The 57,671-nt window shown below is 42.4% G+C and carries 48 protein-coding genes (1 of these 48 cut by a window edge); 38 read left to right on the forward strand and 10 right to left on the reverse strand.

The window, feature by feature from the left end; all coding sequences use genetic code 11:
* Positions 1–2,172: translation initiation factor IF-2 (gene infB, locus A5867_RS08770; protein WP_249270033.1), on the forward strand; the 2,172-nt coding region annotated here is incomplete at its 5' end.
* Between the two features lie 33 nt (positions 2,173–2,205).
* A complete protein-coding gene (rbfA, locus tag A5867_RS08775; protein WP_005225925.1) occupies positions 2,206–2,556 on the forward strand; it encodes a 30S ribosome-binding factor RbfA in 351 nt (116 codons plus the stop codon).
* A 51-nt stretch (positions 2,557–2,607) separates the two neighbouring features.
* Here rbfA and A5867_RS08780 read toward each other — a convergent pair whose 3' ends face one another.
* Complete coding sequence (locus A5867_RS08780; RefSeq protein ID WP_087627391.1) at positions 2,608–3,186, reverse strand: phosphatase PAP2 family protein; 579 nt, start codon at positions 3,184–3,186, stop codon at positions 2,608–2,610.
* 122 nt (positions 3,187–3,308) lie between these two features.
* Here A5867_RS08780 and truB point away from each other — a divergent pair, with 122 nt between their 5' ends.
* From truB to iadA, 4 genes are all read left to right on the forward strand, one after another.
* Positions 3,309–4,235 carry a tRNA pseudouridine(55) synthase TruB gene (gene truB / locus A5867_RS08785; protein ID WP_087627392.1) on the forward strand — a complete coding sequence of 309 codons (927 nt, stop codon included), beginning with the start codon at positions 3,309–3,311 and terminating at the stop codon, positions 4,233–4,235.
* Positions 4,236–4,237: 2 nt separating this feature from the next.
* On the forward strand, positions 4,238–5,191 hold the full coding sequence (ribF, locus tag A5867_RS08790; RefSeq protein WP_170927522.1) for a riboflavin biosynthesis protein RibF: 954 nt from the start codon (positions 4,238–4,240) through the stop codon (positions 5,189–5,191).
* A gap of 239 nt (positions 5,192–5,430) precedes the next feature.
* Entirely contained in the window at positions 5,431–7,122 is a 1,692-nt protein-coding gene (gene yfcC / locus A5867_RS08795; protein ID WP_170927566.1) for a putative basic amino acid antiporter YfcC, read from the forward strand.
* 30 nt (positions 7,123–7,152) lie between these two features.
* Complete coding sequence (gene iadA / locus A5867_RS08800) at positions 7,153–8,337, forward strand: beta-aspartyl-peptidase (protein WP_086338286.1); 1,185 nt, start codon at positions 7,153–7,155, stop codon at positions 8,335–8,337.
* A gap of 136 nt (positions 8,338–8,473) precedes the next feature.
* Here the strand turns inward: iadA and A5867_RS08805 are convergent, their stop codons facing one another.
* Complete coding sequence (locus tag A5867_RS08805; protein WP_087627394.1) at positions 8,474–9,340, reverse strand: aldo/keto reductase; 867 nt, start codon at positions 9,338–9,340, stop codon at positions 8,474–8,476.
* Positions 9,341–9,457: 117 nt separating this feature from the next.
* On the opposite strand from A5867_RS08805, the gene A5867_RS08810 reads away from it, so the two are divergent.
* From A5867_RS08810 to A5867_RS08860, 11 genes are all read left to right on the forward strand, one after another.
* Positions 9,458–10,105: a hypothetical protein gene (locus A5867_RS08810; protein ID WP_087627395.1), complete on the forward strand. Its 648-nt coding sequence runs from the start codon at positions 9,458–9,460 to the stop codon at positions 10,103–10,105.
* Positions 10,106–10,546: 441 nt separating this feature from the next.
* Complete coding sequence (gene hemW / locus A5867_RS08815; protein ID WP_086295222.1) at positions 10,547–11,737, forward strand: radical SAM family heme chaperone HemW; 1,191 nt, start codon at positions 10,547–10,549, stop codon at positions 11,735–11,737.
* Between the two features lie 182 nt (positions 11,738–11,919).
* Entirely contained in the window at positions 11,920–12,963 is a 1,044-nt protein-coding gene (hrcA, locus tag A5867_RS08820) for a heat-inducible transcriptional repressor HrcA (RefSeq protein ID WP_087627396.1), read from the forward strand.
* A gap of 38 nt (positions 12,964–13,001) precedes the next feature.
* Positions 13,002–13,589: a nucleotide exchange factor GrpE gene (gene grpE, locus A5867_RS08825; protein ID WP_005225935.1), complete on the forward strand. Its 588-nt coding sequence runs from the start codon at positions 13,002–13,004 to the stop codon at positions 13,587–13,589.
* A 52-nt stretch (positions 13,590–13,641) separates the two neighbouring features.
* Positions 13,642–15,471 (forward strand): molecular chaperone DnaK, encoded by a 1,830-nt coding sequence (gene dnaK / locus A5867_RS08830; RefSeq protein ID WP_005225936.1) that lies wholly within the window; start codon positions 13,642–13,644, stop codon positions 15,469–15,471.
* A gap of 126 nt (positions 15,472–15,597) precedes the next feature.
* The gene (gene dnaJ / locus A5867_RS08835; protein WP_087627397.1) at positions 15,598–16,767 is read left to right on the forward strand and encodes a molecular chaperone DnaJ; all 1,170 of its coding nucleotides are present in this window, start codon (positions 15,598–15,600) and stop codon (positions 16,765–16,767) included.
* A gap of 187 nt (positions 16,768–16,954) precedes the next feature.
* The gene (locus A5867_RS08840) at positions 16,955–18,055 is read left to right on the forward strand and encodes a glycerol dehydrogenase (RefSeq protein ID WP_087627398.1); all 1,101 of its coding nucleotides are present in this window, start codon (positions 16,955–16,957) and stop codon (positions 18,053–18,055) included.
* Positions 18,056–18,464: 409 nt separating this feature from the next.
* A complete protein-coding gene (locus A5867_RS08845; protein ID WP_087627399.1) occupies positions 18,465–19,430 on the forward strand; it encodes a cysteine synthase family protein in 966 nt (321 codons plus the stop codon).
* On the forward strand, positions 19,420–20,565 hold the full coding sequence (locus tag A5867_RS08850) for a cystathionine gamma-synthase (RefSeq protein ID WP_087627400.1): 1,146 nt from the start codon (positions 19,420–19,422) through the stop codon (positions 20,563–20,565). The genes A5867_RS08845 and A5867_RS08850 overlap by 11 nt, the downstream gene beginning before the upstream one ends.
* A 2-nt stretch (positions 20,566–20,567) precedes the next feature.
* The gene (locus A5867_RS08855; protein WP_087627401.1) at positions 20,568–21,212 is read left to right on the forward strand and encodes a class I SAM-dependent methyltransferase; all 645 of its coding nucleotides are present in this window, start codon (positions 20,568–20,570) and stop codon (positions 21,210–21,212) included.
* A 12-nt stretch (positions 21,213–21,224) separates the two neighbouring features.
* On the forward strand, positions 21,225–21,680 hold the full coding sequence (locus A5867_RS08860; RefSeq protein WP_087627402.1) for an S-ribosylhomocysteine lyase: 456 nt from the start codon (positions 21,225–21,227) through the stop codon (positions 21,678–21,680).
* Between the two features lie 95 nt (positions 21,681–21,775).
* Here the strand turns inward: A5867_RS08860 and A5867_RS08865 are convergent, their stop codons facing one another.
* Positions 21,776–22,531, reverse strand: a complete 756-nt coding sequence (locus A5867_RS08865) for a Tat pathway signal sequence domain protein (RefSeq protein ID WP_087627403.1) — start codon at positions 22,529–22,531, stop codon at positions 21,776–21,778.
* Between the two features lie 105 nt (positions 22,532–22,636).
* On the reverse strand, positions 22,637–23,176 hold the full coding sequence (locus A5867_RS08870; RefSeq protein WP_087627404.1) for a hypothetical protein: 540 nt from the start codon (positions 23,174–23,176) through the stop codon (positions 22,637–22,639).
* A 388-nt stretch (positions 23,177–23,564) separates the two neighbouring features.
* On the opposite strand from A5867_RS08870, the gene A5867_RS08875 reads away from it, so the two are divergent.
* A complete protein-coding gene (locus A5867_RS08875; RefSeq protein ID WP_015509602.1) occupies positions 23,565–23,804 on the forward strand; it encodes a hypothetical protein in 240 nt (79 codons plus the stop codon).
* A 48-nt stretch (positions 23,805–23,852) separates the two neighbouring features.
* Here A5867_RS08875 and A5867_RS08880 read toward each other — a convergent pair whose 3' ends face one another.
* Together A5867_RS08880 and A5867_RS08885 are read right to left on the reverse strand one after the other, a co-directional pair.
* Positions 23,853–24,590 carry an amino acid ABC transporter ATP-binding protein gene (locus A5867_RS08880; protein ID WP_005225946.1) on the reverse strand — a complete coding sequence of 246 codons (738 nt, stop codon included), beginning with the start codon at positions 24,588–24,590 and terminating at the stop codon, positions 23,853–23,855.
* A gap of 1 nt (position 24,591) precedes the next feature.
* Positions 24,592–26,745 carry an amino acid ABC transporter substrate-binding protein/permease gene (locus A5867_RS08885; protein WP_087627405.1) on the reverse strand — a complete coding sequence of 718 codons (2,154 nt, stop codon included), beginning with the start codon at positions 26,743–26,745 and terminating at the stop codon, positions 24,592–24,594.
* A 270-nt stretch (positions 26,746–27,015) separates the two neighbouring features.
* On the opposite strand from A5867_RS08885, the gene uvrB reads away from it, so the two are divergent.
* The 7 genes from uvrB to whiA all read left to right on the forward strand — a co-directional run bounded on the left by uvrB (position 27,016) and on the right by whiA (position 37,069).
* The gene (gene uvrB, locus A5867_RS08890) at positions 27,016–29,007 is read left to right on the forward strand and encodes an excinuclease ABC subunit UvrB (RefSeq protein ID WP_010748162.1); all 1,992 of its coding nucleotides are present in this window, start codon (positions 27,016–27,018) and stop codon (positions 29,005–29,007) included.
* Positions 29,008–29,020: 13 nt separating this feature from the next.
* Positions 29,021–31,837 (forward strand): excinuclease ABC subunit UvrA, encoded by a 2,817-nt coding sequence (gene uvrA, locus A5867_RS08895; protein ID WP_005225949.1) that lies wholly within the window; start codon positions 29,021–29,023, stop codon positions 31,835–31,837.
* A 308-nt stretch (positions 31,838–32,145) separates the two neighbouring features.
* Entirely contained in the window at positions 32,146–33,399 is a 1,254-nt protein-coding gene (locus A5867_RS08900) for a carboxylate--amine ligase (RefSeq protein ID WP_087627406.1), read from the forward strand.
* Between the two features lie 3 nt (positions 33,400–33,402).
* A complete protein-coding gene (locus tag A5867_RS08905) occupies positions 33,403–34,113 on the forward strand; it encodes an amino acid racemase (RefSeq protein WP_087627407.1) in 711 nt (236 codons plus the stop codon).
* Between the two features lie 113 nt (positions 34,114–34,226).
* A complete protein-coding gene (rapZ, locus tag A5867_RS08910; RefSeq protein WP_005225952.1) occupies positions 34,227–35,117 on the forward strand; it encodes an RNase adapter RapZ in 891 nt (296 codons plus the stop codon).
* Complete coding sequence (locus tag A5867_RS08915; RefSeq protein WP_010748165.1) at positions 35,114–36,115, forward strand: YvcK family protein; 1,002 nt, start codon at positions 35,114–35,116, stop codon at positions 36,113–36,115. Before rapZ ends, A5867_RS08915 begins: the two co-directional genes overlap by 4 nt.
* A gap of 18 nt (positions 36,116–36,133) precedes the next feature.
* Positions 36,134–37,069 carry a DNA-binding protein WhiA gene (gene whiA / locus A5867_RS08920; RefSeq protein ID WP_005225954.1) on the forward strand — a complete coding sequence of 312 codons (936 nt, stop codon included), beginning with the start codon at positions 36,134–36,136 and terminating at the stop codon, positions 37,067–37,069.
* Positions 37,070–37,156: 87 nt separating this feature from the next.
* Here the strand turns inward: whiA and A5867_RS08925 are convergent, their stop codons facing one another.
* Positions 37,157–37,672: a DsbA family protein gene (locus tag A5867_RS08925; protein ID WP_087627408.1), complete on the reverse strand. Its 516-nt coding sequence runs from the start codon at positions 37,670–37,672 to the stop codon at positions 37,157–37,159.
* Between the two features lie 227 nt (positions 37,673–37,899).
* Between A5867_RS08925 and nifJ the strand changes: the two genes are divergently transcribed.
* The 4 genes from nifJ to glmM all read left to right on the forward strand — a co-directional run bounded on the left by nifJ (position 37,900) and on the right by glmM (position 45,216).
* Positions 37,900–41,583: a pyruvate:ferredoxin (flavodoxin) oxidoreductase gene (nifJ, locus tag A5867_RS08930; RefSeq protein WP_087627409.1), complete on the forward strand. Its 3,684-nt coding sequence runs from the start codon at positions 37,900–37,902 to the stop codon at positions 41,581–41,583.
* Between the two features lie 268 nt (positions 41,584–41,851).
* The gene (gene cdaA / locus A5867_RS08935) at positions 41,852–42,733 is read left to right on the forward strand and encodes a diadenylate cyclase CdaA (RefSeq protein WP_005235688.1); all 882 of its coding nucleotides are present in this window, start codon (positions 41,852–41,854) and stop codon (positions 42,731–42,733) included.
* Complete coding sequence (locus A5867_RS08940) at positions 42,730–43,821, forward strand: CdaR family protein (RefSeq protein ID WP_087627410.1); 1,092 nt, start codon at positions 42,730–42,732, stop codon at positions 43,819–43,821. The genes cdaA and A5867_RS08940 overlap by 4 nt, the downstream gene beginning before the upstream one ends.
* Before the next feature lie 39 nt (positions 43,822–43,860).
* On the forward strand, positions 43,861–45,216 hold the full coding sequence (gene glmM, locus A5867_RS08945) for a phosphoglucosamine mutase (protein ID WP_087627411.1): 1,356 nt from the start codon (positions 43,861–43,863) through the stop codon (positions 45,214–45,216).
* 291 nt (positions 45,217–45,507) lie between these two features.
* On the opposite strand, the gene glmS is transcribed toward glmM, so the two are convergent.
* Positions 45,508–47,319, reverse strand: coding sequence for a glutamine--fructose-6-phosphate transaminase (isomerizing) (glmS, locus tag A5867_RS08950; protein WP_087627412.1), 1,812 nt, complete (start codon positions 47,317–47,319; stop codon positions 45,508–45,510).
* 445 nt (positions 47,320–47,764) lie between these two features.
* On the opposite strand from glmS, the gene A5867_RS08955 reads away from it, so the two are divergent.
* From A5867_RS08955 to A5867_RS08990, 8 genes are all read left to right on the forward strand, one after another.
* Positions 47,765–48,055 (forward strand): hypothetical protein, encoded by a 291-nt coding sequence (locus A5867_RS08955; protein ID WP_005225961.1) that lies wholly within the window; start codon positions 47,765–47,767, stop codon positions 48,053–48,055.
* Positions 48,056–48,086: 31 nt separating this feature from the next.
* The gene (gene sppA, locus A5867_RS08960) at positions 48,087–49,118 is read left to right on the forward strand and encodes a signal peptide peptidase SppA (RefSeq protein ID WP_005225962.1); all 1,032 of its coding nucleotides are present in this window, start codon (positions 48,087–48,089) and stop codon (positions 49,116–49,118) included.
* A 2-nt stretch (positions 49,119–49,120) separates the two neighbouring features.
* Positions 49,121–49,951, forward strand: coding sequence for an RDD family protein (locus tag A5867_RS08965; RefSeq protein WP_087627413.1), 831 nt, complete (start codon positions 49,121–49,123; stop codon positions 49,949–49,951).
* A 37-nt stretch (positions 49,952–49,988) separates the two neighbouring features.
* Positions 49,989–50,936, forward strand: a complete 948-nt coding sequence (locus A5867_RS08970) for a hypothetical protein (protein WP_015509612.1) — start codon at positions 49,989–49,991, stop codon at positions 50,934–50,936.
* A 119-nt stretch (positions 50,937–51,055) separates the two neighbouring features.
* Positions 51,056–52,339, forward strand: coding sequence for a trigger factor (gene tig, locus A5867_RS08975; protein ID WP_005225965.1), 1,284 nt, complete (start codon positions 51,056–51,058; stop codon positions 52,337–52,339).
* A gap of 226 nt (positions 52,340–52,565) precedes the next feature.
* Positions 52,566–53,810 carry an ATP-dependent Clp protease ATP-binding subunit ClpX gene (gene clpX / locus A5867_RS08980; RefSeq protein ID WP_010748174.1) on the forward strand — a complete coding sequence of 415 codons (1,245 nt, stop codon included), beginning with the start codon at positions 52,566–52,568 and terminating at the stop codon, positions 53,808–53,810.
* Between the two features lie 69 nt (positions 53,811–53,879).
* Positions 53,880–54,464, forward strand: coding sequence for a ribosome biogenesis GTP-binding protein YihA/YsxC (gene yihA / locus A5867_RS08985; protein ID WP_005225967.1), 585 nt, complete (start codon positions 53,880–53,882; stop codon positions 54,462–54,464).
* Positions 54,465–54,635: 171 nt separating this feature from the next.
* A complete protein-coding gene (locus A5867_RS08990) occupies positions 54,636–55,517 on the forward strand; it encodes a helix-turn-helix transcriptional regulator (RefSeq protein WP_087627414.1) in 882 nt (293 codons plus the stop codon).
* Between the two features lie 113 nt (positions 55,518–55,630).
* Here the strand turns inward: A5867_RS08990 and A5867_RS17940 are convergent, their stop codons facing one another.
* The gene (locus A5867_RS17940) at positions 55,631–55,807 is read right to left on the reverse strand and encodes an SPJ_0845 family protein (RefSeq protein ID WP_010748176.1); all 177 of its coding nucleotides are present in this window, start codon (positions 55,805–55,807) and stop codon (positions 55,631–55,633) included.
* Positions 55,808–55,936: 129 nt separating this feature from the next.
* On the opposite strand from A5867_RS17940, the gene A5867_RS09000 reads away from it, so the two are divergent.
* A complete protein-coding gene (locus A5867_RS09000; RefSeq protein ID WP_087627415.1) occupies positions 55,937–57,268 on the forward strand; it encodes a hypothetical protein in 1,332 nt (443 codons plus the stop codon).
* Between the two features lie 42 nt (positions 57,269–57,310).
* On the opposite strand, the gene A5867_RS09005 is transcribed toward A5867_RS09000, so the two are convergent.
* On the reverse strand, positions 57,311–57,671 hold the end of the coding sequence (locus A5867_RS09005; RefSeq protein ID WP_087627416.1) for a fructose-specific PTS transporter subunit EIIC. 1,565 nt of this gene lie beyond the right edge of the window; 361 of the gene's 1,926 nt are visible here — the last part of the coding sequence; the start codon falls outside the window, past its right edge; its stop codon occupies positions 57,311–57,313.

The following is a 57,671-nucleotide window of genomic DNA, read 5'->3' on the forward strand; positions in this document are numbered from 1 at the left end:
AACCAAGGACAACAAAACCGTCCGAATAATCAAGGACAGCAAAACCGTCCGAACAATCAAGGACAACAAAACCGTCCAAACAACCAAGGGCAACAAAATCGTCCGAATAACCAAGGACAGCAAAACCGTCCAAACAACCAAGGACAACAAAATCGTCCGAACAATCAAGGGCAACAAAACCGTCCAGCCGCTCAATCTGCAGGAAATACGCAAGGGGCAGACCGCAACAACAACCGTACGCAAGGCTCGAATGATTCCCGTGGAGGAAATCAAAACCGAGGCAAGTCAAATTACGGTGGACGCAATAACAATTTCAACAACAACAATCGCAATAAATTTAACAAAAAAGGGAAAAAAGGCCGTCAGCAGACGGAAAAGAAACCGCCAGTTCCAGCACGTAAATTCCGTGAACTGCCAGAAGTATTGGAATATACAGAAGGCATGAACGTAGCGGATATCGCGAAAAAAATCTACCGTGAACCAGCAGAGATCATCAAGAAGCTCTTTATGATGGGGGTTATGGTCAATCAAAACCAACCTTTAGATAAAGATACGATTGAACTGCTTGCTACCGATTACGGAATCGAACCACAAGAAAAAGTTCAAGTGGATATCGCAGATATCGATAAATTCTTCGAAGCAGAAGAACAAATTGAAGAGAATTTAGTATCACGACCACCTGTTGTTACCATCATGGGTCACGTTGACCACGGGAAAACAACATTGCTTGATACATTACGTCATTCACGCGTAACAAGTGGTGAAGCTGGAGGAATCACGCAGCATATTGGGGCTTACCAAATCGACATCAATGGCAAACCAATCACTTTCTTAGATACTCCTGGACACGCGGCGTTCACCAGTATGCGTGCACGGGGAGCAAGTATCACTGATATTACGATTTTAGTTGTCGCAGCTGATGATGGTGTCATGCCGCAAACGGTGGAAGCGATCAACCATGCGAAAGCAGCAAAAGTGCCAATCATCGTTGCAGTTAACAAAATCGATAAACCAGGTGCTAACCCTCAACATGTGATGCAAGAATTAAGTGAACATGAGTTGATCCCAGAAGCTTGGGGTGGGGATACGATCTTCGTTGAAATCTCAGCGAAATTTGGGCAAAACATTGAAGAATTGCTTGAAATGATCCTCTTAGTAGCAGAAGTCGAAGATTTGAAAGCTGATCCTACCCAACGGGCGATCGGTACCGTTATTGAAGCGCGCCTTGATAAAGGCAAAGGTCCTGTAGCAACACTATTGGTACAACAAGGAACTCTTCATGTTGGTGATCCAATCGTTGTGGGGAACACTTTCGGTCGTGTCCGCGTGATGACGAATGATTTAGGTCGTCGTGATAAAGCAGCTGGACCTGCAACGCCAGTCGAAATCACAGGATTGAACGATGTCCCTCAAGCAGGTGACCGTTTCGTTACCTTTGAAGATGAAAAAACGGCTCGGGCAGCAGGTGAAGAACGTGCAAAACGTGCCTTGATGGAACAACGTGCATCAAGCAGTCGTGTGACATTGGATAACTTGTTTGAAAGTCTAAAAGAAGGCGAACTGAAAGAAGTGAACGTCATCATCAAAGCAGACGTACAAGGTTCAGCCGAAGCGTTAGCTGCGTCATTGAAGAAAATCGATGTTGAAGGTGTGCGAGTAAACATCGTCCATTCAGCCGTTGGTGCCATTAATGAAAGTGACGTAACGCTAGCAGCAGCAAGTAATGCTATCATCATCGGATTCAACGTCCGCCCTACACCGCAAGCCAAACAGCAAGCAGAAGCAGAAGAAGTCGATATTCGTTTGCATCGCATTATCTACAAAGCGATCGAAGAAATCGAAACAGCGATGAAAGGGATGCTTGATCCTGAATTCGAAGAAAAAATCACCGGTCAAATGATCGTTCGTGAAACCTACAAAGTTTCTAAAGTTGGTACGATCGCTGGTTGCTATGTGACGGAAGGCAGCATTCGCCGTGACAGTGGTGTACGGGTGATTCGTGACGGTATCGTCATCTATGAAGGCAAACTTGCCAGCTTGAAACGCTTCAAAGACGATGTCAAAGAAGTGAAGCTAGGATTTGAATGTGGCGCGATGATCGAGAAATTCAACGACGTAAAAGTCGATGATGTGATCGAAGGCTATGTCATGGAAGAAGTACCAACAAAATAAACGAAATGACAACTATACAAGGAGGCTTTTTGAATGGCTAACTATCGAGATCGCCGAGTGGCGCAAGAAATCTTAAAAGAAGTCAATCAAATTCTTCGTAAAAAAGTTCGTGATCCTCGCGTGCAAGATGTGACGATCACAGATGTACGAGTAACTGGAGATTTGCAGCAAGCAACGATCTTTTACAGCACCTTGACGGACTTGGCTTCAGATAAGCAAAAAGCCCAAGCAGGACTGGAAAAAGCAACTGGGTTGGTTCGTCGTGAACTAGGCCAAGCGCTAACGCTCTACAAAGTTCCAGAAATCCAATTCGAGTTGGATGAATCTGTACAATACGGGAATAAAATTGATGAAATGATTCGCGCATTGCACTCAGAAGAATAAAAAAAAGAACAGCTTCCAGTCGAAGCTGTTCTTTTTTATTTGGAAAAAGCATCAGGAATTCATCAGTAAAGTAACCAGTCCAGCAACACCTGCCCCTAAGAGCCAACCACCGATCACATCTGTTAAAAAATGGATCCCTAAGTAGACTCTGCTAAAGCCAATCATAAAGCTAAGCAAAATTGCCAGTAAGGTCATCGGGATGACAGCTGAGGGAACCAATTGTTCAAGATTCAAGGCGATCGTTCCATACATGGCAGCGGATGTGGCAGCATGAGCACTAGGAAAGCTGTGATCTTTTTCTTCAACTAAACGATGATCAATAGGACGATCTCGTCGGACGATTCGTTTGATCAAGTAAGCAGCTGCTGATACTATGAAGATACTGACTGCTGTTTTTGGTGCAAGATCCGCCCGCGATGATGGAAAGGCAAACAACAGTAAAGCGATCGCAACTGTCGGAAAGGCTTTTCCTAAATTGGTAAAAAAGTGCATCATGCGCGTCAAAGAGGGCGTACGGCTTTGGATGATCTGCAAAGCAAACGCTTCTTCCCAACGCTGCATCGTGCCGAGCTGAATCATGATCAAAAAAATGGCAAATCCAATAAATGACCCTATCGTTAAAACAACCATTTTAGGACCTCCTTATATGCTTAGTTTATCATGTAATGAGAAAGAGCGAAAAGGATTTTGTCGTGCAATGAATTTTTTTTATATGTTATAATAAGCAAGTTGAAGTGAAATGGAGGAATACGATGGACGGGATTTTACCATTATGGAAAGAGCGTGGACAAACAAGTCACGACTGCGTGTTTAAATTACGAAAAATATTAAAGACAAAAAAAATCGGACACAGCGGCACACTAGATCCTGACGTGGATGGTGTCTTGCCCATTTGTATCGGAAAAGGAACGAAGATCGTCGAATACTTGGTTGATTCTGGAAAAGTCTACACCGGGGAAATCACTTTGGGCTTCAGTACCACTACAGAAGATCGGTCGGGGGATATCGTTGAACAACAAGCACTAACTCGTCCTTTTACGAAGGAAGAGATCGATCAGGCAATGAAACAGTTGACGGGGACGATTACCCAGATCCCGCCGATGTATTCGGCGGTCAAAGTCAATGGCAAACGACTTTACGAATATGCTCGTAACAATGAAACTGTCGAGCGGCCACAGCGCAAAGTAGAAATTTATTCCTTTGAACGAATTTCAGAGCCGATTATTCATGAGAACAATACGCAAAGCTGGCGTTTTGAAGTTGCTTGTGGAAAAGGGACCTATGTTCGCACATTAGCGGTCGACACAGGGAAATTGCTGGGTGTACCCGCGCATATGTCTGATTTGACTCGCCTAAAAAGCGGTGGTTTTTCAAAAGAACAATCCTACACGATTGCAGAGGTTCAAAAGGCAGTCGATGAACAACGTGTTTCGGAACTACTACTACCTTTAGAATACGGGGTATCAGAATTTCTTCAAGTGACGATCGATGCAGACCTCTGGCAGAAAGTAAAAAATGGCATGCGTTTGCCCTTCAGCGCGTTTGGATTACCAAAGCGCCCAGAGGAATTAGTGGCGATTTTTTATCGAGAACAATTGATCAGTATCTATAAAGCTCATGACAAATACCAGGATATGATGAAACCGGTAAAAGTCATCCGTACAGAAATAGGAGAATGAACATGGAAATCATTGAAATAAGACACCCTTATGATCACGCAGCGATTCCTGAGGAGGAGATCGTCTTAGTTTTAGGCTTTTTCGATGGCGTGCATTTAGGTCATCAAAAAGTCATTGAAACAGGACGAAAGATTGCAGAGGAGAAAGGGTTAAAATTGGCATTGATGACCTTTAATCAGCATCCCTCGATCGTTTTTCAAAAGGTGGATCCTGAAAAAATGCAATACCTGACCAGTTTGCCGCAAAAAGAAGCGCACATGGAACAACTTGGAGTAGACATTCTTTATATCATTGAATTTACTTCTGCTTTTGCAAATTTGGCGCCGCAAGTATTTGTAGATGAATACATGATCGGACTGCATGCAAAAGTTGTTGTTGCAGGTTTTGACTATACCTATGGCAAGAAGGAAATTGCCAACATGGCGCTTTTGCCAACCTATGCAGAAGGACGTTTTGAAGTCGTGACTGTCGCGCAAGAATCGTTTCATGAGGAAAAGGTCAGCTCCACACGCATTCGCTCTGCACTACAAAATGGTGATGTGGCGCAAGTCAATCGCTTGTTAGGGTATATTTATGAATTTGAAGGAACCGTCGTTCACGGTGATGCTAGAGGACGAGAACTTGGGTTTCCAACCGCAAATATCAAAGTGAAGAGCACCGTTCGGTTGCCAAAAGAAGGCGTCTATGTGACGGAAATCAAAGTTGGTGACAAGTGGTATCCATCGATGGGATCGATTGGTCACAATGATACGTTTGGTCAAGGTCGCCAGTTAACAGTAGAGATTTATATTCTTGATTTTCACCAAGATATCTATGGTGAAACCGTGGCGATCCGTTGGCATCATTTCTTACGTGATCAAGTCGCTTTCAATGGCGCACAAGCGTTGATCGAGCAATTAAAGCAAGATGAACGAGACACTGAAGCTTATTTTGATGGGCTTTCTGAAGAAAACTAGTCATTCGTAGTGAAAAGAAGCGTTTCTGGCTTCTTTTCACTTTTTCTTTTTCTCTCTTTTTATAACGTAGTTTATTTGAATTCTAATGCTTTCCCCATGAGGAAAAAACGTTTTTTCGATATACTAAAAAATAGGCTAAAATGATAATTTATGCAGTACGCTGCAAAGGGAAAGGGAGAGAAAAAGTGACAATTGGAAAAAAAGCGAAAAAGGGGAAAGAAAAGAAAGATTTAACCAAAATGAAAACGCCGCATACGTATGTCATCATTTTTGGGGTCGTGCTGTTGGCATGGTTGCTGACTTTCTTAGTTCCTGCTGGGAAATTTAGTACACAAGAAATCGAGTATACCGATGCAAATGGGGACATAAGTACCAGAACGGTCTTGATGCAAGATTCGTTTCGTTATGCCTACCCGTTAGATAACGAATACGTCTATCAACAGTTGAATCAATTGGAAGACGATCCACAAGAGCTGGAAGAATTAGATGTCGATCCTGAGGCTTTAGCAGCTGTTCTAGCTGAAGGGCCTAAAGAGTTGTCCCAGAGTCAATTAGATGAGGTCGGGCTAACGGATGACACCCTTTACAGCCTTTATGGCGAAAAGATTTATGATACTTCAGAAAAACTGCATAAAACAGCCAAGGTTTGGGGAACCGATGACTTTGGCGGTTTCGGCTTTTTAAATTTTGTTTTTGAAGGGTTGGTTTCTGGCGACAAATACGGCTCAGCAGTAGGGATTGCAGCACTGATTTTAGTGGTCGGTGGTGCATTTGGTATTATCATGCAAACGGGAGCGATCGATGCGGGGATCTTTGCATTTATCAGCAAAACCCGTGGATTAGAACGTTTGGCATTGCCGCTGTTGTTCTTTGCTTTTTCATTTGGTGGTGCTACTTTTGGGATGGCAGAAGAAGTCATTCCGTTTTCGATGGTCATGGTGCCTTTCGTGATCGCATTAGGGTATGACTCGATCGTGGCGGTCACTGTCACCTATGTCGCCTCCCAGATTGGGAATGCCACCTCGTGGATGAGTCCATTTAGTGTGGCAGTGGCTCAAGGGATCGCAGGTATTCCCGTTCTTTCAGGCGCAACGTTCCGAATCATCATGTGGGTCGTGGTTACCGCATTATCCGCAGGATACCTCATGATCTATGCCGAAAGAATTCGCAAGAATCCTGAGAAATCGCTCACGTATCAATCAGATGCGTATTTTCGAAATCATCTTGAAAAAACCTCCAGTGAGCAAAAACCATTTTTATTAGGTCATAAATTGATCTTGGTTGAAATGCTGGCGGTCTTGATCTGGATCGTATGGGGTGTGACACAAAAAGGCTATTATATTCCCGAGATCGCTTCTCAATTCTTTGTTATGGGCTTAGGGGCAGGAATCATAGCGGTTCTTTTCAAATTAGAAAATATGGGCTTGAATGATGTGGCGAGTGCCTTTCAATCAGGGGCCTCAGAATTAGCGGGAACTGCAATCGTTGTAGGGATGGCCAAAGGGATTCTTCTGGTTCTCGGCGGTTCTGATGCCAACGTGCCGTCAGCCTTGAATACGATTTTGCACAGCATCGGTGGTTTGTTAAGCAATGTTCCAGCATTTATTGGGGCATGGTTCATGTACATTTTCCAAAGCTTCTTCAATTTGATCGTGACCTCCAATTCAGGTCAGGCTGCATTGACCATGCCGATCATGGCGCCATTAGCTGATCTTTTAGGTGTTTCAAGACAGATCGCTGTATTGGCTTATCAATTAGGCTCAGGCTTCATGGATGCCTTCACTCCAGTATCGGCAAGTCTGATCGGTGTGCTAGGTGTCGCAAGAATCGAATGGGTGAAATGGGCGAAATTCCAGATCAAAATGCAAGGGTTCTTATTTGTATTAGGAACGATCTTCATCTTTATTGCAGTCGCGATCGGCTTGCAATAAGAAGCAATCAGACACGAGGAGGAAGCACTCATGAAGGTGATAAGACAAGCGGAGGTTTATGCGCCTGACTATTTAGGAAAAAAAGATATTCTTTTAAGCGAAGACAAGATCATTGCTATTGAAGATTCGATCGAAGGAGGATTCTCAGGGGTTCCTCTTGAAGAAATCGATGGCACAGGGTTACTTGCTGTTCCCGGCTTTATTGACTGCCACTTTCATATCTTAGGAGGTGGCGGGGAAGGCGGCTTTCAGAACCGGACACCAGAAGTGAAATTGTCTCAGCTGACCTCAGCGGGGGTAACGACAGTGGTTGGGTGTTTGGGTACTGACGGAGTAGGCAGAGATATGACTGCCTTGATCAGTAAGGCCCGTGGACTAGAGGCAGAAGGCATCACGACGTACTTGTATGACGGTTCTTATCGATTGCCATTGACTCCGGTCACCGATTCTATCATTCAAGATTTTTTGACTATTGACAAAATCATTGGTATCGGTGAAATTGCCGTTTCTGACCATCGTTCTTCACAACCGAGTTTCGAAGAATTTACCCGCGCGGTGGCGGATGCCCGTGTTGGTGGGATGCTTTCTGGAAAAGCAGGCATCGTAAACGTCCACTTAGGTGGAGGAAAGAGAAAATATGAGCTACTTTTACGAACCATCGAAGAAACAGAGATTCCAATCAGCCAATTTTTACCGACACATGCCAATCGGACCAGCGAGCTTTTCGAAGCAAGTATTGCTTTTGCAAAAATGGGTGGAACGATTGATTTTACGGCGAGTGAGGATCCTGATTTCTGGGAAAAAGAAGACGATGAGGTTCGCTTCAGTAAAGGATTGAAGCGTTTGTTAGCAGAAGGGATCGGGCTGGATCAATTTACCATGACCTCTGATGGGCAAGGTAGCCTCCCGTACTTTGATGAAAACAATCAATTCATAGGTCTGGGTGTCGGTAGTTCGCGAGCCTTGATGGTAGGCATTAAAGAAGCAGTCCAAAAAGAGCAGATTCCATTGGAGATCGCCATTCGAGCAATCACTTCTAATCCAGCGAAAGTATTGAAGCTTGATCAAAAGGGACGTCTTGCAGCAGGGATGGATGCTGATATTTGTTTGCTGAACAAAGAAACATTAACAGTAGAAACGGTTCTAGCGAAAGGCAGAACGATGGTAGAAAAACAAGAAGTAAAAGTGTGGGGTACCTTTGAGCAACTAACATAAGAAGATTCCAGCTTTGACAAACTAAGAAACGGTTGTTTTTCTAAACAGAGTTTTAGAACAAAATAAGCAGCCCGATCCATGACCAGCATTTACTGGACTTGATCGGACTGCTTTTTTCAATTAAACGCAAGCATTCTTAAGCTTGCAACGCATCCAATTTCTTCATATCTTCTTCAGAAATTTCAAAGTCAACTTTGGCATTGTCAGAAATGTATTCTTCATGAACGGATTTTGGCAATGGCAGAATGTCTTTTTGTAGCAAGTAACGAATTGAAAGTTGTGGAATAGATTTTCCATAAGCTTCCGCAATCGTCTTCACTGCATCGTTATCGAGTAAACGACCAGTGGCGATTGGAGAATAGCCTTCCACTAAAATTTCGTGGTCTTTACAAAATGCCAATAACTCTTCATTTGTACGTCCAATATGGTAAACAAACTGGTTGACCAGCGGTTTCACATCGCAATGATCAAAAATATTCTGTAAATCTTTTTGATCGAAGTTGGAAACACCAATTGATTTTACTTTCCCACTTAAGTAGGCTTCTTCTAGTGCTTTCCAAACATCGATGTTTTCAAGATAAAAATCTTTGTTTTCTGGATTGTTTCCCATGATTTTCCAAGGACGAGGAGCGTGGATCAAAATCAAATCGATATACCCTAAGTCAAGTTTTTTTAGAGAAGCATCAATGCTATCAACCGCTTCTTGATAGGTCTTCAACTCAGCAGGTACTTTCGTGGTAACAAAAATTTCTTCGCGGGCAACGCCTGAATCGCGCACAGCTTTCCCAACCGCTTCTTCGTTTTTGTAAGCTGCCGCTGTATCGACATGTCGATAACCGTTTTGAATGGCAAATTTTGTGGCGTTGTAAGCATCTTCTGGAGAAGATTGCCAGGTTCCAAGGCCAATCTTAGGAATTGTCAGTTTGTTCTGCAAGGTAAATGTTTCTTGTAATATCACGTATCTCAACCTACTTTCATCGCTTTTTTTTGTTACATCTTCCATTATAAAACGTTTTCTTGTTTGAAACAAATCAGACGCTGAAACTTTTTCGGTAAATTGACTTTCAAAAGGATCTTTGATACATTATCAGCAACCTAAACGCAGAAAGATGTGGAAAAAATGGATTTTGTAAAAGAAGATTTTGCCTATTATCGGCGCTCTTTTGAGTTGATGTATCGCAGTTATTTCCGTAGAAGAATGATTGCCCTTGGTGTGGCGATTTTGATTATCTTAGGTTATTTATTTTTGTTACAAGAAAGTTTGCTTTTAAATATCATCTTGTTAGGTATTTTGCTAGGGATGATGGCGTGGCTAGTTTCACTTTATCAGAAGGCGAGTGAGGTCGTACGTGCTTTTGAAGAAGAAAATCAGGTGCCGCAAATTCATCAACTGACAGAATTCGAGGATCATTATGCGTTCCCAATGAACGATGGAACAACGATGCGCGTGAAGAAAAACGGCAATCGCAACTTCCCTTCCAATAATAAGCAGTACACGTTGATGGCAGGCTATAAAAAAGTTTTCTTTGTGCAACAACCCTTGATGATTTTTTACTATGACCTCTTGGAAATGAAGTATGATGAAGCGTATCGTTTGAAACGAAATCGCCAAAACGGGTTCAATCGTTGGTCGCGTTATTTCAGCTTTCGCTCCTTTAAAGGATCGATCGGCAATGTTTTTCAATTCTTGCTGGGAAATATTTTCTTCTTATTTATTGCGTATCGGTTGATCCGCTATCTGATCGATATTTTGCTACACATTCTATAACGGTCGCCAAGGGGATGATTCTCATCGTTTTCATAGACTGGTGAAAAAGATGATAGGACTTAATTTTTTAAAAAAGGTATACTTAAGTCAGATAAGACAAGCAATTGTCTTTCAAGAATAAGAGTCCTGCTCTTGTTAAGTAAGCCGTCAGCAACAGCTTATCTATTGTGGCGCTAACAGTTTGGGGGAAGTGTTAGTTCTTGTAACAAACAGATTTTTTTCTGGGTGGTATAAGAACAAAAGCGGTATTTTACCGTACTTAATAAGAGTAGTGCTCTTAATTTTTGCTATGACTATTTGAAGACATCACTTCTTGGAAGTGGTGTTTTTTCTTGCCCAAAATAGTCCAAGTGATAGGAGAATTCTAAGAACTATGCTACAATGAGTGCCGATGCTCTCAGCGATGGGAGTAAAAAGAAGGTAGAGGAGAATCACTTAGGAATGCCTGAAGGTCAAACAATAAACGATCCATCTACAAAAAGCGCGCAAAATATTTCTGCGTATATACATATACCATTCTGTGAACATATCTGCTATTACTGTGACTTCAACAAAGTGTTTTTAGAAGGGCAGCCAGTGGATGAGTACATCGAAGCGTTACTAAAAGAAATTGAGCTGACCCTCTTGCGTCAGCCTATCAATGAGGCGGAAACAATTTATATCGGCGGCGGGACGCCAACGTCGCTTTCGGCGAACCAGCTGGATCGATTGCTTTCAGGTGTGCATGAATTGCTGCCGACCCACACAACCAAAGAGTTTACCGTGGAAGCAAATCCTGGTGATTTGAGTGAAGAAAAAATGCTGGTTTTGAAAAACCATCAAGTCACTCGCTTGTCGATGGGGGTCCAAACCTTTGATAATCGCTTGCTTAAAAAAATTGGCCGCAAGCATACCGCTGAAGATGTTTATTCAACCATTCAGCTGCTGGAAAAACATGATTTTCAGAATGTGACGATCGATTTGATTTATGCACTTCCGGGACAAAGCATAGAAAGCTTCCGTGATACACTGACGCGAGCGATTGATCTCGGGTTGCCTCACTATGCGATGTATTCCTTGATTTTAGAAAACAAAACCATGTTTATGAACTGGGTTCGCCAAGGGAGAATGGCGCTGCCTTCTCAAGAAGCTGAAACGCAGATGTTTGATGAGGCGATCGCCGCGATGACAAAAGCTGGCTTGAATCAATATGAAATCAGTAATTTTGCACGACCAGGGTATGAGTCCTTGCATAATCTAGTGTATTGGAACAATGAACATTATTTTGGCTTTGGGGCAGGCGCCAGCGGGTATCTTGGACAGACCCGCTACAAGAATAAAGGTCCAATCCAGCATTATTTGAAACCATTACAGGAAAATCAATTGCCAATCCATGAAACCGAAGAATTGACAACCAGTAATCAAATGGAAGAGGAACTGTTTTTAGGCCTTCGTAAAAAGGCTGGCATTTCAAAAATACGCTTTGCAGAAAAATTCGGGAAGTCTTTTCAGGAAATCTATGGTTCAACTAGCGAACAGTTGATTCAAAAAGGCTGGTTGGCTAGTCAAGGTGATCGTGTCTTTTTAACGAAAGCTGGGATGTTCATTGGCAACGAAGTGTTTGAAGCATTTCTCTTGGATGGAGAAAAATAAGAAAGAACAAGGAAGAGAAGTAGCCATTTCGCGCTGCTTCTTTTTTTGATTTCTTTTTTAGCACTCTCTTAGAAAGAGTGCTAAAAAAGTGATGCAAATACTTGACATTCCTAGCAAATATGGTATATTTATAATCGTGTTAGCACTTAATAGGAATGAGTGCTAACGGAGGAGTGGATAAAATGTTGACACCTAGACAACAAATGATTTTACACCTCATCATCCAAAACTATACGAATACTGGTCAGCCCACGGGCTCGAAGCGATTGATGGAAGATGGGGTTGAAGCTAGCTCTGCCACCATTCGTAATGAGATGAAGGCGCTGGAAGAAGCTGGACTTCTGTTAAAGACACATTCATCTTCAGGGCGTGTGCCATCAATAAAAGGGTATCGCTATTACGTTGATCACTTATTGAAGCCATCTGAAGTTGACCAAAATGAAATTCAAACCATTCGTCATTCTTTTGGAAAAGATTTTCATGAAATCAATGAAATCATCCAGCAGTCTGCCACGATCTTGTCCAACTTGACTAGCTATACAGCGTTGTCTCTCGGACCAGATATGAAGGAAAGGAAATTGACGGGCTTTCGAATCGTCCCTTTGAATGCACGACAGATCATCGCGATCATCGTGACGGATAAAGGAAATGTCGAAAATCAAGTCTTTGCTCTTCCTGAATCGATGAGCAGCGAAGATTTGGAAAAAATGGTAAGGATCATCAACGACAAATTGATCGGTGAACCTCTAATGACGGTCTACCATCGATTAAGAACCGAGATTCCTATGATTCTGCATAAGTATTTTCAAACGACTGACGGAATCGTTGATCTCTTTGATACGATGCTGAGCCATATTTTTGAAGAAAAAATCTTCGTCGGCGGGCGAATGAATCTTCTGGATTTTGAACCGACGCAAGATGTTAGTCAGTTCAAATCGATGTATTCATTTATGAAAAACGCAGATCAGCTGACACAGCTGCTGGCGCCAAGAGATTCTGCGATTCAAATCAGAATCGGCTCTGAGCTTGGCAACGACTTGTTACAAAATATGAGTTTGATCCAAGCCAGCTATGAAATCGAAGGTCATGGACAAGGAACGATCGCTTTATTAGGTCCATCAAGTATGCCGTATTCACGGATGTTTGGATTGATGGAAGTTTTTCGAGGCGAGTTAGCAAAAAAATTGGCCGATTATTATCGCGCATTAGACGCTGCCAATGAATAAGCGGCAATGAAACAAATCGTAGAAGGGATGGTTGAAACGTGACGGAAAAAGAAGAGCGTTTAGATGAAGAATTAGATAAAACTGCTGAAGAAACCGCAGAAACAACTGAATCTTCAAATGAATCAACTGAAACTGAAGCACAGACTCCTCAACCAGAGGAAGAAGCAGTGGAAAAAAGCGAATTGGAACTTTTGCAAGAAAAGAATAACGAATTGGAAGATCAATTCCTGCGTGCTCGTGCAGAGATCGCAAATATCACTTCACGTAACCGCAACGAGCGGGAACTTTTACAAAAATACCGCTCGCAAGATCTTGGCAAAAAACTGTTGCCAGCAATCGACAATTTGGAACGAGCGATGGCAGCAGATGTCGATCAAGACCAAGCTGCGAATTTGAAAAAAGGCGTTGAAATGGTTCTTGAAAGTCTGCGTCAAGCCTTAAAAGAAGAGGGAATCGAAGAGATTCCTGCTGAAGGTGCAATGTTCGATCCGAACTTGCATCAAGCGGTGCAGACTGTACCTGCCTCTGATGAAACACCGGCAGACACAATCGTTACTGTCTTGCAAAAAGGGTATAAATTGCATGATCGTGTCTTGCGTGCAAGCATGGTCATCGTTGCACAATAGTTCTTTCTATCTATAAGTAGATGTTTAAATTAAAAAAGGGAGTGTATTACTTATGAGTAAAATTATCGGTATCGACTTAGGAACAACAAACTCAGCTGTTGCTGTCCTTGAAGGCGGCGAAGCAAAAATCATTACGAATCCAGAAGGAAACCGTACCACACCTTCTGTTGTCTCATTCAAAAACGGTGAGATCCAAGTAGGGGAAGTTGCAAAACGCCAAGCAGTAACAAACCCGAATACGATTTCTTCTATTAAACGCCATATGGGTGAAGCTGGATACAAAGTAGAAGTTGAAGGCAAATCCTATACACCACAAGAAGTTTCCGCAATGGTTCTTCAATACATCAAAGGATTTGCTGAAGACTATTTAGGTGAAAAAGTTGAAAAAGCAGTCATTACTGTTCCTGCATACTTCAACGATGCACAACGTCAAGCAACCAAAGATGCTGGTAAAATTGCCGGTCTTGAAGTAGAACGGATCGTCAACGAACCAACTGCCGCAGCTTTAGCTTATGGGTTAGATAAAACAGATAAAGATGAAAAAATCCTAGTCTTTGACTTAGGTGGCGGTACTTTTGACGTATCGATCCTTGAATTAGGGGATGGCGTCTTTGACGTATTATCAACTGCTGGGGACAACAACCTAGGTGGGGATGACTTTGATAACAAAATCATCGATCACATGGTAGCAGAATTCAAAAAAGAAAACGGCATTGATCTTGGAAAAGATAAAATGGCCTTGCAACGTTTGAAAGATGCTGCTGAAAAAGCAAAAAAAGACTTGTCAGGTGTAACAAGTACTCAAATCAGCTTGCCATTTATCACAGCTGGTGATGCTGGTCCATTGCACTTGGAAATGACCTTGACTCGTGCGAAATTCGATGAATTGACCGCAGACCTAGTCGAACGGACAAAAATTCCAGTACGCCAAGCTTTGAAAGATGCTGGCTTATCACAATCAGAAATCGATGAAGTCATCTTAGTTGGTGGTTCAACACGTATTCCAGCAGTAGTTGATGCTGTTCGTAAAGAAACCAATAAAGAACCAAACAAATCAGTAAACCCAGATGAAGTGGTAGCGATGGGTGCTGCGATCCAAGGTGGCGTGATCACAGGTGATGTGAAAGATGTCGTCTTACTAGACGTTACACCATTATCATTAGGTATCGAAACAATGGGTGCCGTCTTCACAAAACTGATCGATCGTAACACAACGATCCCTACAAGTAAATCACAAGTCTTCTCAACTGCAGCAGACAATCAACCAGCCGTTGATATCCATGTCTTGCAAGGAGAACGCCCAATGGCAGCTGACAACAAAACATTAGGTAGATTCCAATTGACGGATATTCCACCAGCACCTCGTGGCATCCCTCAAATCGAAGTAACATTTGATATCGATAAAAATGGGATCGTCAATGTTTCTGCAAAAGATTTAGGTACACAAAAAGAACAAAAAATCACGATCAAATCATCTTCAGGTTTATCAGATGAAGAAATCGAACGCATGGTAAAAGATGCTGAAGCAAACGCTGAAGCCGATAAACAACGCAAAGAAGAAGTTGATCTACGCAATGACGTCGATGCTTTGTTGTTCACTGTTGATAAAACATTGAAAGAGCTTGAAGGCAAAGTGGATGCAGACGAAGTCAAAAAAGCGGAAGAAGCTCGTGATGAGTTGAAAGCTGCACTTGAAGCAAACAACTTAGAAGAAATGAAAACGAAACGTGATGCTTTGAATGAAATCGTACAAAACTTAACTGTTAAATTATACGAACAAGCAGCACAACAACAAGCACAAGAAAATCCAGAAGCTGCACAAGGCGGCGCAGACGATGTGGTTGACGCCGACTTTGAAGAAGTAGACGGTGACGATAAATAATCGCTGTTTGTGAAAAAGCCAAAGTCACCGCTTTGGCTTTTTCTTATGAATTTGCGAAACGTATTTTTCTAGAGCGAATTATATGCTAAAATACGAGAGACGCAAGAATATAGTGGAGGGAAGCCAATGGCAGACAAAAGAGATTATTATGAGGTCTTAGGTCTACAAAAAGGGGCTTCGGATGACGAAATCAAAAAAGCTTATCGTAAGCTTTCAAAACAATATCATCCAGACATCAATAAAGAACCTGATGCAGAAGCAAAGTTTAAAGAGATTTCTGAGGCCTATGAAATATTAAGTGATTCCCAAAAAAGAGCTGCTTATGACCAGTATGGTCATGCTGGTACCGATCCGAACTACGGAGGCGGTTATGGCGGTGGATTCGGCGGCTTTAACAGTGGCGGATTCTCCGGTGGCGGTTTTGGTGGATTTGAAGACATTTTCGAATCGTTTTTCGGTGGTGGAGGCGGCAGAGCAGCCAATCCTAATGCACCTCGACAAGGAGCGGACTTGCAATATGCGGTTGATCTTTCCTTTGAAGAAGCGATTTTCGGAGTGGAAAAAACTGTTCAATACAATCGTGAAGAAACCTGTCATACCTGCGGTGGGAACGGGGCAAAACCAGGTACTTCACCAGAAACCTGTCATAAATGTCATGGTGCAGGTACCATCAATGTTGAACGTCAAACACCGCTTGGTCGTGTGATGAGCCGTCAAACCTGTGATGTTTGTCATGGAACTGGGAAAGAAATCAAAGAACCATGTACAACATGTCATGGTACTGGCCATGAAAAGAAAAAACACAGTGTGAAAGTCAACGTACCTGCAGGTGTCGAAGATGGACAACAAATGCGCTTGTCTGGTCAAGGAGAAGCTGGCGCCAATGGTGGTCCTTATGGTGATCTGTACGTTGTTTTCCGAGTGGAAGAAAGTGATATTTTTGACCGTGATGGGTCGGAAATTTATTACGAACTGCCGTTAAACTTTGTCCAAGCTGCTTTAGGCGACGAAGTCAATGTACCAACGGTTCATGGGAATGTGAAATTAAAAATTCCAGCTGGTACGCAAACAGGCACAAACTTCCGCTTACGCGGTAAGGGAGCCCCTCGCTTACGGGGAGGCGGCAATGGCGATCAACAGGTCAAAGTGAAGCTGATCACACCTAAGAACTTAAATGAGGAACAAAAAGAGGCATTGCGGGCTTATGCAAAAGCCAGTGGCCATGAAACGAACGAACAACAACCAGAAGGATTTTTTGATAAAATGAAAGATGCTTTTGGTGGGAAAAAGAAATAACCATGAAAAAATCCAACTCATGCCCTTATAAAACCATCCGTTTTATAAGGGCATGAGTGTTTGTATGGCTATAAATGTGCAGTATGGGCAAGAATCGAATCTTCTTGGCCATCTTTTTTTCTTTTCCTTTGAAATCGCTTGCTTAGTGTGTCACAATAAAAGTAGACCAATTAAAGGAGGAGATACAATGGAAAGAATATTTGCGAGTCCGTCACGATACGTTCAAGGAAAAGGGGTCTTGAAGCATGGGTTATCCCATATCAAAGATTTAGGAAAGAAAGTGCTTCTTTTGACCGATGAAACTGTTTGGAAAATTGCCGGTGAAGAACTATTTGAGAACCTAAAAGCAGCCGAGTTAGATCCGGTAAAAGAAATTTTTGGTGGAGAAGCTTCTGCAAATGAAATCGATCGTATCGTCTCTAAAGCCAAAAGTGAATCAATCGAAGTGATTGCCGCATTAGGTGGTGGGAAAGCCATCGATACTGGGAAAGCTGTTGCGGATGAATTGAAAATACCGATTGCTGTTTTGCCAACGATTGCCTCCACTGATGCACCAACTTCGGCACTTTCTGTTATTTATACTTCTGAAGGTCGTTTTGAAAAGTATCGTTTTTATAACAAAAATCCTGAACTTGTCTTAGTGGATACCGCTGTGATTGCCAAAGCGCCTGCCAAATTGCTAGCCGCTGGTATTGCGGATGCACTCGCAACCTATGTCGAGGCACGTGCTGTTGCTCGAAGCCATAGTAAAAATATGGTCGGCGGGGTGCAACCAATTGCCAGCATGGCGATCGCTGAAAAATGCGAAGAGATCCTTTTTGAGAATGCCTTAAAAGCCTATCAAGCGAATAAAAAACAAGTCGTTACCGAAGCTTTTGAACAAATCGTGGAAGCCAACACTTTGCTTAGTGGATTAGGCTTTGAAAGTGCAGGTCTGGCAGCAGCTCATGCGATTCATAATGGCTTGACAGCCCTTGAAGGAGACGTTCATGATCTGACCCATGGTGAGAAGGTTGCTTACGGAACACTCACTCAATTGATGCTGGAAAATGCAGATCCTGAAGAGCTCGACCAATATATAGAATTGTATCAGGCATTAGAATTACCGACGACATTATCCGACATGCATCTTGCGGAAGCCAGCGATGCAGACCTATTAAAAATTGGCGAGCAAGCAACTATCGAAGGGGAAACGATCCACAATATGCCATTTCCGGTTTCTGCAGAAGATGTTGCAGCAGCGATCAAAGCCGTGGATGCCTATGTGAGTGCTTACTATCCTCTATGATGTTATTTTATTAAAGATCATCAATGTGTGCTCGGTGATTTCAAAAAACGTTTGACAATAAAAAAGAGTCGTGCTATTTTGATAACAAGCAAATTAAAGGAGGGAACAAGACATGACAAACGTCAACACACAAACTACCTGTTGTTGTTGTATGGTGCAAAAAGCAGCATACCGATTTGTCATGCCTATTATTAGTTCCTTTGTCGCAGAAGATCGCTGAAGTTTCTTTAGTGATTCACTTCTATCCGGATAAGACGACATTTTTTTGGGGTACTGATGTAATAGTCAGTACCCCTTTTTGTTTGCTGTTTTTTACCGCTTTCATTGGCGACGGCTGATGATTGCAAATGAAAATGAGTACATGAAGCATACGAGTTGTGCCAAACAAAGTTGAGCGAGGAGTCGAGCGATGATCGTTAATAATATAAAAGCATTGATTGGGCACACCCCATTCTTTGAATTTGATGCCGCAGCATTTGGCGGCAAAAAGGGAAGTACCATCTATGCGAAACTTGAGTATTTAAATCCTGGTGGAAGTATCAAGGACCGCTTAGGAAAGTATTTGATCGATGAAGCGTTTCGCGAGCATGTGATCGATCATGAGACAACCGTTATCGAACCGACAGCGGGAAATACTGGAATTGGTTTAGCTTTAGCTGGAATCGAGTATGGCTTAAAAATGATTTTTGTCATTCCTGAAAAATTTAGCCTTGAAAAGCAGCAACTGATTGAAGCGTTGGGCGGGACCATCGTTCATACGCCCACTGAAGCAGGCATTCAAGGGGCGATTGAAAAAGCAAAGGAAATAGCAAAACAGCTACCAAATAGTTATATGCCAATGCAATTTCACAATCAAAACAATCCTGCAGCCTACCAAGCAACCTTAGGCCCAGAGATCTTTCAGGAGTTATCTGGAAAAATTGACAGCTTTGTTGCTGGAGCTGGCAGCGGGGGGACCTTCGCGGGTGTCGCAACATACTTAAGGAAGCAAAAATCAAGCACTCGACTTGCTGTCGTTGAACCAGAAGGATCGATCTTAAATGGCGGGCCTGCCCATGGACATGAGATTGAAGGGATCGGTGTTGAGTTCATTCCACAATTTTTTGACGATTTGCTTATTGATCAAATTTATACGATCAGTGATGCGGAAGGCTTTGCTTTTACTCGATACTTGGCAAGAAACTATGGTTTGCTTGTTGGAAGTTCAAGTGGAGCGGCGATGGCAGCAGCAGTAAAAGAAAGCCTCGAATTACCAACTGGAAGCTCGATCGTTACCGTCTTTCCAGATGGAGGCGATCGCTATCTATCAAAACAGATTTATGCGGGGGAATCAGCAATTACCCCATTCATAGGAGGAGTAAACCATGCATTTTAATACAAAAGTAATCCACGGCGGTATCAGCGAAGACGAAATGACTGGTGCTGTTAGTGTGCCAATTTACCAAACATCAACCTATCGGCAAAATGCTCTTGGTCAGCCAAAGCAATATGAATACAGTCGTTCAGGCAATCCAACTCGATTTGCCTTAGAAGAATTGATTGCGGATCTGGAAGAAGGCGCCCAAGGGTTTGCTTTTGCCTCTGGATTAGCAGCCACCCATGCGGTCTTCTCGCTGTTTCAGACTGGAGACCATGTCATTTTAGGGGATGATGTATATGGCGGGACGTTTCGTTTGCTCCATCAAGTATTAGAAAAAAGCGGATTGTCTTATACACTTGTCAAAACAAATGAGCTAGCTGCCGTTGAAGCAGCCATCCTTCCAGAAACCAAAGCGATCTTTCTGGAAACGCCGACTAATCCATTATTGAAGATCACGGACATCGCAATCGTTGCCCAACTAGCTAAAAAACAGGACATTTTGACGATCGTGGATAATACCTTTGCGACCCCTTACTTTCAAAAGCCGCTACAATTAGGCGCAGATATTGTGATTCACAGTGCTACCAAGTATCTCGGTGGACACAGTGATGTAGTAGCTGGGTTAGCGGTTGCCAAAGAGCCAAAAATCGCCGAAAGAATTGCTTTTTTACAAAACGCCATTGGTGGTGTATTGGGGCCTCATGATAGCTGGTTGATCCAACGAAGCATCAAAACACTTGCTTTGCGGATGGAAGCACATCAAAACAACGCGATGAGAATTGCCCACTACTTACAAGCACATCCAGCTGTCGCAAAGGTTTATTATCCAGGATTGATTGCCCATGAAGGACATGAGATCGCCAAATCACAGATGTCTGGGTATAGCGGTATGATATCTTTTGAACTAAACGATGAATCGAAAACAGCAGAATTTGTTGAATCATTAAAGATTTTTACTTTAGCAGAAAGCTTAGGTGGCGTGGAAAGCTTGGTAGAAGTGCCAGCCGTGATGACCCATGCCTCGATCCCTAAAGAAATTCGTGAGCAATCTGGGATCAAAGATGGCTTGATTCGGTTGTCTCTCGGCATCGAAGACGGTGAGGATCTGCAGGCAGATTTAGAGCAAGCGTTTGAAAAGGCAGGTAGCTAGTGATGGGGAGAGAGTTTATTCCAATTTTTTCTGACTGGGCAGCTGAGTACGATGAAACAGTTGCAGGTAAGGATGAAGAATATCGAGCGGTTTTTTTCAAATATGAACAGTTACTCGCTGAAATTGCTGAAAAAGCAGGGCAGTCTGTGGTAGAATTTGGTAGTGGAACTGGAAATCTAACACAAGCTCTGCTTGATCAAGGAAAAAACGTGCTGGCAATCGAGCCATCGCCAGAGATGCGGCGAATCGCCAAGTCAAAACCCAGTCTTTCTAAAGTGACTTTTGTAGATGGTGATATGGAGGTTTTTCCTGAGATCACGGATGTGATTGATACGATCGTTTCTACCTATGTTTTTCATCATCTTACGGAGGACGAAAAACAACGGGTAATCGGCAAATATGCTGCGATGCTGCCCAAAGGCGGGCAAGTGCTTTTCGGGGATACGATGTTTCTTTCTCTAGCCCACAAAATGGAACGAATCGATGAAGCACGGCAAGCTGGTCACCAGCGACTAGCCGCTGATCTGCAAAGAGAGTACTATCCAGTCACAGCGGATATCGAACGATACTTTCGTCAGCATGGGTTTACCAGTCGTTTTAAGCAGATCAATGAGTATGTTTGGCTTGTGGAAGCACAAAAAGAGTAGGAGAGAAGTACAATGAAAATGAATGTTGAAAGCTTTAATTTGGATCATACGAAAGTCAAAGCACCTTATGTACGGGTTGCCGATAAAAAACAAGGAACGAATGATACCATCATCAAATATGATGTCCGTTTGAAGCAGCCGAACCAAGCGCATATGGATATGGCAAGTCTGCACTCGCTAGAACATTTGACGGCAGAATTGATTCGTAATCATGCGGATTATATCGTGGACTGGTCGCCAATGGGCTGCCAAACCGGCTTTTATTTGACTGTCTTGAATCATGACGATTATGAAGAGATTTTGACCGTCCTAGAAAAAACCATGAAGGACGTTTTGCAAGCAACTGAAGTACCTGCCAGCAATGAAGTGCAATGCGGTTGGGCGGCGAACCATACCTTAGAGGGTGCGCAAAAATTAGCGCAAGAATTTCTTGATGAACGTGACAATTGGTCGATCGTTTTTGCCTAAATAAAAATAGAAGTAGAAAAAAGGTGCCTGCGTTTGGATTCGCAGACGCCTTTTTTGTTAAACCCGCAAAGAGACGGGGGTTCGATAGTTTTTGTTTATGGTTCTACTGCTTGGACAGTGATGCCGACTCCGTTTGGATTATAGGTTTGACTAATGTAAAACTCAAATCCTTCATGAACAAAGAAAAGTCTCCGAATGGCGCTAACGTCTCTGATGTGAGCATCTAAACCATACTGTTCGATCAATGTCTCTTTGATCTCCTCAATATCATCCTCTTTCCCGAATTGTGAGAAATCAATACCGAAAAATTCTGGGACATCAACCAATGTAATTCTAGATAAATGTTCATTTCCCGCGTTATCGGAGTCAAAATCAAAGCTGATTTTGGACAGTTTGTCCCTTGAACCTAAAGGAACTCTTTTTGTCTCGAGAGCGCTGCTGTCAGCCATCGTTGATAACAAATCAATGGCTGAATCAGGTAAACGAGTGGTTACTTTTCTTACTTCATCAACCATTGCTCCTTGATCGGGAGAAAAAACTTTTCTAGTCTCTTCCGTGACGATCACATTTTCGCGGCGCCGCTTTCGGTTAATGGCACTGCGCTCTTGGTTTACCCGATCACTACGTTTGATGAGATCGAGGCCAAGATCGCTGATGGATTCAGGGGAAGGTCTTTCTTCCAGTAAAGCAGTTAAGTAATCGATCTCTAAAAACTGCTCGTAGGCAGCTGCTGGTTGATTTTCGCTGTAGAAGAGGACAGCTCCGAGTAAAAAACAACTAATGCCCAAACAAAGCAAAAGACTTCTTCTGCGATGCTCCCGGATTTTTTTCAGAGGACGATTCAGTTTCATTTTATCCTTCAACTCCTAAGTTTTTTAGACGACTCATGATAATAGAGGTGTTTGAATTTCATCACGGATTTTGCCAATCTTAGTTACGAGAGATCGCTTAATGGATTACTCAATTTCTGTTTCAGAAAACTGATCATGCCAGGTAACGCCAGTAACGGTTCGGTTGGAAAGGGTAACGATGATCGCTTCGCCCTCTTGATTGATCCAGGCATTGGATTCCACGCCTAGAATCGCTAGTCGCCAAGAAGGCAGTCCACCCATGATCTCTAATACTTGATCGCAGGACATTCCTTCTTGCAATTGGTGGAGCAAATCTTTGGTGACGGTTCTATTCCAACGTCGTGGCAATCCAATCTGCAATTGCTCGCAATAGGAGAAGTGAGAGGTGGATTCTTCGGTACTTACTGACTGTTGATCAAGGCTGTCAGAAGAGCTGCTTGTGTCAATTGTAGTAGACGTTGTTTGCTTTTCAGTAGAGGAAGAGCTTCTAACTTCCGAATCCATTGACAATGATTGAGAAGTCACCGCTGTTTCTAATGAAGAACTGCTTTGTCGCGTTTCATCCAGGAGTTCGTCAATCAGGGTACAGCCTGTGAGTGATAAGGAAAGGAAAATCAGTAAGGGAAAGAAATAGATGGTTTTCATACGATGTATGCCTCCAAAGTAATTTTCTGCATTTTTCTTTTGTTGTTATTTTAAGGTTGGTTTTTTATAAGAAGGGTTCTAACCGATGGTTAAACAAAAGAATCAATGTATTTATACAGCTTATGCAGTTATGGAGGGAGTGTTCTTTAATAAGTGTAACATGCCACTCCTGATCTGACTACTCGATTTCAAATTGCATTTCATAGTTTTAATAAAATTTAGTCTCTATTCCTGATGATTATGAAATTCACGTGATATACTATAGTCAACTACAAGATAAAAAAATACGGCTTCAGTGGCAAAGGGCATTTGACGCAAACAGATCGTTGGGAATGTTTTCGAGCATTTGAATGTGGCATTGTTTTAATAGAAAAGAGAGGAAGAGGGAATGAAGATCTTAAGGGACTGGCAAGCAAAACATCAAGCGAAAAAAGAAACAAAAAAACAGGCATTACGGTTAAAAAATGCCAAGCTTCGTGCAGCGGGGAAAGAGCCGTTGAAGGGCTGGGGGAAAATGGTTGATACTGGCATCGGCGGGGCGAACAAAGCAAACCCCATCGATACAAAAGTGTTTTTGGGGGAAAATCAAAAGCGGATCGCAGATGAAACGAAACGGAACAAACAATAAAGAAAACCTCTGCAACAGTTCCTTCGTCGGACTGTTGCAGAGGCTTTTTTAAATATTCAATACTTTGTCTAAGAAGTCTTTGGTACGCTCATGCTTAGGATTGGTAAAGATTTGCTCAGGTGTACCGTCTTCCAAGAAGTTCCCGCCGTCAATAAACATCACACGGTTTGCTACTTCTTTGGCAAACCCCATCTCGTGAGTAACGATCACCATGGTCATTCCTTGTTTTGCCAAATCCTTCATAACATTGAGTACATCGCCAACCATTTCTGGATCGAGTGCGGAGGTTGGTTCATCGAACAACATCACATCGGGATTCATTGCTAAAGCTCTAGCGATCGCCACCCGTTGTTTTTGTCCTCCAGACAGATTGTCAGGGTACATGTCTTTTTTATCTGCCAAACCGACCGTTTCTAATAAACGAATTGCGTTCTTTTCCGCTTCTTGCCGAGAAGCATTTTTTAGATCCATCGGTGCTAAAATGATATTTTCTAAAACCGACAAGTGAGGGAAGAGATTGAAATGCTGAAACACCATGCCGATATGTTGACGAACAGCATTGATATTGGTGTTTTTATCCATCAGATGTGCGCCGTCAACGATAATATCGCCGCTGGTTGGTTCTTCTAAGCGGTTCAAACAGCGTAAGAACGTCGATTTCCCAGAACCTGAAGGACCGATCACACAAACGACTTCTCCTTCAGCGATTGAAACATTGATATTATTCAATACGGTATTGTCGCCGTATTTTTTCACAAGATTTTCAACTAAGATTTTTTCTTTCATGCTATTTCACCTTCTTTTCTAAAACTTTTGCAAGTTTCGTTAAAGCTGTGATCACGACTAAGTAAATAATCGCGATGATCAAGTAAACATAGGTACTTTGCGTAGTCCGAGCAACGATGATTTTCCCAGTTTGCAATAATTCTACGACTCCGATAACCGAGATGATCGTTGTATCTTTCAACGAGATAACAAATTGGTTAACGAAAGATGGAATCATGATTTTGATCGCTTGCGGTAAAATGATTTTCTGCATTGTCCGAGTGTAGGTCATCCCCAAACTACGAGAGGCTTCCATCTGACCTTTTGGCACCGCATTGATCCCGCCACGGACGATCTCAGCGATATAGGCACTGGCATTTAAAGTCAATGTAATGACCCCGGCTGCAAAGTCGGGAATCGTGATACCAATGGCATCGGAAAGTCCGAAGAAGATGAAGAAAGCCAATACCATCATAGGAATACCACGAATGATATCAACATAGATCCCTGCAAAAACCCGCAATGCTTTGATTGGAGCAACACTAAATAGTCCAAAAATGATGCCGATCACTAATGCTAAGGCAAAAGAAATCAATGCTAGTAAAAGGGTATTCCATAAACCTTTTAATAAGACGTTATAGTTGTTGCTGATCAAACCAGTGATCGTTGATTCATCCACTCGTTTTTCTGTGGCAGAGCCATCTTCAATGTATTTATTGATGATTTGATCGTACTCGCCAGTCCGTTTCATTTCTTTCAATGCTTCATTGAACATTTGGATTAGTTCAGGATTTTGGCCTTTTTTCACCGCAAATCCGTACTGACCACCAGATTCTTTTTCAATCGGTGTCACTAGTTTTTGACCTTGGCTGATGGCATAACCAATCACTGGATAATCATCCATCATGGCATCGATTTGCCCACCGTTAACAGCCGCATATAATTGATCGGCAGCATCATAATATTTGATCGAATAGCCATATTTCTCTTCGTTGGCGATCAAGAAGTCTGCACTTTCTGTTCCCACTTTCGCACCAACGGTTTTTCCATCTAAATCTTCATAGGAATTGATGGAATCATTGCCTTCTTTTACAGCGATCTGAATGCCGCTTTCAAAGTAAGAGTCAGAGAAGTCATAGGATTGACGACGCTCATCAGTGATTGTCATCCCAGCGATCATCCCATCTGCTTGGTTACCATCCAAGGCTTGCAAAGCTCCGGAAAAACCGATGAAATTGAATTCGATGTTGAACCCTTGCAATTCTGCCGCTCGGTTCATTAAATCAACATCGATCCCTACATACTCATTGTCTTCATTTTGGAATTCAAATGGAGCGAAGGCGGAGTCACTAGCAATTCGGTAAACATCTTTCTTTGGTTCGACTTTCACCATTTCACTAGTGTCTGCATCTGTATCAGACGTTGTGATGTAAGTATTGACGATTTCGTCGTATTTGCCGGAAGCTTTCATATTGGCTAAACCAGCATTGAATTTTTCAAGTAGTTCTTGGTTTTGGCCTTTTCTGACGGCAAATCCGTAAGAAGCACCTTTTTCAGGTTCGCCGACAAGTTTCATCGGTTCGCCATTGTTGATAGCATAGCCAAGCACTGGATAATCATCAAAAGCGGCTGCCACAGTACCATTGCGTACAGCGCCATATAGTCCAGTAGCGTCATCATATAATTTGATGTCGTAGCCATATTGGTCTTTATTGCTTTCTAGAAAGCGAGCACTTTCGGTACCAACCTTTGCACCGACCGTTTCGCCTTCAAGATCCTCGTAGCTAGTAATACTGTCATTGTCAGCAGCTACTGCCATTTGAATCCCACTATCAAAATAAGGATCTGAGAAATCAAACGTTTCTTTACGTTCATCTGTGATGCTCATCCCAGCAATCATGCCATCTAACTGATTTGATTGCACGCCTTGAATGGAGGCGTCAAAACCTAAAGGACGTAAATCAACTGCAAAACCTTGATCTTCAGCGATCGCGTTTAATAAATCTATATCGATCCCAACGTATTCATTATTTTCATTTTGGAATTCGAAAGGAGCAAATGTTAAATCTGTTCCTATCTTATACGTAGTTTCCTCCGCACTTGCTGACTTTACTGATAGCGTAAAAATGCTGATAATCAGCGCGATTAAAGCGAAGGACATGTGTTTTCTTTTCAAGAAAATTCCCCCTTTAGATATAACGTATTTATAGATTATATGGATTTTTTCTTCAACACACAAGTCTTTCTCTTTAAAAATATGACAAAATCGTTTAAACCTCACATCAGATGTTAGAAAATCAAACATGTTAAGTTATGCTTAATCGCATGAAACTTTCATAGCAAATGATGGCGAAAGTATGTTCGCTATGATATACTTATTTATGGAAAAGCGGCAGCGAGTTTTTCTTTTTTTGTTGTCGTTTAGAATAATCGAGGGGGAATGAAGATGATCGAAAGAACAACTTCCCATGAATTTGACTTAGTATCAAAATATCAACCAGCTGGGGATCAACCAGAAGCGATCCATCAATTGGTTGACGGGGTGGTCGGTGGAAAAAAAGCACAGATTTTGTTAGGAGCCACTGGGACCGGTAAGACTTATACGATTTCTAATCTAATCAAGGAAGTCAATAAACCGACATTGATCATTGCCCATAATAAAACACTGGCTGGACAATTATATGGCGAGTTCAAGGACTTCTTCCCAAATAATGCAGTCGAGTACTTTGTCAGTTACTATGATTACTATCAACCAGAAGCGTATGTTCCTTCCAGTGATACATACATCGAAAAAGACTCCAGTGTCAACGATGAAATCGATAAGCTCCGTCACTCGGCGACAAGTTCTTTATTAGAGAGAAACGATGTGATTGTTGTAGCTTCTGTCTCTTGTATTTTCGGTTTAGGTTCGCCGATCGAGTATGCCAGACAGGTTGTTTCTTTACGAGTAGGGATGGAAAAGTCTCGCGATCAACTATTAAAAGAATTGATCGAGATCCAATTTGAACGAAACGACATCGATTTTCAACGGGGGCGTTTTCGCGTACGTGGCGATGTTGTGGAGATTTTCCCAGCTTCTCGTGATGAGCGAGCGTTACGCATTGAGTTTTTTGGCGATGAAATCGATCGGATTCGTGAAGTCGATGCCTTGACGGGCGAGATCATGAGTGACACCGAACATGTGTCGATCTTTCCGGCAACTCACTTTGTGACCAATGAAGACCATATGGAACATGCGATCGCTTCGATCCAAAGTGAACTCGATGAACGACTGAAAGTTTTGCGAGCAGAAAATAAGCTGCTGGAAGCACAGCGTTTAGAGCAGCGAACCAACTATGATATTGAAATGATGCGAGAAATGGGGTATACCTCAGGAATCGAAAACTACTCTCGCCACATGGATGGACGAAAAGAAGGCGAACCGCCTTATACGTTATTAGATTTCTTTCCTGATGACTTTCTGATCGTTATTGATGAATCCCACGTGACCATGCCGCAAGTTCGTGGGATGTATAATGGTGACCGTGCTAGAAAACAAATGTTAGTGGATTATGGCTTCCGTTTGCCTTCTGCACTGGATAACCGTCCGTTACGCTTGGAAGAATTTGAGAAGCATGTCAACCAAATCGTCTATGTTTCAGCAACACCTGGACCATATGAATACGATCAAACCGATACCGTCATTCAACAAATCATTCGTCCGACTGGTCTGTTAGATCCGGTGATCGAAGTACGACCGATTATGGGTCAAATTGACGACCTCGTAGGAGAAATCAATGAGCGAGTCGAGCGAAATGAACGGGTCTTTGTCACGACCTTGACGAAAAAAATGTCTGAAGATTTGACGGATTACTTCAAAGAATTAGGGATCAAAGTCAAATACCTGCACAGTGACATCAAAACATTGGAACGAACAGAGATCATTCGCGACCTGCGTCTCGGTGAATTTGATGTACTGGTCGGAATCAACTTATTGCGAGAAGGGTTAGACGTCCCAGAAGTTTCCCTGGTTGCGATCCTTGATGCCGATAAGGAAGGCTTCTTGCGCAGCGAGCGTTCATTAGTCCAAACCATCGGACGAGCAGCTCGTAACTCAGAAGGAAAAGTAATCATGTACGCCGATAAAATGACCGATTCGATGCAGCGAGCGATCGACGAAACAGCGCGACGCCGAAGTATTCAAGAAGCCTATAACGAAGAACATGGAATCGTACCGAAAACCATCATCAAAGAGATTCGCGATCTGATCGCAATCACGAAAGTGGCGGAAGAAACTGGCGAATACACCACGACTTCTTATGAAGAGCTGAGTCGTGAAGAAAAAGCAACCTTGTTGTTGAAATTAGAAAAAGAAATGAAAGATGCTGCGAAAGCACTGGATTTTGAAACGGCTGCTACCTTGAGAGATACTATTCTTGAGCTAAAAGCTGCTGATTAGAAGGAGAAACAATATGGCAAATGATAAAATCGTGATCCATGGGGCACGGGCCCATAATTTAAAAAATATCGATGTGACGATTCCCAGAGACCAGCTCGTTGTTGTAACTGGTCTTTCGGGTTCAGGGAAAAGCTCCTTAGCATTTGATACGTTGTATGCCGAAGGACAGCGCCGATATGTCGAAAGTCTATCGGCGTATGCCCGTCAGTTTTTAGGGCAAATGGATAAACCCGACGTAGATAGCATTGATGGACTAAGTCCAGCGATTTCTATCGATCAAAAAACCACCAGCAAGAACCCGCGATCAACAGTGGGGACGGTTACTGAAATCAATGATTATCTGCGGCTTCTTTACGCCAGAATCGGTCACCCAATCTGTCCCAATGATCATATTGAGATTACTAGTCAGTCGGTTGAGCAGATGGTGGATGAAGTTTTGGCATTACCAGAACGCACCAAGATCCAATTGTTGGCACCTATCGTTTATCAAAAGAAAGGGCAGCACAAAAAAGTCTTCGAACGTATCCAAAGAGAAGGTTATGTTCGGATGCGGGTGGATGGCGAAGTCTATGATGTCTCCGAAGCGCCTGAATTAGAAAAAAATAAAAAGCATGATATTGCCATCATCATTGACCGAATCGTTGTAAAGGAAGGCATCCGTTCTCGTCTGTTTGATTCCTTTGAAGCGGCATTACGTTTAGCTGATGGCTATGCGGTAGTCGATGTGATTGGTCAAGAAGAGATGCTTTTCAGTGAACATTATTCTTGTCCGTATTGTGGCTTTACAGTTGGTGAATTAGAACCACGGCTCTTTTCATTCAATGCGCCTTTTGGTGCTTGTCCAGACTGTGATGGTCTTGGTGTGAAGCTAGAAGTCGATGTCGACCTAGTGATTCCCGATCAAAGCAAAACGTTGCGTGAAGGCGCACTATTACCTTGGAACCCAATCAGTTCACAGTACTATCCGCAAATGCTGGAACAAGCCTGTCAAGAGTTCAATATCGATATGGACACACCCTTTGAAGAGCTGCCAGAAGAACACAAAGACATTATTTTGAATGGTTCGAATGGCGAAATTTTCCATTTCCATTATGAGAATGATTTCGGTGGCGTGCGTGATGTTGAGGTAGCTTTTGAAGGAATCTTACCAAATATTAAGCGCCGTTATCATGAAACCAACTCTGATTTCACCCGTGATCAAATGCGTTTGTATATGACGGAATTGACTTGTAAAACTTGTCATGGCTATCGTTTGAACCCTCAAGCGCTGTGCGTGCAAGTCAACGGAAAACACATTGGTGAAATGAGCGAGATGGCAATCAACAATGCGTTGAACTTTGTCGAAGAATTGAAACTATCGGAACAAGAGCAAATGATCGCACGTCCGATCGTGAAAGAAGTCGATGATCGTTTAAGCTTCTTGAAAAATGTCGGATTGGACTATTTGACCTTGAGTCGTGCATCAGGCACACTCTCTGGTGGGGAAGCGCAACGGATTCGTTTGGCAACACAAATCGGCTCCAATTTGTCTGGGGTGCTTTACATTCTTGATGAGCCATCGATCGGTCTTCACCAACGGGATAACGATCGCTTACTAGATTCATTGCGGAAAATGCGTGATCTTGGGAATACCCTGATCGTCGTTGAGCATGACGAAGACACGATGCGGGCAGCGGACTACTTGATCGATGTCGGTCCAGGTGCAGGACACGCAGGTGGCGAGATCGTCGCTGCAGGCACTCCTGATGAAGTCGCAGCCAATGCGTCTTCCTTAACAGGTCAGTACTTATCAGGAAAACGACAAATCCCGACACCAACGGAACGCCGCAAAGGCAATGGTGAAAAGATTCGTGTGACCGGTGCTTCTGAGAATAACTTGAAAAACATTTCGGTCGATTTTCCATTAGGAAAGTTCGTCGCCGTTACTGGGGTCTCTGGCTCTGGTAAATCGACATTAGTCAACGAAATTTTGAAAAAAGCCTTGGCGCAAAAAATCAATCGGAATTCGAACAAGCCTGGTCGCTTTAAAACCATTACTGGTTATGAAGCTATTGAGAAATTGATCGATATCGATCAAAGCCCTATCGGTCGGACGCCTCGAAGCAATCCAGCAACGTATACCAGTGTCTTTGATGACATTCGCGATTTATTTGCTAAAACCAATGAGGCGAAAGTCCGTGGTTATAAAAAAGGCCGCTTTAGTTTTAATGTAAAAGGTGGACGCTGTGAAGCATGTAAAGGGGACGGAATCATCAAGATCGAGATGCACTTCTTACCTGATGTCTACGTACCTTGTGAGGTTTGTCATGGCAAACGTTATAACTCAGAAACGTTAGAAGTTCATTACAAAGGAAAAAATATTTCGGAAATCTTAGATATGACCGTGGAAGATGCAGTGGAATTTTTCCAACATATTCCTAAAATCCATCGAAAATTGCAAACGATCGTCGATGTCGGTCTAGGTTATGTCACGATGGGACAACCAGCGACTACTTTGTCTGGTGGGGAAGCGCAACGGATGAAGCTTGCCAGTGAACTGCACAAAAATTCCAATGGTAAGAGTTTTTATATCTTAGATGAACCAACGACTGGTCTGCATACGGATGATATTGCCCGTTTGTTGAAAGTTTTGGAACGATTTGTCGACGCTGGCAATACCGTTTTAGTGATCGAACACAACTTGGATGTCATCAAATCAGCGGACCATGTGATTGATCTAGGTCCAGAAGGTGGCGAAGGCGGTGGAACGATCATTGCAACTGGTACACCAGAAGAAATTGCTGCGGTTTCTGAAAGCTACACCGGTCATTATTTGAAAAAAGTCCTTTAAGCAAGGAAAAGAGCACTCACTTTTTTACTTGTCTGTCAATAGGTTTCGCTAAAGTTTAAGGAAGCGTGAAATATCTGCAAATTTCATGATAAGGGCTTGAAATCAAAATTTTATTTGATAGAATAGCAATAGGTATACGTATATTCGCATTGAATAAACTGCCTATAAGTTCTATCCGTTCAAAGTGGGAGAAAGCAATCAAAGATAGATACTTTGATTGCTTTTTTCTTTGTGGTATTATAATTCTATTGTAATTAAACGAAACGAGAGAGGTCGTTTTTCGTATTCAAAAGAGAGAGTGATTTTTGATGAGTCAGGAAAATTTTCTTCCCATATTATTAGGAAGCGATATGAATGTTTATGGTATGGCCAGAGCATTCCACGAAGCATATGGCATTCAATCAGTTGCTTATGCTGGTGCGGAACTTGCGCCAACCCGCTTTAGTAAAATTGTTACAATCAATCAAGTGGAAGGTTTTGACCATGATCCAGGATTCACTGAGACGTTGATCAAGTTAGGAAAAAATACTTACAACGATCCTGCCATGAAATATTTATTGATTCCCTGCGGCGATGGCTATGCAGAACTGTTAGCGAAGCATAAAGAAGAATTGAAGCCTTATTATACCTTTATTGCCAATGACTATTCCTTATTAAAACGGTTGATCAATAAAGTCAGTTTTTACGAAGTTTGCGAGGAATATGGCTTGCCTTATCCTAAGACCTTCATTTTAACACCTGAACTGTTGACGGAAGGAACGTTCAAAGGAGAGCTGCCTTTTGATTTTCCTGTGGCTTTGAAACCAGCAAATAGTGTCGCGTGGCTGTCAGTTGATTTTGAAGGGCGCAAAAAAGCCTTCATTATCGACAATCGAACAGAATTTGAAGAAATCGTTTCTCGCATTTATCAAGCGGGTTATCAATATGAAATGATCGTCCAAGATTTTATTCCTGGCGATGACAGCAACATGCGGGTCTTAAATGCCTATGTTGATGAGAATCACGAAGTTCGCGTGATGGGCTTAGGTCATCCTTTGTTAGAGGATCCAACGCCTGGAGCGGTTGGGAATTATGTCGTGATCATTCCAGATGAAAATGATCAAATCTATCAAATGATCCGTAAGTTTTTAAAAGAGATCGAATATGTTGGATTTGCCAATTTTGACTTGAAATATGATGCGCGAGACGGTCAATATAAATTATTTGAAATCAACTTGCGTCAAGGAAGAAGCAGTTTCTTTATTACCTTAAGCGGATTGAATCTGGCGAAGTTCATCACAGAGGATTTAGTCTTCGAAAAACCTTACACAGAAACGGTTTATGGCAAAGCTGACGCGCCTGAAGCGAAATTATGGCTAGGGGTACCAAAAAACATTTTCTTGACTTATGCAAAAGAAAATCCTGCGAAAGAACGCGCAAAAAAATTATTAGTAGAGAATCGCTGGGGAACGACTGTCTTTTACAAAGAAGACTTATCTCTAAAGCGTTGGATTCTATTAAAGAGAATGTTCCATCTGTACAACAAACGATTCAAAACGTATTTCCATACGAAAGAAGGCTAGAAGATGGAGAATTTTTTTAGTATTTTAGGCGGCATGGGAACGTTAGCGACGGAAAGTTTTGTCCGCATTTTAAACCGACGGACACAGACCCATAAAGACCAAGATTACTTGAACTATGTTTTATTCAATCATGCGACAGTCCCAGATCGGACGGCATATATTTTAGACAACACGTTAGAAAACCCTGTTCCATATTTAATGGACGACATCGAAAAACAAAATTTGTTAAACCCAAATTTTATTGTGTTGACTTGTAACACTGCCCATTATTTTTTTGATGAGCTGCAAGCTGCCACTGAGATCGAGATTTTGCATATGCCTCGTGAGGCTGCGAAAATCGTTTTTGAAAAAGGCGTCACTGGAAAAGTGGCCTTTCTTGGGACAGAAGGCAGTGTCAAAGCTGGCATCTATGAAAAAGAATTGCGGAAGTTCGGACTTGACGTCTATCTTCCAGAGCCGACGATCCAAAAAAAGGTCAATACATTGATCTATGATCGAATCAAAGAAAATGATCATTTGGATCAAGAACTTTACTTTGAGATACTGGAAGAAGTCACCGAACGTATCGGCTGTGAAAGCGTAGTGCTTGGATGTACCGAGTTGTCCTTGATGGATGAATTTGTGACTGATAATCCGTATCCAGTCGTCGATGCCCAATCGATTTTAGTTGATCGGACGATCGAAAAAGCATTGGCAAATCGCCAAGCAATCTAAAGCTGATAGCGACGTTAGCGGCATTTTTTGAGCTAACGTCTTTTTTTATGCCGGTGTTCCAATGATACGCCCGGCATGATATAATAGAGTTGTTTCAGAAAGGAGTTTTACCTATGACTGAAGTGGATCATTTAGAATTGGTCATTATTACTGGGATGAGCGGAGCCGGCAAAACGGTCGCGATCCAGAGTTTTGAAGATATGGGGTACTTTTGTATCGATAATATGCCCCCAAGCTTGATCCCTAAATTTTGGGAACTGATCAAAGAATCAGGAAAAGTGACAAAAATTGCCTTAGTTGTCGATCTGCGTTCAAGATCGTTTTTTGAAGAAATCCAAAGTATGCTGATCGATATTGAAAACACGAATTTTATCGACACACGGATGCTCTTTTTAGATGCATCGGACAATGAATTGGTGTCAAGATACAAAGAAACGAGAAGAGCACATCCATTAGCGATGGATGGCTTAGTTACGGAAGGCATTCGCAAAGAGCGAGCGATCTTAAACGATTTGAAGACGCGTGCCAGTATTGTTATCGACACAACGACGCTGACCCCACGGCAATTGAGAGAAAAAATCAATCAAGAATTTCGTGCTTCTCATGAGACAGGGTTTCGTATTGAAATACTTTCGTTTGGCTTCAAGTATGGCTTGCCGATCGATGCTGATATTGTGATGGATGTTCGTTTCTTACCGAATCCCCATTACATTCCAGAGTTGCGTCCTTTAACGGGTAAAGATGAACCCGTGTATGAGTACGTCATGTCTTTTCCAGAAACGGAAGAATTCTATCAGCAATTTAGTACACTGTTGCAAACGATCATGCCAGGCTATGTCAAGGAAGGCAAAAGCAGCTTGACGGTGGCTATCGGCTGTACTGGGGGCCAACACCGTTCAGTTGCATTATCTGAGCGCATCGGTGCGGTTTTGGCAGAAGACTATCGCGTCAATATTACTCATCGCGACAAAGATAAGCGTAAAGAGACGGTGAATCGTTCATGAAAATGAAAACGTACCGGATCAGAAAGCCGAAGATCGTTGTGGTAGGTGGCGGAACTGGGTTACCAGTCATCCTGAAGAGCTTGCGGAATCAGGGTGTCGACATCACAGCGATCGTTACGGTCGCTGATGATGGCGGTAGCAGCGGAGAGATTCGCAATTTGGTTTCCTCTATCTCGCCACCGGGGGATCTGCGCAATGTTTTGGCGGCTCTATCTGATATGCCGCAACTGTATAATGATATTTTTCAATACCGTTTTAAAGCCGAAGACAAATTTTTAGCCAATCATGCCCTGGGGAACTTGATAATTGCGGCGATTGCTGAAATGCGCAGCAGTACCTATGAAGCCATTCAAATTTTGTCAAAAATCATGCATATCGATGGACGAGTTTATCCTTCGTCAGATCTGCCATTGGTGTTGCACGCTGTTTTTAAAGACGGCACCGAAGCGGTAGGAGAGTCCAAGATCGCGGTTGATCGCAAAACGATCGATCGGGTCTTTGTTCGTAATCAAGAAAATAATGATGAGCCGAAAGCAGCTCGTAAAGTTGTTTCTTCAATTATGGAGGCAGATATGATCGTCTTGGGTCCTGGTAGTCTCTTTACTAGTATTTTGCCCAATCTCATGATTAGCGAGATCGGCCAAGCAATGTTGGAAACACAAGCTGAAACGGTTTATATTTGTAATATCATGACCCAAAAAGGTGAAACTGAACACTTTAGTGATGCCGACCATGTGCGGGTCCTGCATAAGCATTTAGGCAAACCCTTTATTGATACGGTGTTAGTCAACACCGAGAAAGTTCCAGAAGGGTATATGGACCCAGAGATTTATGATGAATATCTTGTACAAGTGAAACACGATTTCCAAGGACTGCGAGAAGAAGCCAGCCGTGTCATTTCAGCTGACTTTCTGGAGCTTAGAGATGGCGGAGTTTTTCATGACGGAGATAAAGTGATTGAAGAACTTCTACGTATCGTTTACGGGGCCAAAATCTAAGAAAGGAGGGATTTTTTTATGTCCTTTGCAGCAGAAGTAAAAAAAGAATTGACCGCATTAGAAGTTCATCGCGAACATGCCAAGGCAGAATTGGCCGCTTTGATTCGGATGAATGGGTCATTAAGTATCAACAACCAACAATTTGTTTTAAACGTTCAAACAGAAAACGCGGCGATCGCCAGACGCATCTATTCGTTACTAAAAGATCATTACGACGTGCGCAGCGAATTGCTGGTCCGTCGTAAAATGAAATTAAAAAAGAACAACGTTTACATCGTTCGTTTGAAGCAAGATACACAGCGCGTGCTTTTGGACTTAGATATCATGGACGGGCTGATGTTTCAAAGCCATGTTTCTGATGAGATCATGGGCAATACTCAAAAAATGCGTTCCTATTTACGAGGCGCTTTCATGGCATCTGGGTCCATCAACAATCCAGAAACCAGCCGCTATCATTTAGAGATCTATTCCATCTACGAGGAGCATAACCAAGATATTTGCGATATGCTAAACGCATATGGATTGAATGCCCGTGCATTAGAACGCAGAAATGGGTATATCTCTTACTTGAAAGGCGCTGAGAAAATCGCTGATTTTTTGACACTGATCGGTGCCACCAATTCCATGCTGAAATTCGAGGACGTGCGAATCGTGCGTGATATGCGTAACTCAGTCAACCGTTTGGTGAATTGCGAAACCGCCAATATGAACAAAACGATCGACGCTGCTTCGAAGCAGATCGACAATATCGAATTTATTCAAGATCGAGTTGGCTTGCAAGCTTTACCTGAAAAGCTGCAAGAAATCGCCGAATTACGTTTGGAACATCCCGAGGTCAGCTTGAAAGAGCTAGGAGAAATGATTCCATCAGGAGCGATCTCGAAATCAGGAATCAATCATCGCATTCGCAAAATCAATGAATTTGCGGATCATTTGCGTGAACAAGTCAGTTAATCTAAGTAGTGAATGAAATCAAAAAAGCAGGAGCTTGCATTTGACATGGATTTTAGTGTCAAATCAGCTCCTGTTTTTTGTTAGAGGTTATTCATTGATCAATGCAGTTAATTCCTCAGCAGAGATCGATTCATCAAAAATGTGCCCATCTAAGATAATCGTTGGCACAAATTGAATGTTGGCGTTTTTCGCTTCTTCCACAATTTCTCCTGCGATCGCAGGATGGTTTTGTTCAGATAGCCCTAAAGTATTTTTCGCATATTCTGCCACTTCAGGTAAAGATAAATGCCCCCATTCGTCTTGTGTTTGATAAATTTTTGTGATCTCAGCGATCGTTACCTGAGGATCTGTACTGGAAACAAAGCGGTGCATCACATTGCCTCGTTGCAATGATTCTTTTTCTTTGTCGAATAATTTGATGACACGGCGTAGTTTCCCAGCTGCGACAGCTTCACTTAAGATCGGTAACGATTCCTCAAACCATTGCCGACAATAAGGACAGCGCAAATTCATAAATTCGACGATCGGTTTAGCGGAAGGGTCTCCGATATGTATCCCTGTTACCGCATTTGTTTCCTGTGCTTTGATGATTGAAATATCCATTAAGATTCCTCCTTTTTCTTTTAGTTTACCGAAGTTTCTACTGAAAGAAAAGCCTCAGGTCTTTTGATTTAAGTCTGTGAAAAGAGGAGGAGAATGAGATAAATACTATGTATTTCGTTTCACGAAATTAAGAAAAATCCCCTGACTGTGCTTTTATATTCCTTAATTTTCAGCTATAATGAATTGTGTTTTATTGTGCAAAATGATGATTAAAGGAAGTTATATAGATGAGAAAAAGAAAAACAATGGATGGCAATACGGCAGCTGCCTATATTTCCTATGCCTTTACGGAACTTGCGGCGATCTATCCGATAACCCCTAGTTCAACCATGGCTGAATTAGTGGATCAGTGGTCTGCTCAAGGAAAGCATAATCTTTTTGGGCAGCCGGTGAAAGTGGTTGAAATGCAATCTGAAGCAGGGGCGGCCGGTGTGGTTCACGGCTCATTAAAAACGGGCGCCTTAACGACGACCTATACGGCATCCCAGGGACTTTTATTAATGGTACCAAATATGTACAAGATTGCTGGGGAAATGCTGCCAGGCGTCTTTCATGTCGCCAGCCGAGCAGTGACCACCAATGCTTTGAATATTTTTGGAGATCATACCGATGTAATGGCCACCCGACAAACAGGCTTTGCTATGTTAGCGGAAAGCAGTGTCCAAGAAGTAATGGATTTAGCGCCAGTCGCTCATTTAGCAGCTATCGAAGCCAATATCCCATTTTTAAATTTTTTTGATGGGTTTCGAACCAGTCATGAGATTCAAAAAATAGAGGTCTTAGATTATGAGGAATTGGCACAGTTGGTCAATCATGAAAAATTGACTGCCTTTCGACAAAAAGCCATGAACCCGAATCACCCGACGACGAGTGGAACGAATCAAAATCCTGATATCCATTTTCAACAGCGGGAAACGATCAATCAGCATTATCAAACATTGCCTGAGATCGTTCGTTTTTACATGAAAAAAATCAATGCTTTAAGAGGAACCAACTATGATTTAGTGGATTATTATGGTGCTTCGGACGCCGAAGAAGTCATCGTTTCGATGGGGTCCTCAACGCAAACGATCCAGCAGACGGTGGATCATTTATGCGCTTCAGGCCGCAAGGCGGGGGTCTTGTCGATCCATTTGTATCGACCATTCCCACTAGAAGTCTTCTTAGAAAAACTGCCTGCTACCGTTAAAAGTATCGCTGTATTGGATCGCAGCAAAGAACCTGGTGCCAATGGCGAGTCTTTGCTTTTGGATGTGCAAAGTGCCATGTATGATGCAGCGATTCGGCCGACGATCATTGGTGGACGCTATGGTCTTGGGTCAAAAGATGTGACACCTGATCAAATCGTTGCCGTTTATGACGAATTGCTCAAGCCAAAAGCGAGCCAAAAGAAACGCTTCACCATTGGGATCACGGATGATGTGACGCAAATGTCGTTGCCATCAAAGGGCACGCTAGATCTAACTGATCCATCCACCTTCCAAGCGAAATTCTGGGGATTCGGCTCTGACGGGACCGTCGGGGCAAATAAGTCAGCAATCAAAATCATCGGTGACCATACCGAAAAATATGTACAAGGCTATTTCCATTATGATTCGAAAAAATCTGGTGGTCTAACGGTTTCCCATCTGCGATTTGGGGATACCCCCATTCGTTCTACCTATCTGATCGAACACGCAGATTTCGTTGCATGTCATACGCCTGCGTATTTGCATACGTATGATTTGCTGAAAGGACTCAAAAAAGGCGGAACCTTTTTATTAAATACGACCTGGTCACAAGAGCAAATCTTAAAAAATCTACCAAAGAAAATGAAACGTTATCTTGCTGAAAACGAGATTCGCTTTTATACCATCAATGCCATGCAGTTGGCAATGGAAGTCGGCTTAGGTGGGCGGATCAATACCGCGATGGAAACAGCCTTCTTTTACTTGGCAAACATCATTCCGACCGAGGAAATCTTGCCGATTTTAAAAGAAGAGGCGCTGAAAAGTTATCGGCACAAATCGATGGCGATCGTTGAAAAGAACCAAGCAGCCATCGATCGCACCATCGAATTATTACAAGAAATCCCTGTTCCAAGCAAGTGGGCAACGATCGAAGTACCGAAGAGGACATCCACTGCTACAACACAATTTGTGCGGGAAATCGTGGAACCCATCAACCGTCAAGAAGGCAACCAACTAAGCGTGGGTACCCTCGTACGAAATCAAATGACTGAAGGGGTGATCCCTGTCGGGACAACAGCGGTTGAGAAGCGGGGCATCGCTGTTGAAGTGCCCGAGTGGCTATCAGATCGCTGTACCATGTGCAATGAGTGTGCTTTTGTCTGTCCTCATGCGGCGATCCGTCCGTTTTTGGCAGATGAAGATGAATTAACCGAAGCGCCTGAAGGCTTTATCGTCAGAGAGATGCGAGGCGCGAATGGGCAAAAATATCGAATTCAAGTTTCCGTTGAAGATTGTACAGGTTGCGGCCTTTGTGTGGAAGCATGTCCCGCCAAAGGGAAAGCTTTGACGATGCGTCCTTACGAAGAACAAAAAGAACAAGCTTTAAATTGGGCTTTTGCGATGACTTTACGTCAAAAAGAAAATCCAGCAAAACCAGGAACTGTTTTGGGCTCTCAATTCAATAAACCTTTGTTGGAGTTCTCTGGTGCTTGTGCGGGCTGTGGGGAAACCCCCTATGTGAAACTATTGACCCAAATGTTTGGTGATCGCATGATGATCGCCAATGCGACCGGCTGCTCTTCGATTTGGGGTGGAACCTCACCAGTATCTCCTTATACAACCAATCACTTAGGACAAGGGCCAGCTTGGTCAAACTCGTTGTTTGAAGACAATGCCGAATATGGCTATGGCATGTTCTTAGCCAACCAAACCCGACGGGAGAAATTAGCGGCCCAGCTGCAGTCGTTGAAAGCCAATGTATCAGAAGAATTGCAGGCTTTGATTGATGATTGGGACCTTCATCGAGAAGAAAGTGCTGGGACGCAACAGCGAGCAGCAAAATTGATCGCCGCCTTAGAAGCTGAAGCTGCCACAACACCTCAGCTGAACAAAATCTTGCAGGAGAAAGATTTGTTTGTTAAGCCAAGCCAATGGATGATAGGCGGTGACGGCTGGGCATATGATATTGGGTTTGGCGGTATCGATCATGTTCTCGCTTCTGGTGCAGACGTCAATATTCTCGTGTTAGATAATGAAGTCTATTCTAATACAGGGGGGCAAGTCTCTAAAGCGACACCGACTTCGGCCATTGCTAAATTCGCTGCGAGTGGCAAGTTTGTTTCCAAAAAAGATTTAGGAATGATGGCGATGACCTACGGACATGTCTATGTCGCACAAATCGCATCTGGTGCCAATCAAATGCAAACGATCAAAGCCTTTGAAGAAGCCGAGCGGTTCCCAGGACCGTCAATCATCATTGCCTATACGCCATGCATCACCCACGGTCTTGCAGGCGGAATGCGTCAATCCTTGAAAGAAGCACAAGAAGCAGTTGCATCGGGGTATTGGAGTCTCTACCGCTATAACCCGCTGTTGACAGAAAAAGGGAAACAGCCAATGACACTCGACTTCAAAAAGCCAGCATTTGATCAAATGCCTGCCTTTATGCAGACACAAGTTCGATTTGCATCCTTGCAGTCTGCCAATCCGAATGCGGCGCAAGCATTGTTTGAAAAAACCGTTTCAGATGCGAAAACTCGTTTCTACAACTATGCCCGCTTAGCAGGTCAAGAAGAAAAAATACGAGCAAAGCTTGAAAAAAAGGTAAGTACTGATGCAGAACAACCAACGGCAGTAAAAACGGAGCGTGTACGAAGAGAAAAACGGCCGTTAAGCGAAGAACAGCTCGCTGAAAGAGCAGCACGGCGTGCAGCGCGCGCAAAGCGCCGTCAGCAAGAGTAATCGCTCGCTGAGGAATGACCCTGAAAAACGGTTTGACCCGTTTTTCAGGGTCATTTGTTGTTTTTCCTAAGAAATGAGTGCAAGAAGCTCGTTTAGATGAAATCTTCTAAGACCTTTGACAAACAATGATTTCAGGATAATGGTAAACTAAGTAAAAGAGCTGTTTATTTTTTCAAAACTTTTTCATAAATTTGTTTTTTTTCAAATCTTTGAAGAGGTCCTATGTTATACTATTATCTGAAGTCTTAAGAATAAAGGAAGGCTGTTTATGTTGATAAATTTCAGGGATTTTTTTAATTTAGATTATTGGAGAGAATTGCTCTCATTTGATATATTTTCTTGGTCATTTTTAGTAAATGTTTTAGATGTGATCGTTGTTTGGTACTTGGTTTATAAGCTGATCCAGCTTGTGCGAGGAACAAAAGCGATCCAGTTGTTTAAAGGCGTCGGCCTATTCATTGTTCTAAGGTTTTTGGCAGGTATCGTAGGATTAAAGACGCTATCTTGGTTGATGGATCAAGTCATCACATATGGGGTGATCGCCGCGATTGTTATTTTCCAACCAGAAATTCGACGAGGGCTGGAGCATCTTGGCCGTAGCTCTTTCTTCAAGACTTCTAAGAATGAAAAACGACGGGATGAAGTGTTGGTCCAAGCGTTGGACAAAGCTGTTCAATATATGGCAAAACGAAAAATTGGTGCATTGATCACGATCGAACGGACGACGGGGTTAGAAGAATATATTGAAACGGGGATTCCTTTAGATGCGGACGTGACGGGCGAATTACTGATCAATATTTTTATTCCCAATACACCGCTACACGATGGTGCAGTCATCTTAAGAGATGATAAGATCGCTGTTGCTAGTGCCTACTTACCACTGTCAGAAAGTCCGTTGATTCCCAAAGAATTTGGGACGCGCCATCGAGCGGCTGTCGGGATTTCAGAAGTTAGTGATGCGTTGACCATTATCGTCTCAGAGGAGACGGGAGACGTCAGTATTACCCTGAATAATCGGATGCTTACTGAGCTTTCGCGACAAGAGTATCTCGACGTGTTGAATCGCGAATTAGTGCCAGAAGAAAAGCCTGGTAAACGCAACTTGCTGCAATCTTTCTTTGAAGGGGTTAACAAAGGAGGAAGAAAATGATCAAGAAAGAACGTCGTCAAAACGTATTTTATGGTATACTAGCGCTGTTCTTTAGTCTGGTTCTGTTTTTCATCGCCAGCGGATCAAGCCTGCAAGTCAACCTTGCAGGAACTTCAAATCCTTATGAGGAAGAGATCGATAATGTACCGATTCAGACCACCTATGACACAGATGAATACTTTATCCAAGGATTTGAAACAACAGTAGACGTGACTTTGTCTAGTCGAAATCGGGTGCAATTGAATGCTGAACGTAGCGAGGAAACGCGGAGCTTTCGAGTAGTGGCTGATTTGACTGGACTTGATGAAGGAACCCATGAGGTCCCTTTAGAAGTGAAAAATCTTAGCTCAAGTGTGACAGCCGAAATCGAACCCAAAACCGTCACTGTGACGATCGAGAAAAAAGTCACCCAAACGTTTACCGTTGAGCCAGTCATCTCGACTGATGGAGCAACGGGTGGTTACGGCGTTGATTCAATGAGTGTTGAACCGCAAGAAGTAGAGATCACTACTGGCGACAAGACACTGGCAGAAATCGACCGAGTGGTAGCGATCGTGAATCCAGATGATATTACTGGCGATTCGATCACGGTGGATGGAACGATCGAGGCTTGGGATAGTGAAAACAATCCTTTAGCGATCATTCCTGAGCCAGATTCGGTCGATGTGGCATTGATGATGGAAGCACCAAGCAAAGAAATTGAATTGTTTGTCACTCAACAGGGGACAACACCAGATGGGATCTCTCATTACATCTACCGGATGAGTAGTATCAGTGCGGTGCTAACAGGACCACAAAGTATTTTGGATGAGACCCAGCAGATCGGTGTCCCAGTGGATGTTAGTGAGATCACAACCACGACCGAACGGACAGTAACGATTCCAGTACCAGAGGGAACAACGATCAATCCAACAGTAGTGACGATCCAAATCACTCCGGTTGCAGAAACAACTACTGAGAATGAATCAAACAATGATGGCGATGAAGCAACGAACAGTGCGGATTCTCAAGCCAATTCTTCGACAGTCGACACGACGCAAGAACAAACAGAGAATTCCGCAAGCAGCACGACGACAAGTAGTTCTTAGTCGTTTGACTGTAGAGAATGAATAAGAGAGGTTATTAAAATGGGAAAATATTTTGGTACTGATGGTGTTAGAGGAGAAGCAAACAAGGAGTTGACACCTGAATTAGCATTTAAATTAGGTCGTTATGGCGGCTATGTATTAAGTCAGCATGAAACTGGTGACCGCCGTCCCCGTGTTTTGGTGGGACGGGACACACGGATTTCTGGACAGATGCTAGAAAATGCATTGATCGCTGGACTATTATCTGTCGGGATCGAGGTATTCCAATTGGGTGTTATTTCTACACCGGGTGTTGCGTACTTGACGAAAGTGCAAAAAGCGAGTGCAGGTGTAATGATCTCTGCCTCTCACAATCCTGCACAAGACAATGGCATCAAGTTTTTCGGGAATGATGGCTTTAAATTAGTCGATGAACAAGAAACTGAAATTGAAGCATTACTTGATGCACCGGAAGATACACTTCCACGTCCTTCTGCCGATGGCTTAGGAACAGTGGATGAGTTTCCAGAAGGGTTGTTGAAATACTCTCAATTTCTACGTCAAACGATTCCTGATGATTTGGAAGGAATCACGGTGTGTGTTGATGCAGCAAATGGCGCAACAGCAACAAGTGTCAATCGTTTGTTTGCCGATCTAGAAACAGAATTCTTCACAATGGGGACGTCTCCAGACGGGTTGAACATTAATGATGGTGTGGGATCGACTCACCCTGAAGCGTTAGCTGAATTTGTCATTGAAAAAGGGGCGGATGCTGGTCTTGCGTTTGATGGAGATGGTGATCGGGTCATCGCAGTAGATGAACTAGGAAACATCGTTGATGGCGATAAAATCATGTATATCTGTGCGAAATATTTAGCGGAGCAAAAGCGCTTGAACCAAGGAACGATCGTGACAACAGTCATGAGCAATTTAGGGTTCCATAAAGCAGTGGAAGCAATTGGACTGAAAGATGTCATCACACAAGTCGGTGACCGCTATGTCGTCGAAGAAATGCGTAAAAACGATTATAATTTTGGTGGCGAGCAATCAGGTCACATGATTTTCTTGGATTTCAATACGACAGGTGACGGTTTGCTATCAGGAATTCAACTATTGAATATCATGAAACAAACGGGCAAGAAACTGTCGGAATTAGCAGGAGAGGTAACAATCTATCCACAAAAACTTGTCAACATTCGAGTGACAGATAAAAATGGCGCGATGGATGTTCCAGCTATCCGTAAAATCGTGGAAGAGACAGAAGCAGAAATGAACGGCGAAGGCCGTATTTTGGTTCGTCCTTCAGGAACAGAACCATTGCTTCGGGTGATGGCAGAAGCGCCAACCATTGAAAAAGTCGACTACTATGTTGAAAAAATCGCAGCGGTCGTTCGAGAGGAAATCGGTGCGGAATAAATGAAGAAGTAAGACGATCAAAGACATCCTTTGGTCGTCTTTTTTGTCTACTTACCAGCAAGAAGCCAACTTGCGAATTAGAGAAACTTGTCAACGATTTTGTCGGCAACGCTTAACAGAGGAGACGTAGCGGGCAAGCCTTGCGAAGGATAGTTGCTTTTAAAAGTCTTTTCGGATTTGTTGTGCAGTAGACAAGAAAAAAAGAACCCCTATGAACGATCGAGTCATCGAACGAGGAGTTCTTTTTATTATACAGAAGATAACCAATTCGGTTTCAATCTTTTAAAAAACTTATTCAACGGTAACGGATTTTGCTAAGTTTCTTGGTTTATCAACGTCGAATCCGCGCTGTAAAGTGGCAAAGTAAGCCAGCAGCTGTGTTGGAACGACTGCCACTAAGCTTGTTACCAATGGGTGAACGTTTGGTAAAATGATTTGATCAGTCGCTTTTGCTAATTCTTGGCTAACGATTACAAGGGTATGAGCCCCACGAGATTCGACTTCTTTCAAATTGCCTCGCGTATGAGAGCCGGTCACTTCTTCCGTGATCACACCGATCACTGGTGTACCTTCTTCGATCAACGCGATGGTGCCGTGTTTTAATTCACCAGCCGCAAAGCCTTCCGCTTGGATATAAGAAATTTCTTTTAATTTCAATGCCGCTTCCATCGATACATAGTAATCATTTCCACGTCCAATGTAAAACGCATTACGGGTTTCGGAAAGGAAATCTTCAGCAAATTGACTGATAACAGCTTTTTCATCCACTAAAGCCTCCATTGCAGAAGCAACGATGCTTAGTTCATGGAAAACATCAAAGTCCAATGCTTCAGGAACAGCTTTTTCATCACCAATGGCTTTTGCTAATAACGTCATCACTGCGATCTGTGCAGTATACGCCTTTGTAGAGGCAACAGCGATTTCTGGACCAGCATGAAGCAATAAGGTATGGTTCGCTTCTCGAGAAAGAGTAGAACCAGCAACGTTGGTAATCGTCAGACTAGGAAGACCTAACTGGTTGATCGTCACTAATACTTGACGGCTATCTGCCGTTTCACCACTTTGTGATAAGAACAAGAAGAAGGGGTTTGCTGACAACAATGGCATGTTGTAGCCAAACTCACTAGATAAATGAACCTCAACAGGGATCTGTGTTAGTTTTTCTAAAATGGCTTTTGCTGCCCAGCCCGCATGATTGCTAGTACCACAAGCAATGATGTAGATCCGATCGCTAGCTAAAAGTTCGCTTTTTAACGCTGGATCGATCACTACTTCACCAGATTCTCCTTGATATTCTTGGATCAAGCGGCGCATCACAGTTGGTTGATCATCGATTTCTTTTAACATGTAGTAAGGGTATGTTCCTTTTTCGATGTCAGTCAGATCTAGTTGTGCTTCATAAGATTCACGGTACACAAGGTTTCCTTTTGGATCTTCGATTTCGATCGCATCGGCTGTTACGGTCACCATTTCGCCATCTTCGATCTCAACAAAGTGAGTCGTTTGATCGAGCATTGCTAAGGCATCGCTGCAGATGACATTGAACCCATCTCCCAAACCGATCAATAAAGGACTTTTGTTTTTGGCAACATAAATGGTTTCTGGATCATTTTTTTCTACTAAGGCAAAGGCATAAGAGCCGCGAATCAAGGACAAAGCTTTTTTAAAGGCTACTTTGGTCGTGCTGTTGTCTTGATCCTTCAATGCTTCAATCAAATGAACAACGATTTCCGTATCTGTTTGACCTTCAAATTGGTGGTTGCTTAAATATTCTTGATGAAGCTCTTCAAAGTTTTCGATCACACCGTTATGAACCAACACGAGTGCTTGGTTTGCTGAAGTATGAGGATGAGCGTTCATTTCTGATGGCTTGCCGTGGGTCGCCCAACGGGTATGTCCGATACCGATCGTTCCTGTTACTTCAGAAGTCACTTTTTCTTCCAAGTTTTTGATTCTTCCTTGGGCTTTAATTAAGTGATCCGAAGTCCGATCAGCGACATAAAGACCTGCTGAGTCATAGCCGCGATACTCTAAGCGTTCCAATCCGTTCAAAATAATTCGTTCTGCATTTGATTTTCCTACGATTCCTACAATTCCACACATAATGATAATCCTACTTTCAAAAAATTTAGTTTGGCATTATGTATTTCTATCTGCGTAGCAAGTCTTTGTCATCACCTTACGATGAGATTTGTTCTTGCCTGTAGAGTGCAGTCCCTAGAGTCATCCGCCGAATGTTTCGATAAACTCTTTCCTCGTCATCTGTTTCCAGATCAGGCGCTATCCTTATTGGTCTATCTATCCTCCTTGTGAGATATTTTATAGAAATACAAGCAATATCATAATATTTATTCTTGTTTCTGTCAACTCAAAGTTATATAAAAATAATTGGTATAGTTATTGGTAAGGTTGATTTGAACCTGTTTAAAGGAAATCAAAACAGCTGACATAGCTTTGTCGAATAAGATTCCCAAGAAATTTCCTCATAAAGCTATGCTTTTTTTTTTAAGTTCGCTACAATAAAAAAGTAAGAAAGTGAGGGAATGAAATGCCAGAATTTGTAAATTGTATGACTTTTTCAGAGCTAAAGAAAATGGTAGCTGCGATAGAAAAAGATCCTAATGTCACAGATGAAACAAAGGTCATGTTGGATACGGGCTGGGACAGCTTGCAAGAAATTTTGCCTGGATCAGTCACCGTGGAAACCGCGCAAACATTCGAAGTCCAGGATGAACTGACAAAGGAATTTTTTGGTGGCTACGTCTTAGCTGAAAAAAGCGAGAAATTTGATGCGGTTGGAGACGAAGAAGCAGTGATCGTCATCAAAAATCTATACTAAAAATGGGAAAGGTGAAAAGTTAGGTGGGAAAATGAATAAAAGAAGATGGATCGCAGCGGCGATCGCAGCAGGGTTATTTATCTGCTCGGGGGTTTTTTCAGTAATCACAAATCGTCCAGAGCAAGAGGAAACTCAGACGCTACAAGGGTTAAATGCTTTGTTCTATGGAAGTAATGCGATCGAAGAGACAACGTTAGTTGCCGGAGATCAAGACAATCGTATTGTTCGCTTATCTTTAGAAGGAACCATCGCCAGCAGCTCCAGTGGTGGCTTATTCACAACAGAATCTTATGATCATCAGCGATTTTTAGAAGAACTACGGATGATCCAAGAAGATCCAACTATTGGGGGCATCTTGATGGAAGTCAATACGCCAGGAGGCGGCGTCTATGAAAGTGCGGAGATCGCTCGTGAGTTAGCAAAAATCAAAGAGTTAGGGATTCCAATGTATGTCAGTATGAAAAACATGGCAGCCAGTGGCGGTTATTATATCTCGGCAGGTGCTGATAAAATTTTTGCAACGGATGAAACCATTACTGGTTCAATCGGGGTGATCATGTCAGGGCTAAACTATGCTGGCTTATTCGAAAAGCTAGGGATCGAAGACAATACGTATAAAAGTGGCGCACTAAAAGATGTAGGTTCATCAACGAGAGAACCCACAGAAGCCGACAAGGAAGTCTTGCAGACCTATGTCGACAATGCCTATGGTCGGTTCGTAAAAATCGTAGCAGAAGGACGTGGCATGACAGAAGAAGCCGTTAGAAAGATCGCCGATGGCCGTATCTATGATGGGCAGCAAGCAGTGTCTGTTGGTTTAGTGGATGAAATCGGTTTTCCTGAAGATACATTAGCAGCAATGCAAGCAGATCTAGGCTTGGAAGATGCCGAGATTTTCAGCTATGATGTTTCCTCTACTGGATTTGCTTCTACTTGGTTAGGTTCAAGTTTAGCCGAACTGCAAGGATTAAAAGAATCAAACACAGAGCGAGTGATCCAATTGATGGAAAGCCTTGGAACCAGCGATGCTCCGAAACCTCTTTATTACTATGGAGGTGAATGACTATGACAGAGAAAAACAAGTATTCCGCTGGCACATCGTCAACGGATGACAATCACACAAGTACGTCAATCGATCAAAGGGAACAGCGGGAAACCTCGACACCGTCAACCAATTATACGGATGTGCAAACTGAAGCGCAGGTTTCAGAAACAACCGAACCAGTAACTGCCAACAAAGCGATGAGGAACACACAAGTAAATCATCCCGATGATTTTTACCAACAAGTCTTGACGTCTTTTAGGGAAGAAGAGTATACCCAAAGCGAGATCGAGGAAAAACAACAAGCCTGGCAACGGTATGAAGAACCTGAAAAACAGGCAGAAGACAAACGGTTCTTCAATGATTTTCCTAGCTACTTTTTTGCTGGGTTTTGGATTCGTTTCTTTGCTTATCTCGTTGATGTATTGGTGATCCGAGCGATTACCCAAATAACGATCGGTAGTATCTACAATCTAGCGAATTTAACGGCAACCAGTCAGCGGTTTGGCCTTTACAACTTCTGTGCCTTAGCAATCTATCTAGGCTATTTTGTTCTAATGACAAAGCTAAATCATGGTCAAACGATTGGGAAAATGCTTTTTGGCATTCGAGTGGTTTCTTTTGTAGAGGAAGAACTCAGCTGGCAAACTGTGTTGATTCGCGAGCTTTGCGGACGCTACGTATTACAATTCAATCTTTTCTTTTATCTCGGTTACTTACCAATCGTCTTTAATAAAAATAAGCAGCAGGCTGCGGATTATTTTGCAGAAACCAGTGTGGTGACCATTAATCTGATCAAAGCTTTCAATAAACAAGTGGATGCCAATCACGTAATGATTGGCGCACAAAACTAACTAGCAGATCAAGCAAGTAGTAAAGGAGGGATCGAGAATGGGTGAGACGATTGATTTCCCAGGACCAAATGAACGGCTTCGGCTGGCGGCAGAAAAAGCCTACCAGTCAAAGGAGTTTTTGCAAGCTTTTCGCCTGTACAATGAGCTCTATCAAAAAAATGCCAGTTTTGAGATCAATCAATGGCTTGTTGAATGTCTGCAGCAGTTGAATGATTTTGCCAAAGCGTTAGATCTGGCGGAAGACTATTTGGATGACTATTTAAAAGAAACCGACGGGTATTTACAAATTGGTCATCTGCTGATCTTGGATGGTCAGTATTTAAAAGCTCGGCGCTGGCTTACATTAGGTAAAAAAACAAAAATTGCAAGCCGCTATCAGGAACAGTTAGCAAGTGAATTAGCAAAGGTAGAAGAAGTTCAGCAAATTTTAGGACTGGAAGATTTTCATGGGAAACGCAAGCATTTACGTGCATTAGATGAAGCCAATCAACCGGTGAGTGCAACAGAATGGCACGTTTTTACCCAAGCCATTACCAAACCACAATTTGTCACGCTGATGCATGAAACGTTAGCTTCCATCAAAAATCCATATTTACTGCCCAAATTAGTGGATGAGCTCGTGCGTCTTGAAGTGGACGAACCTTTTGAACTGATCGATTACCTTGGGAATATGCAGCAAATCGTTCCGAAAGAGTTAAAACTTTTGCAAGAAGATGCCGCTGTTAAAGCGATCCAGAAAGAGATTGACGAAACGATCGCCCAAGAAGATCCGATTTTAGCAGAAAGCGTCTCAGCAGAGATCAATGATCATTTAGCCATCAGCTACCCATTTTTACCTGCAAAAGAGGAGGCAAAAGCATGGGTGGCAAGCTACATTGAAGATTATCGTGGGTTATTTGAAGAAAAAGAACAGCCAAAAGCAGTGAATGAAATAGAAGAACGCAAACGACACCTACGCAATATCCTACGATTGAGCATTCGCTGAAAGAAAAATTCGCAACTTTCATGGTAAAATGTTTACAATTAAACAACGTTAGTGTACTATTTAAAGGTATGCATGAAGCTATTTCATATGTAAATCAATTAATATTCGGAGGGAAATAAATGACTGCAAAATGGGAAAAAACAGGCACCAATGATGGTGTTTTGACATTTACGATCGCTCAAGCAGAAATCCAAAAAGGCTTGACGACTGCATTCAATAAAGTGAAAGGCAATCTTAACGTACCTGGCTTCCGTAAAGGGAAAGTTTCACGCCAAGTATTTAACCGTATGTACGGCGAAGAAGCGTTGTATGAAGATGCATTGAACGCTGTTCTTCCAGAAGCTTATGAAGCTGCTGTAAAAGAAGCAGGGATCGATCCTGTTGCGCAACCAAAAATCGACGTTGACAGCATGGAAAAAGGCCAAGATTGGGTTATCAAAGCAGAAGTTACTGTGAAACCTGAAGTAAAACTTGGTGATTACAAAGAATTAACAGTTGAAAAACAAGACCGTGAAGTCACAGAAGAAGACGTGGATGCACGCATCAAACGTGAACAAGAAGCACAAGCTGAATTAGTTATTAAAGAAGACGAAGCAGCTGAAAATGGCGACACAGTCGTTATCGACTTTGAAGGCTTCTTAGGGGAAGAAACATTTGAAGGCGGCAAAGGTGAAAATTACTCACTTGAACTTGGCTCAAACTCATTCATCCCTGGTTTTGAAGAACAATTAGTAGGAACAAAAGCTGGGGATAGCAAAGACGTTACCGTTACTTTCCCAGAAGATTATCAAGCAGAAGATTTAGCTGGTAAAGAAGCAGTCTTCAAAGTAACTGTTCACGAAGTAAAAGCAAAAGAACTTCCTGAATTAGATGATGAATTCGCAAAAGACGTTGATGACAGCGTTGAATCATTAGCTGAATTAAAAGAAAAATACCGTGCTGAATTGACTGAAACAAAAGAAAAAGCAGCTGAAGATGCAAAAGATGAAGCTGCGATCCGTCAAGCAGTTGAAAACGCAGAAATCGTTGAATTACCACATTCAATGGTTCATGATGAAGTACACCGTTCAATGGATGAATTCTTGAACAACATGCAACGTCAAGGAATCTCACCAGAAATGTATTATCAATTAACTGGTTCAACTGAAGCAGATCTGCACACACAATTTGAAGGTGAAGCAGAAACCCGCGTGAAAACAAACCTTGTTATTGAAGCAATCGCTAAAGCAGAAGGTTTGGAAGCAACAGAAGAAGATATCGAAAACGAAATCAAAGAACTTTCTGAAGCTTACAACATGCCAGTGGATCAAATCAAACGCGTCTTAACAGAAGACATGTTGAAACATGATATCACGATGAAGAAAGCAGTTGAACTTGTCACAGGTACTGCAAAAGAAGCGTAAGCAACATGCTTAAAAACGGCGAACATCTAGCGGTGTTTGCCGTTTTTTCTTGGGAGTAAGAGGAGCTAGTTTAACAATTACTAACAAATGATAAGAAAACGTTAGGCAACGTAAAAAGAACTTTTTCTTTCAAAAAAGTTATGATATGATTGTTTAAGACTGCAAAGTTAGTAAACAAAATTCCACTCCTTTAAATAGGTTGGAAAATTTTCAAGGGGTGAACAGTATGTACGATAATACAAACGGTAATGAAGCTGTTCGTTGTTCTTTTTGTGGCAAAACGCAAGAAGAGGTGAAAAAGATCGTTGCAGGTCCTGGGGTCTATATCTGTAATGAATGCATCGATTTGTGTAAAGAAATCATTGATGAAGAGTTTTACGAAGAAGCAATTCGTGAATTTACCGAAGTGCCGAAACCGCAAGAACTACTGAATGTTCTCAATGAATATGTGATTGGACAAGATCGTGCGAAACGGACATTGGCTGTAGCGGTTTACAATCACTACAAACGGGTCAATGTAGAAACGACAGCAGAAGATGTAGAATTACAAAAAAGCAATATTTGCTTGATCGGACCAACAGGTTCTGGGAAAACATTTTTGGCACAAACGTTAGCACGTTCACTAAACGTGCCTTTTGCAATCGCTGATGCAACCAGTTTGACAGAAGCCGGCTATGTCGGTGAAGATGTGGAAAACATTCTTTTGAAACTGTTACAAGCTGCTGATTATAACGTAGAAATGGCAGAAAAAGGAATCATCTATATTGATGAGATCGATAAAATCGCCCGTAAGAGTGAAAATGTATCGATTACTCGTGACGTATCCGGTGAAGGCGTACAGCAAGCATTGCTGAAGATCCTAGAAGGAACGACTGCTAGTGTACCGCCACAAGGTGGACGGAAACATCCACATCAAGAGATGATCCAAATTGATACCACCAATATTCTCTTTATCGTTGGCGGGGCGTTTGACGGAATCGAAACCATCGTTAAAAACCGTTTAGGTGAAAAAACAATTGGTTTTGGCACGAACAATAAGCGTCTTGAAGAAGGCGAAAGTGTGATGCAGCAAATCATTCCTGAAGACTTGCTTAAATTCGGTTTGATTCCTGAATTTATTGGCCGCTTGCCAGTGATGGCTGCCCTAGAGAAATTAACAGTAGATGATTTGGTGCATATTTTGACTGAACCAAAAAATGCGCTGGTCAAACAATACCAAAAGTTAATGGCATTAGATGACACCGAGCTTGAATTTGAGCCAGAGGCTTTGCGTGCCATTGCTGCGCAAGCCATTGAGCGAAATACCGGTGCTCGTGGGTTGCGTTCGATCATCGAGAATATCATGATGGATGTCATGTTCAATGTCCCTTCTGATGAGTCGATCCAAAAAGTCACCATCACGGAAGAAGCGGCAAAAGGACTTGGTGAACCAAAAATCATTTACAATGAAGAGACCAAAAAAGCAGTCTAATCGAGACCAAGTCGGATAGTTTCATTGCTATCCGGCTTTCTTTTTGAAAAAATAGAAAGGAGCGATTCGATGAAAGTACATGATGCTGAAATCGTCATCAGTGCCGTTTCTCCAGCACAATATCCAGCTACACCTTTACCGGAGATTGCCTTAGCAGGCCGCTCAAATGTCGGAAAGTCATCCTTCATCAATACATTGATCAATCGTAAAAATTTAGCCCGTACCTCATCAAAACCTGGGAAGACGCAAACGCTGAACTTTTATTTGATTGAAAATACGCTGCATTTTGTCGATGTCCCCGGCTACGGCTATGCAAAAGTATCGAAAACAGAGCGAGCGAAATGGGGGAAAATGATTGAGACATATCTTGAACAAAGAGAGCAGCTGCGTGCAGTCGTATCTCTTGTTGATTTACGTCATGCCCCCTCACAAGAAGATATTCAAATGTATGAGTTTTTGAAATACTACGAGATTCCAGTGATCGTGGTCGCCACCAAAGCAGACAAAATCCCTCGCGGGAAATGGAACAAGCATGAAAGCATGATAAAAAAAGCATTATCCTTTGATCCAGCAGATACGTTTATCCTCTTTTCTTCCATTACCAAACAAGGAAAAGAAGAAGCGTGGAAAGCGATTGAAGCAGCAATAAAATAAGTATCATTTAGGAAACCGAAGCAAGAAAGTCCTTTGCTTCGGTTTTTCTCATTTTACAGTGGAAATCAGCTGATTTAAGCTATTCTACGCAGCGTAGAGTGCTGAATTTGCTCCATTTTAGCGAAAATCACCTTGTTATTTGTTAAACTTGTAACAAGGAGGTGTGGTCGAATGCATGAATCATTAAGTAAAAAATTAAAAGAGTATCGATCAAGATATAATTTAACACAGAAGGAATTAGCTGCGAGGTTATTTGTTTCTGATAAAGCCATTTCAAAATGGGAACGAGGAAATGGGTTGCCAGACATCGAGACATTGGTCCGTCTAGCCGATTTATTAGGCACACCAGTGGAAGACCTATTAAAAGAAAAGAAAGAAACCTACTATTATGAATACAAAAGTGAACGGACGGTTCTGCGGCTTCCGTTAATGCACATTTTGATTCCCAATTTATTCTTATTACTGAATCAAGTGACGAGTGTTCGAGCGTTTTTTGTGCTGATCAAAGAGCTACCAACTGCCAGCGGCTGGTTTAGCCTTGGTGTCAAAGCCAAAGGGATTATTGCTTTGGGGGTTGTCAGTTTAGGCTTTTTATCGATTGGCTTATTGTCCTTCGGAATGTTGGGAATTGGGACAGTCAGTATCGGTGTCATTGCAATAGGGAATCTCTGCTTTGGCTTATTAGTTGGGATTGGCAATCTTGCGATCGGTTCGATCGTTGTCGGTAATCTTGGCGTTGGCTGGCTCGCTCTAGCAAATGTCGCATTTGCTTGGATTGGGGTCGCAAATTATGGTGTAGGGAGTTTTATGGCTGTTTTGCCCGCAAATTCATCAACGGAAGATTTTAACCAAGCGATTCAACAACTCTTAGTCTCTGAGATCCCTGATTTGATTAAAACCACTATCTTTGAACCAATGATTCGTTTTACAAGCTCACCGATTTTTGTGGTGATCTTCGTGATGACGATCTTAGCAACCATCTTTTTTATTCTTTGCTTGTTGACCATTGGCTTGGTGCGATTACGTCAAAGCATGTTGTATGAAGAGCTATAAGAAAACCTCTAGATGATGATTCTGATCGTTGAACTTATGTAGCTTCAGTGGCTCATTTTCTATTTCGACAAGTAAAAAAAGGCAAGGGACTGACGCGTCCTTTGCCTTTTTTATTAGTCTGCTTTCTTACTATCTTTAGGTTGTGTTTTTTTCTTTTCATCAGATTCGTTTTTCAAGAAACGCTCAATATCGTTTTCCTGCTTTTTCTTGTCTTTGTCGTTATCGGGAAGAAAGGCAAAATCATCAAACATTTTATCTAGCGAGTCTTCTCGTTGGAATTTTAAGCCCATAGGTTCACCTCCAAGCGCCTTAAGTTTACCACGAACGGTGGTAGATTTCATCAAAAAAAAGCGAAATAGTGTTCAATCGTTTCCCCCTTTACTATAATTAAAGAAAGGGGATAGAAAAGAGGGGTAGCGATGATCAAAACTGAAAAAATCTATGGCTTTCTACAATCAACCCAAATGGAAGCAGCACAGTTGCGTTTGTTGATTGAAAATTGGTTCGCTTTGGTTCGTCTTAGCTATCAGCCGACGGAATACTACTACAATCAGCAAGCAAAGAAACCTTATGATTTGGATGAGGTCAGTCAACTACTGCATAGCGCCCCTGAAAAAATCAATACGGAATTGATTGTGACGGACGGCCAAAATGAGTCCAGTATCCATATCATTCAAGAGGCTGTTTTACAACGGCACCTGTTTACGAAAGACGTATTTTCCACGCAAAAACCCGTGATTTTAAGTTACTTCGATGAAACGATGCAAAGAGATGGCTTGTTCGGCTATTTGCGTTCATATGATGAGTACTTGATGCATAACGTCGAGGGAATCGAGAAAAGGCAAAATTTTCAATCGATTGCTGAAATCAACGCGTTACCGAAGCGGAAAAATTTTGAACAAGAAATCGTCATCGACTGCAATCAGTTTTCTGGTTACGACGTCTTTTACAATGGCTATACACTGACTTCTTGCTGGCGCATGTACTTTTCGGCATTCTACGCGCATATCATTCCTCAGGTGATCATTACTGATGCGCAGCAGGTGGAGCAAGTGCAGGTAAGAGACCAAGGGGTTGTGATGGTGGAATTGTATCGAGATCCTTTCCAGTGGGATCACGAATTGAATCTATCCTACCAGCGATTGTTTCGCGATCAAACTGGAATCGATCAATTGACTTGGGATAACGGGGTCGGTATTTTGAGAGAACCATATATTGAATATGCCTTTGGCGATCACTTGATCCAAACCATCCAATACCAAAATGATCGACTGCAGCCAACAACAAAACGAAGCGCGACACATTTTGTCACCAGAAGCTTCGACCTCGTGAACGAAGAGTATCAAGAGCGGAGAGTGAAAGGGTATTTGAATGCCCAAGCGTATTTTCCTTGGGTGGATCAAGAGCGGTTGCGCATGATGGATTATATCGTATTAAAGCCAGATCTAACGATAGACGATGGAGTAGAGGCTTATTCATTCTATATTCGTAGCCATCTTGAGATTGAATATTCAGAGGATCGTTTTAAAGACTATACTGCTTGCCTGCAATTTTATTTGCCGGAGACTGCTTTGAAGCACTTACCGCTAGATGCTTTGAAAGCGGCCATGCCTGATGTTCATTTTGGCTATCTGCACCGCACGCGCAAATATACATGGGTCAATCTAAAGAAGGATGGGAAAAAACTACGAGTGTATTTTATGAACACCCAAAAGCTAGTCGAGCAGCAGCTTTTTACCAATCAAGAATGAAAAAGACCCGCAAGATCACGAGGATCTTGTGGGTCTTTTCAATTAAGCTGTTTGCTCAGGCGCTTTTTTCAACAAACCGAATACGACGCCAGAAACGATCGCACCGATCAAGATGAATAGCAAGAACAAAATTGGTTTAGATAATAATAGGACAACGAAGATCCCACCATGTGGCGCCATCAATTGGATATCAAAGGCACCGACAAGTGCACCAGTCAGGGCAGAACCGACGATAAAGCTTGGGATCGCTCGCAGTGGATCTGCTGCTGCAAATGGAATCGCACCTTCTGTGACGAAGGACAGCCCCATGACGATATTTGTCAAACCTGCTTCTTTTTGGTTTTTTGTAAATTTGTTTTTGAACAATAACGTTGCGACAAAGATTGCTAATGGAGGAACCATT

The sequence above is a fragment of the Enterococcus sp. 6D12_DIV0197 genome (assembly GCF_002174385.1).
Classification (GTDB): Bacteria; Bacillota; Bacilli; order Lactobacillales; family Enterococcaceae; genus Enterococcus_D; species Enterococcus_D casseliflavus.

Coding starts and splice junctions, on each gene's coding strand:
- A5867_RS08880 (WP_005225946.1), bottom strand. CDS start 24,590: ATGAAAGAAAAAATCTTAGTTGAAAATCTTGTGAAAAAATACGGCGAC.
- rbfA (WP_005225925.1), top strand. CDS start 2,206: ATGGCTAACTATCGAGATCGCCGAGTGGCGCAAGAAATCTTAAAAGAA.
- A5867_RS08850 (WP_087627400.1), top strand. CDS start 19,420: ATGCATTTTAATACAAAAGTAATCCACGGCGGTATCAGCGAAGACGAA.
- iadA (WP_086338286.1), top strand. CDS start 7,153: ATGAAGGTGATAAGACAAGCGGAGGTTTATGCGCCTGACTATTTAGGA.
- A5867_RS08860 (WP_087627402.1), top strand. CDS start 21,225: ATGAAAATGAATGTTGAAAGCTTTAATTTGGATCATACGAAAGTCAAA.
- tig (WP_005225965.1), top strand. CDS start 51,056: ATGACTGCAAAATGGGAAAAAACAGGCACCAATGATGGTGTTTTGACA.
- cdaA (WP_005235688.1), top strand. CDS start 41,852: ATGTTGATAAATTTCAGGGATTTTTTTAATTTAGATTATTGGAGAGAA.
- uvrA (WP_005225949.1), top strand. CDS start 29,021: ATGGCAAATGATAAAATCGTGATCCATGGGGCACGGGCCCATAATTTA.
- rapZ (WP_005225952.1), top strand. CDS start 34,227: ATGACTGAAGTGGATCATTTAGAATTGGTCATTATTACTGGGATGAGC.
- hrcA (WP_087627396.1), top strand. CDS start 11,920: ATGTTGACACCTAGACAACAAATGATTTTACACCTCATCATCCAAAAC.
- dnaK (WP_005225936.1), top strand. CDS start 13,642: ATGAGTAAAATTATCGGTATCGACTTAGGAACAACAAACTCAGCTGTT.
- whiA (WP_005225954.1), top strand. CDS start 36,134: ATGTCCTTTGCAGCAGAAGTAAAAAAAGAATTGACCGCATTAGAAGTT.
- A5867_RS08905 (WP_087627407.1), top strand. CDS start 33,403: ATGGAGAATTTTTTTAGTATTTTAGGCGGCATGGGAACGTTAGCGACG.
- uvrB (WP_010748162.1), top strand. CDS start 27,016: ATGATCGAAAGAACAACTTCCCATGAATTTGACTTAGTATCAAAATAT.
- A5867_RS08900 (WP_087627406.1), top strand. CDS start 32,146: ATGAGTCAGGAAAATTTTCTTCCCATATTATTAGGAAGCGATATGAAT.
- yihA (WP_005225967.1), top strand. CDS start 53,880: ATGAAAGTACATGATGCTGAAATCGTCATCAGTGCCGTTTCTCCAGCA.
- A5867_RS08925 (WP_087627408.1), bottom strand. CDS start 37,672: ATGGATATTTCAATCATCAAAGCACAGGAAACAAATGCGGTAACAGGG.
- A5867_RS08840 (WP_087627398.1), top strand. CDS start 16,955: ATGGAAAGAATATTTGCGAGTCCGTCACGATACGTTCAAGGAAAAGGG.
- A5867_RS08865 (WP_087627403.1), bottom strand. CDS start 22,531: ATGAAACTGAATCGTCCTCTGAAAAAAATCCGGGAGCATCGCAGAAGA.
- A5867_RS08955 (WP_005225961.1), top strand. CDS start 47,765: ATGCCAGAATTTGTAAATTGTATGACTTTTTCAGAGCTAAAGAAAATG.
- A5867_RS08855 (WP_087627401.1), top strand. CDS start 20,568: ATGGGGAGAGAGTTTATTCCAATTTTTTCTGACTGGGCAGCTGAGTAC.
- truB (WP_087627392.1), top strand. CDS start 3,309: ATGGACGGGATTTTACCATTATGGAAAGAGCGTGGACAAACAAGTCAC.
- yfcC (WP_170927566.1), top strand. CDS start 5,431: ATGAAAACGCCGCATACGTATGTCATCATTTTTGGGGTCGTGCTGTTG.
- A5867_RS08810 (WP_087627395.1), top strand. CDS start 9,458: ATGGATTTTGTAAAAGAAGATTTTGCCTATTATCGGCGCTCTTTTGAG.
- A5867_RS08940 (WP_087627410.1), top strand. CDS start 42,730: ATGATCAAGAAAGAACGTCGTCAAAACGTATTTTATGGTATACTAGCG.
- A5867_RS08875 (WP_015509602.1), top strand. CDS start 23,565: ATGAAGATCTTAAGGGACTGGCAAGCAAAACATCAAGCGAAAAAAGAA.
- A5867_RS09000 (WP_087627415.1), top strand. CDS start 55,937: ATGATCAAAACTGAAAAAATCTATGGCTTTCTACAATCAACCCAAATG.
- A5867_RS08845 (WP_087627399.1), top strand. CDS start 18,465: ATGATCGTTAATAATATAAAAGCATTGATTGGGCACACCCCATTCTTT.
- ribF (WP_170927522.1), top strand. CDS start 4,238: ATGGAAATCATTGAAATAAGACACCCTTATGATCACGCAGCGATTCCT.
- A5867_RS08780 (WP_087627391.1), bottom strand. CDS start 3,186: ATGGTTGTTTTAACGATAGGGTCATTTATTGGATTTGCCATTTTTTTG.
- A5867_RS08965 (WP_087627413.1), top strand. CDS start 49,121: ATGACAGAGAAAAACAAGTATTCCGCTGGCACATCGTCAACGGATGAC.
- hemW (WP_086295222.1), top strand. CDS start 10,547: ATGCCTGAAGGTCAAACAATAAACGATCCATCTACAAAAAGCGCGCAA.
- A5867_RS08915 (WP_010748165.1), top strand. CDS start 35,114: ATGAAAATGAAAACGTACCGGATCAGAAAGCCGAAGATCGTTGTGGTA.
- glmS (WP_087627412.1), bottom strand. CDS start 47,319: ATGTGTGGAATTGTAGGAATCGTAGGAAAATCAAATGCAGAACGAATT.
- nifJ (WP_087627409.1), top strand. CDS start 37,900: ATGAGAAAAAGAAAAACAATGGATGGCAATACGGCAGCTGCCTATATT.
- A5867_RS08970 (WP_015509612.1), top strand. CDS start 49,989: ATGGGTGAGACGATTGATTTCCCAGGACCAAATGAACGGCTTCGGCTG.
- dnaJ (WP_087627397.1), top strand. CDS start 15,598: ATGGCAGACAAAAGAGATTATTATGAGGTCTTAGGTCTACAAAAAGGG.
- glmM (WP_087627411.1), top strand. CDS start 43,861: ATGGGAAAATATTTTGGTACTGATGGTGTTAGAGGAGAAGCAAACAAG.
- sppA (WP_005225962.1), top strand. CDS start 48,087: ATGAATAAAAGAAGATGGATCGCAGCGGCGATCGCAGCAGGGTTATTT.
- clpX (WP_010748174.1), top strand. CDS start 52,566: ATGTACGATAATACAAACGGTAATGAAGCTGTTCGTTGTTCTTTTTGT.
- A5867_RS17940 (WP_010748176.1), bottom strand. CDS start 55,807: ATGGGCTTAAAATTCCAACGAGAAGACTCGCTAGATAAAATGTTTGAT.
- A5867_RS08990 (WP_087627414.1), top strand. CDS start 54,636: ATGCATGAATCATTAAGTAAAAAATTAAAAGAGTATCGATCAAGATAT.
- A5867_RS08805 (WP_087627394.1), bottom strand. CDS start 9,340: ATGGAAGATGTAACAAAAAAAAGCGATGAAAGTAGGTTGAGATACGTG.
- A5867_RS08870 (WP_087627404.1), bottom strand. CDS start 23,176: ATGAAAACCATCTATTTCTTTCCCTTACTGATTTTCCTTTCCTTATCA.